Source organism: Lysobacter sp. CA199 (assembly GCF_052078715.1).
GTDB lineage: Bacteria > Pseudomonadota > Gammaproteobacteria > Xanthomonadales > Xanthomonadaceae > Lysobacter.
The window spans coordinates 228,786-284,003 of the sequence record NZ_JBQJIL010000006.1; the positions used below are offsets into that span (position 1 = coordinate 228,786).

The 55,218-nt window shown below is 66.5% G+C and carries 54 protein-coding genes and 3 pseudogenes (2 of these 57 running past the window's edge); 38 read left to right on the forward strand and 19 right to left on the reverse strand.

What is annotated here, in order from left to right:
* From ACTOWJ_RS12385 to ACTOWJ_RS12395, 3 genes are all read left to right on the forward strand, one after another.
* Positions 1–191, forward strand: partial view of an alpha/beta hydrolase gene (locus ACTOWJ_RS12385; RefSeq protein WP_441334929.1) — the 3' portion only. Its footprint begins 511 nt before the window's first position; only the last 191 of its 702 coding nucleotides appear in the window; its start codon lies beyond the left edge, outside the window; the stop codon is at positions 189–191.
* 197 nt (positions 192–388) lie between these two features.
* Entirely contained in the window at positions 389–1,375 is a 987-nt protein-coding gene (locus ACTOWJ_RS12390; RefSeq protein WP_441335104.1) for a sensor histidine kinase, read from the forward strand.
* 17 nt (positions 1,376–1,392) lie between these two features.
* Entirely contained in the window at positions 1,393–2,127 is a 735-nt protein-coding gene (locus tag ACTOWJ_RS12395) for a LytR/AlgR family response regulator transcription factor (protein WP_441334930.1), read from the forward strand.
* Positions 2,128–2,175: 48 nt separating this feature from the next.
* Here ACTOWJ_RS12395 and ACTOWJ_RS12400 read toward each other — a convergent pair.
* A pseudogene (locus ACTOWJ_RS12400) lies at positions 2,176–2,262 on the reverse strand (DUF6053 domain-containing protein); the annotation flags it as partial.
* On the opposite strand from ACTOWJ_RS12400, the pseudogene ACTOWJ_RS12405 reads away from it, so the two are divergent.
* Positions 2,222–2,341: pseudogene (locus tag ACTOWJ_RS12405) on the forward strand (DUF6053 domain-containing protein); the annotation flags it as partial. The pseudogenes ACTOWJ_RS12400 and ACTOWJ_RS12405 sit on opposite strands and share 41 nt — an antisense overlap.
* A 26-nt stretch (positions 2,342–2,367) precedes the next feature.
* Entirely contained in the window at positions 2,368–3,306 is a 939-nt protein-coding gene (hemC, locus tag ACTOWJ_RS12410; RefSeq protein WP_441334931.1) for a hydroxymethylbilane synthase, read from the forward strand.
* A gap of 256 nt (positions 3,307–3,562) precedes the next feature.
* Here hemC and ACTOWJ_RS12415 read toward each other — a convergent pair whose 3' ends face one another.
* The 6 genes from ACTOWJ_RS12415 to ACTOWJ_RS12440 form a co-directional block, all read right to left on the reverse strand.
* Positions 3,563–4,267 carry a DUF481 domain-containing protein gene (locus ACTOWJ_RS12415; RefSeq protein WP_441334932.1) on the reverse strand — a complete coding sequence of 235 codons (705 nt, stop codon included), beginning with the start codon at positions 4,265–4,267 and terminating at the stop codon, positions 3,563–3,565.
* A gap of 164 nt (positions 4,268–4,431) precedes the next feature.
* Complete coding sequence (locus ACTOWJ_RS12420) at positions 4,432–5,145, reverse strand: DUF481 domain-containing protein (protein ID WP_441334933.1); 714 nt, start codon at positions 5,143–5,145, stop codon at positions 4,432–4,434.
* Positions 5,146–5,280: 135 nt separating this feature from the next.
* Positions 5,281–6,276 (reverse strand): dimethyl sulfoxide reductase anchor subunit family protein, encoded by a 996-nt coding sequence (locus ACTOWJ_RS12425; RefSeq protein WP_441334934.1) that lies wholly within the window; start codon positions 6,274–6,276, stop codon positions 5,281–5,283.
* A 13-nt stretch (positions 6,277–6,289) separates the two neighbouring features.
* A complete protein-coding gene (locus tag ACTOWJ_RS12430) occupies positions 6,290–7,099 on the reverse strand; it encodes a 4Fe-4S dicluster domain-containing protein (RefSeq protein WP_441334935.1) in 810 nt (269 codons plus the stop codon).
* Positions 7,096–7,299, reverse strand: coding sequence for a hypothetical protein (locus ACTOWJ_RS12435; protein ID WP_441334936.1), 204 nt, complete (start codon positions 7,297–7,299; stop codon positions 7,096–7,098). Before ACTOWJ_RS12435 ends, ACTOWJ_RS12430 begins: the two co-directional genes overlap by 4 nt.
* 61 nt (positions 7,300–7,360) lie before the next feature.
* Positions 7,361–10,339 (reverse strand): molybdopterin oxidoreductase family protein, encoded by a 2,979-nt coding sequence (locus ACTOWJ_RS12440; RefSeq protein ID WP_441334937.1) that lies wholly within the window; start codon positions 10,337–10,339, stop codon positions 7,361–7,363.
* Positions 10,340–10,467: 128 nt separating this feature from the next.
* Here ACTOWJ_RS12440 and ACTOWJ_RS12445 point away from each other — a divergent pair, with 128 nt between their 5' ends.
* Positions 10,468–10,662, forward strand: a complete 195-nt coding sequence (locus ACTOWJ_RS12445; RefSeq protein ID WP_441334938.1) for a hypothetical protein — start codon at positions 10,468–10,470, stop codon at positions 10,660–10,662.
* A gap of 54 nt (positions 10,663–10,716) precedes the next feature.
* Here ACTOWJ_RS12445 and ACTOWJ_RS12450 read toward each other — a convergent pair whose 3' ends face one another.
* Positions 10,717–11,301, reverse strand: a complete 585-nt coding sequence (locus ACTOWJ_RS12450) for a hypothetical protein (protein ID WP_441334939.1) — start codon at positions 11,299–11,301, stop codon at positions 10,717–10,719.
* A 90-nt stretch (positions 11,302–11,391) separates the two neighbouring features.
* Between ACTOWJ_RS12450 and ACTOWJ_RS12455 the strand changes: the two genes are divergently transcribed.
* The 14 genes from ACTOWJ_RS12455 (at position 11,392) to ACTOWJ_RS12520 (ending at position 27,105) form a co-directional block, all read left to right on the forward strand.
* Positions 11,392–12,360: a helix-turn-helix transcriptional regulator gene (locus ACTOWJ_RS12455; RefSeq protein ID WP_441334940.1), complete on the forward strand. Its 969-nt coding sequence runs from the start codon at positions 11,392–11,394 to the stop codon at positions 12,358–12,360.
* The gene (locus ACTOWJ_RS12460) at positions 12,360–13,301 is read left to right on the forward strand and encodes a patatin-like phospholipase family protein (protein WP_441334941.1); all 942 of its coding nucleotides are present in this window, start codon (positions 12,360–12,362) and stop codon (positions 13,299–13,301) included. Before ACTOWJ_RS12455 ends, ACTOWJ_RS12460 begins: the two co-directional genes overlap by 1 nt.
* A 480-nt stretch (positions 13,302–13,781) precedes the next feature.
* Positions 13,782–14,144: a hypothetical protein gene (locus ACTOWJ_RS12465; protein ID WP_441334942.1), complete on the forward strand. Its 363-nt coding sequence runs from the start codon at positions 13,782–13,784 to the stop codon at positions 14,142–14,144.
* A 266-nt stretch (positions 14,145–14,410) separates the two neighbouring features.
* On the forward strand, positions 14,411–16,534 hold the full coding sequence (locus tag ACTOWJ_RS12470) for a prolyl oligopeptidase family serine peptidase (protein WP_441334943.1): 2,124 nt from the start codon (positions 14,411–14,413) through the stop codon (positions 16,532–16,534).
* A gap of 170 nt (positions 16,535–16,704) precedes the next feature.
* The gene (locus ACTOWJ_RS12475; protein ID WP_441334944.1) at positions 16,705–18,855 is read left to right on the forward strand and encodes a S9 family peptidase; all 2,151 of its coding nucleotides are present in this window, start codon (positions 16,705–16,707) and stop codon (positions 18,853–18,855) included.
* Between the two features lie 464 nt (positions 18,856–19,319).
* Entirely contained in the window at positions 19,320–19,706 is a 387-nt protein-coding gene (locus ACTOWJ_RS12480) for a YbaN family protein (RefSeq protein ID WP_441335105.1), read from the forward strand.
* A gap of 103 nt (positions 19,707–19,809) precedes the next feature.
* A complete protein-coding gene (lptM, locus tag ACTOWJ_RS12485) occupies positions 19,810–20,181 on the forward strand; it encodes an LPS translocon maturation chaperone LptM (protein WP_441334945.1) in 372 nt (123 codons plus the stop codon).
* On the forward strand, positions 20,174–21,046 hold the full coding sequence (dapF, locus tag ACTOWJ_RS12490; protein ID WP_441334946.1) for a diaminopimelate epimerase: 873 nt from the start codon (positions 20,174–20,176) through the stop codon (positions 21,044–21,046). Before lptM ends, dapF begins: the two co-directional genes overlap by 8 nt.
* Positions 21,043–21,726, forward strand: coding sequence for a DUF484 family protein (locus ACTOWJ_RS12495; protein WP_441334947.1), 684 nt, complete (start codon positions 21,043–21,045; stop codon positions 21,724–21,726). The genes dapF and ACTOWJ_RS12495 overlap by 4 nt, the downstream gene beginning before the upstream one ends.
* Before the next feature lie 56 nt (positions 21,727–21,782).
* Positions 21,783–22,679, forward strand: coding sequence for a tyrosine recombinase XerC (xerC, locus tag ACTOWJ_RS12500; RefSeq protein WP_441334948.1), 897 nt, complete (start codon positions 21,783–21,785; stop codon positions 22,677–22,679).
* Positions 22,680–22,872: 193 nt separating this feature from the next.
* On the forward strand, positions 22,873–23,424 hold the full coding sequence (hslV, locus tag ACTOWJ_RS12505; RefSeq protein WP_441334949.1) for an ATP-dependent protease subunit HslV: 552 nt from the start codon (positions 22,873–22,875) through the stop codon (positions 23,422–23,424).
* Between the two features lie 114 nt (positions 23,425–23,538).
* On the forward strand, positions 23,539–24,912 hold the full coding sequence (gene hslU, locus ACTOWJ_RS12510) for an ATP-dependent protease ATPase subunit HslU (RefSeq protein ID WP_441334950.1): 1,374 nt from the start codon (positions 23,539–23,541) through the stop codon (positions 24,910–24,912).
* Positions 24,913–25,310: 398 nt separating this feature from the next.
* Positions 25,311–26,627 (forward strand): SDR family oxidoreductase, encoded by a 1,317-nt coding sequence (locus tag ACTOWJ_RS12515; RefSeq protein WP_441334951.1) that lies wholly within the window; start codon positions 25,311–25,313, stop codon positions 26,625–26,627.
* Positions 26,628–26,631: 4 nt separating this feature from the next.
* The gene (locus tag ACTOWJ_RS12520; RefSeq protein WP_441334952.1) at positions 26,632–27,105 is read left to right on the forward strand and encodes a DUF2269 family protein; all 474 of its coding nucleotides are present in this window, start codon (positions 26,632–26,634) and stop codon (positions 27,103–27,105) included.
* Positions 27,106–27,248: 143 nt separating this feature from the next.
* Here the strand turns inward: ACTOWJ_RS12520 and ACTOWJ_RS12525 are convergent, their stop codons facing one another.
* Positions 27,249–27,722: a GNAT family N-acetyltransferase gene (locus ACTOWJ_RS12525; RefSeq protein WP_441334953.1), complete on the reverse strand. Its 474-nt coding sequence runs from the start codon at positions 27,720–27,722 to the stop codon at positions 27,249–27,251.
* A gap of 273 nt (positions 27,723–27,995) precedes the next feature.
* Positions 27,996–28,451 carry a nucleoside deaminase gene (locus tag ACTOWJ_RS12530; protein ID WP_441334954.1) on the reverse strand — a complete coding sequence of 152 codons (456 nt, stop codon included), beginning with the start codon at positions 28,449–28,451 and terminating at the stop codon, positions 27,996–27,998.
* 109 nt (positions 28,452–28,560) lie between these two features.
* Between ACTOWJ_RS12530 and ACTOWJ_RS12535 the strand changes: the two genes are divergently transcribed.
* A complete protein-coding gene (locus ACTOWJ_RS12535; protein WP_441334955.1) occupies positions 28,561–29,688 on the forward strand; it encodes a helix-turn-helix domain-containing protein in 1,128 nt (375 codons plus the stop codon).
* Here ACTOWJ_RS12535 and ACTOWJ_RS12540 read toward each other — a convergent pair.
* Positions 29,665–30,327 (reverse strand): DUF2306 domain-containing protein, encoded by a 663-nt coding sequence (locus ACTOWJ_RS12540; protein WP_441334956.1) that lies wholly within the window; start codon positions 30,325–30,327, stop codon positions 29,665–29,667. The genes ACTOWJ_RS12535 and ACTOWJ_RS12540 overlap by 24 nt on opposite strands.
* A 124-nt stretch (positions 30,328–30,451) precedes the next feature.
* Positions 30,452–30,922 carry a GNAT family N-acetyltransferase gene (locus ACTOWJ_RS12545; protein ID WP_441334957.1) on the reverse strand — a complete coding sequence of 157 codons (471 nt, stop codon included), beginning with the start codon at positions 30,920–30,922 and terminating at the stop codon, positions 30,452–30,454.
* Positions 30,923–31,074: 152 nt separating this feature from the next.
* Here ACTOWJ_RS12545 and ubiE point away from each other — a divergent pair, with 152 nt between their 5' ends.
* Positions 31,075–31,839: a bifunctional demethylmenaquinone methyltransferase/2-methoxy-6-polyprenyl-1,4-benzoquinol methylase UbiE gene (gene ubiE, locus ACTOWJ_RS12550; RefSeq protein ID WP_441334958.1), complete on the forward strand. Its 765-nt coding sequence runs from the start codon at positions 31,075–31,077 to the stop codon at positions 31,837–31,839.
* Between the two features lie 221 nt (positions 31,840–32,060).
* On the opposite strand, the gene ACTOWJ_RS12555 is transcribed toward ubiE, so the two are convergent.
* Positions 32,061–32,804, reverse strand: coding sequence for a 3-oxoacyl-ACP reductase family protein (locus ACTOWJ_RS12555; RefSeq protein ID WP_441334959.1), 744 nt, complete (start codon positions 32,802–32,804; stop codon positions 32,061–32,063).
* Positions 32,805–33,378: 574 nt separating this feature from the next.
* On the opposite strand from ACTOWJ_RS12555, the gene ACTOWJ_RS12560 reads away from it, so the two are divergent.
* From ACTOWJ_RS12560 to ACTOWJ_RS12580, 5 genes are all read left to right on the forward strand, one after another.
* The gene (locus ACTOWJ_RS12560) at positions 33,379–35,343 is read left to right on the forward strand and encodes a M1 family metallopeptidase (protein ID WP_441334960.1); all 1,965 of its coding nucleotides are present in this window, start codon (positions 33,379–33,381) and stop codon (positions 35,341–35,343) included.
* 24 nt (positions 35,344–35,367) lie between these two features.
* Positions 35,368–36,345 carry an alpha/beta fold hydrolase gene (locus ACTOWJ_RS12565; protein ID WP_441334961.1) on the forward strand — a complete coding sequence of 326 codons (978 nt, stop codon included), beginning with the start codon at positions 35,368–35,370 and terminating at the stop codon, positions 36,343–36,345.
* Positions 36,342–37,088: a hypothetical protein gene (locus ACTOWJ_RS12570; RefSeq protein ID WP_441334962.1), complete on the forward strand. Its 747-nt coding sequence runs from the start codon at positions 36,342–36,344 to the stop codon at positions 37,086–37,088. Before ACTOWJ_RS12565 ends, ACTOWJ_RS12570 begins: the two co-directional genes overlap by 4 nt.
* 142 nt (positions 37,089–37,230) lie before the next feature.
* Entirely contained in the window at positions 37,231–37,965 is a 735-nt protein-coding gene (locus ACTOWJ_RS12575) for a glycoside hydrolase family 25 protein (protein WP_441334963.1), read from the forward strand.
* Between the two features lie 182 nt (positions 37,966–38,147).
* Complete coding sequence (locus ACTOWJ_RS12580) at positions 38,148–38,627, forward strand: GNAT family N-acetyltransferase (protein ID WP_441334964.1); 480 nt, start codon at positions 38,148–38,150, stop codon at positions 38,625–38,627.
* Positions 38,628–38,685: 58 nt separating this feature from the next.
* Here the strand turns inward: ACTOWJ_RS12580 and ACTOWJ_RS12585 are convergent.
* Positions 38,686–38,745, reverse strand: a pseudogene (locus ACTOWJ_RS12585) (DUF6053 domain-containing protein); the annotation flags it as partial.
* 566 nt (positions 38,746–39,311) lie between these two features.
* Positions 39,312–40,244 (reverse strand): carbohydrate kinase family protein, encoded by a 933-nt coding sequence (locus ACTOWJ_RS12590; RefSeq protein WP_441334965.1) that lies wholly within the window; start codon positions 40,242–40,244, stop codon positions 39,312–39,314.
* A 443-nt stretch (positions 40,245–40,687) separates the two neighbouring features.
* On the opposite strand from ACTOWJ_RS12590, the gene ACTOWJ_RS12595 reads away from it, so the two are divergent.
* The 6 genes from ACTOWJ_RS12595 (at position 40,688) to ACTOWJ_RS12620 (ending at position 47,573) form a co-directional block, all read left to right on the forward strand.
* Positions 40,688–41,734 (forward strand): rod shape-determining protein, encoded by a 1,047-nt coding sequence (locus ACTOWJ_RS12595; protein ID WP_441334966.1) that lies wholly within the window; start codon positions 40,688–40,690, stop codon positions 41,732–41,734.
* Between the two features lie 171 nt (positions 41,735–41,905).
* Entirely contained in the window at positions 41,906–43,174 is a 1,269-nt protein-coding gene (gene mreC, locus ACTOWJ_RS12600; RefSeq protein ID WP_441334967.1) for a rod shape-determining protein MreC, read from the forward strand.
* A complete protein-coding gene (mreD, locus tag ACTOWJ_RS12605; protein WP_441334968.1) occupies positions 43,171–43,656 on the forward strand; it encodes a rod shape-determining protein MreD in 486 nt (161 codons plus the stop codon). Before mreC ends, mreD begins: the two co-directional genes overlap by 4 nt.
* Positions 43,657–43,678: 22 nt before the next feature.
* Positions 43,679–45,901 (forward strand): penicillin-binding protein 2, encoded by a 2,223-nt coding sequence (mrdA, locus tag ACTOWJ_RS12610; RefSeq protein ID WP_441335106.1) that lies wholly within the window; start codon positions 43,679–43,681, stop codon positions 45,899–45,901.
* Positions 45,898–47,013, forward strand: a complete 1,116-nt coding sequence (gene rodA, locus ACTOWJ_RS12615; protein WP_441334969.1) for a rod shape-determining protein RodA — start codon at positions 45,898–45,900, stop codon at positions 47,011–47,013. Before mrdA ends, rodA begins: the two co-directional genes overlap by 4 nt.
* Positions 47,014–47,138: 125 nt before the next feature.
* A complete protein-coding gene (locus ACTOWJ_RS12620; RefSeq protein WP_441334970.1) occupies positions 47,139–47,573 on the forward strand; it encodes a hypothetical protein in 435 nt (144 codons plus the stop codon).
* A 104-nt stretch (positions 47,574–47,677) separates the two neighbouring features.
* On the opposite strand, the gene ACTOWJ_RS12625 is transcribed toward ACTOWJ_RS12620, so the two are convergent.
* Positions 47,678–48,058: a hypothetical protein gene (locus ACTOWJ_RS12625; RefSeq protein ID WP_441334971.1), complete on the reverse strand. Its 381-nt coding sequence runs from the start codon at positions 48,056–48,058 to the stop codon at positions 47,678–47,680.
* A gap of 780 nt (positions 48,059–48,838) precedes the next feature.
* Between ACTOWJ_RS12625 and ACTOWJ_RS12630 the strand changes: the two genes are divergently transcribed.
* Together ACTOWJ_RS12630 and ACTOWJ_RS12635 are read left to right on the forward strand one after the other, a co-directional pair.
* On the forward strand, positions 48,839–49,375 hold the full coding sequence (locus ACTOWJ_RS12630; protein ID WP_441334972.1) for a hypothetical protein: 537 nt from the start codon (positions 48,839–48,841) through the stop codon (positions 49,373–49,375).
* Between the two features lie 17 nt (positions 49,376–49,392).
* On the forward strand, positions 49,393–49,854 hold the full coding sequence (locus tag ACTOWJ_RS12635) for a hypothetical protein (protein WP_441334973.1): 462 nt from the start codon (positions 49,393–49,395) through the stop codon (positions 49,852–49,854).
* A 235-nt stretch (positions 49,855–50,089) separates the two neighbouring features.
* Here ACTOWJ_RS12635 and ACTOWJ_RS12640 read toward each other — a convergent pair whose 3' ends face one another.
* Entirely contained in the window at positions 50,090–50,368 is a 279-nt protein-coding gene (locus tag ACTOWJ_RS12640; protein WP_441334974.1) for a hypothetical protein, read from the reverse strand.
* Positions 50,369–50,730: 362 nt separating this feature from the next.
* On the opposite strand from ACTOWJ_RS12640, the gene ACTOWJ_RS12645 reads away from it, so the two are divergent.
* Complete coding sequence (locus ACTOWJ_RS12645) at positions 50,731–51,843, forward strand: FG-GAP repeat domain-containing protein (RefSeq protein WP_441334975.1); 1,113 nt, start codon at positions 50,731–50,733, stop codon at positions 51,841–51,843.
* Positions 51,844–51,918: 75 nt separating this feature from the next.
* On the opposite strand, the gene ACTOWJ_RS12650 is transcribed toward ACTOWJ_RS12645, so the two are convergent.
* The gene (locus tag ACTOWJ_RS12650) at positions 51,919–52,149 is read right to left on the reverse strand and encodes a hypothetical protein (protein WP_441334976.1); all 231 of its coding nucleotides are present in this window, start codon (positions 52,147–52,149) and stop codon (positions 51,919–51,921) included.
* A 206-nt stretch (positions 52,150–52,355) separates the two neighbouring features.
* On the opposite strand from ACTOWJ_RS12650, the gene ACTOWJ_RS12655 reads away from it, so the two are divergent.
* Positions 52,356–52,727 (forward strand): VOC family protein, encoded by a 372-nt coding sequence (locus ACTOWJ_RS12655; RefSeq protein WP_441334977.1) that lies wholly within the window; start codon positions 52,356–52,358, stop codon positions 52,725–52,727.
* Positions 52,728–52,825: 98 nt separating this feature from the next.
* On the opposite strand, the gene ACTOWJ_RS12660 is transcribed toward ACTOWJ_RS12655, so the two are convergent.
* Positions 52,826–54,343 carry a S8 family serine peptidase gene (locus tag ACTOWJ_RS12660; protein ID WP_441334978.1) on the reverse strand — a complete coding sequence of 506 codons (1,518 nt, stop codon included), beginning with the start codon at positions 54,341–54,343 and terminating at the stop codon, positions 52,826–52,828.
* 577 nt (positions 54,344–54,920) lie between these two features.
* On the opposite strand from ACTOWJ_RS12660, the gene ACTOWJ_RS12665 reads away from it, so the two are divergent.
* A protein-coding gene (locus ACTOWJ_RS12665) for a VOC family protein (protein WP_441334979.1) crosses the window boundary here: on the forward strand, positions 54,921–55,218 show its 5' portion. It continues 83 nt past the right edge of the window; only the first 298 of its 381 coding nucleotides appear in the window; the start codon lies at positions 54,921–54,923; its stop codon lies beyond the right edge, outside the window.

Below are 55,218 nucleotides of genomic sequence, written 5' to 3' on the forward strand. Positions count from 1 at the left end.
CCTTGTTCATGGCTCACGGCCAGCACGACCCGGTGGTGCCCTATCGCGGCGGCGAAATGGCCGCAGCGCGCCTGCGCACGCTGGGCTTCAAGATCGACTGGCACGCCTATCCGATGGCGCACCAGGTCTGCGCCGAGGAAATCGCCGCGCTGGGCGATTGGATGTCGCAACGGTTCGCAGCGAAAACCTGAGCCCGGCGCCGATGGCCCCATCGCCGCGCTACACCGGCCCGCCCCTGCGCAAATCCGCGGCCAAGCCATCGAGCCAACCGCCGCCCAGGCCGCCGAGTGCGCCGTCGCCCAAGCTGCCGGCCCTGGGCCTGGGCGGGCAGATCGGCGATGAGGAGCTTTGGCTGCCGGACCTGTGCCGGCTACCGCGGCTGGTGATCATGCTGAGCATGGCCGAGCTGATCGTGATCGTGCTGGCGCTGGCGCCCGACGGCACCCGCTGGAATCTCGGCCGGTTCGTGTCTTCCAGTGCGTTCGCGCTGTGGCTGGCGCTGGCGATTTCGGTGCTGTTGTGCGTTTCGCGCAAACCGCTCTCGCGGCTGCCGCCGGGGGTGGGCGGGTTCATCGCCACCGCCACCGCGGCCGCGATCGCCGCGGCGGTGGCCGCGGTGACCCACAGCATCGACACCGCGACCGGGATCGGGCTGGTGCCGGCGGGCACCTCGTTCTGGCGTTTCGTGCTCGGCACCGCCGCCATCGCGATCCTGGCCGTGAGCGTGGTGCTGCGCTATCTGTACGTCAACGACAGTTGGAAGGCCCAGGTCCGGGCCAACGCCCGCGCCGAGGTCGACGCGCTGCAGGCGCGGATCAAGCCGCATTTCCTCTTCAACAGCATGAACACCATCGCCGGCCTGGTGCGCAGCGACCCGGCGGTGGCCGAGCGCGCGGTGCTGGATCTGTCGGACCTGTTCCGCGCTGCGCTGGGCGCCTCCAAGAGCGATTCCAGCCTGACCGAGGAGGTCGAGCTGGCCGAACGCTACCTGGCGATCGAACAACTGCGCCTACGCGAACGGCTGCGGGTGATCTGGCGCAAACGCGAGCCGCTGCCCTGGCGGATGCCGCTGCCGCGCCTGGTGCTGCAGCCGCTGGTGGAGAACGCGGTGCTGCACGGGATCTCCCGGCTGCAGGGCGGGGGCGAGATCGAAATCGAGCTGACCCAGCTCAGCGACCACCTGCTGTTGCGTATCCGCAACCCCGCCCCGGCCCCGTCCGAGGGCCGCGCCGGCGCCCGTCACGCCCAGCACAGCATCGGCCAGCGCCTGCGCTATGCCTATGGACCCACGGCGCGAATGACCGCAGGATGGGACGGGGGCTACTATCTGTGCGAACTGCACGTGCCGACCGGGGTGGAGGCGCAGAGCCGATGAAGGGTGCGAGGCTGGCCATGAGAGTGGTGATCGCTGACGACGAACCGTTGGCCCGCGAGCGCTTGCGCAGCTTGTTGGCGCTGCGGCCGGACGTGGAAATCGTCGCCGAGGCGGTCGATGGCCAGCATGCGTTGCATGCCTGCGCCGAGCATCGGCCGGATCTGGTGCTGCTCGACATCGCCATGCCGGGCATCGACGGACTGGAAGCGGCGCGCCATCTGGCCGCGTTCGAGCCGCGCCCGGCGGTGGTGTTCTGCACCGCCTACGACGCGCACGCGCTATCGGCGTTCGACGCCGAGGCGATCGACTACCTGGTCAAGCCCGTGCGCGCCGAACGCCTGGACGCCGCGCTCGAACGCGTGCGCACCTTCGCCGCCGGCCGCGAACGCCACGAAGGCACGCAGACTGCGCCCGGCCAGGTCCGCAGCCACCTGTGCGCGCGCCTGCGCGGCAGCCTGCGGCTGATACCGATCGAGGACGTGCATTACCTGCACGCCGAAGAGAAGTACGTGATCGTGCATCACGCGCGCGGCGAGGATCTGATCGAAGAGTCGCTGAAATCCCTGGAAGACGAGTTCGGCGAACGCTTCGTGCGCATCCACCGCAACTGCCTGGTGGCGCGTCATGAAATCGTCGAGCTCAAGCGCAACGCCGAAGGCCACGTGCAGGCGGTGCTGCGCCACGGCAAGCAACCGCTGGAAGTGAGCCGGCGCTGCGTGGCGGCGTTGCGCGAGACGCTCAAGCATCTTTGAATCCTTAGCGAATTCGGATTCGGAATTCGAGAGGTCTTTTGTGGGAGGGCCTTCAGGCCCGACGCCTTTCGATCCGGCGCGGTGAAAGTACGCAGCGATTCGAGCGGTGAGCGTCGGGGCTGAAGCCCCTCCCACAAAAGCTTCCGCCGCTTCAAGCGATGACCTTGCACGGCCGCTCGCCGATGCGGACGAGCCTCCGGCTTTTTGGCCGTAGGCCCCGGCAACGGCGATAATGCCGCCATGAAGACCCTGCGCATCGCCACCCGTAAAAGCCCGCTCGCCCTGTGGCAGAGCGAGCATGTCGCCGACCGCCTGCGCGCCGCGCACTCCGGGCTGGCGGTGGAACTGGTGCCGATGAGCACCCGCGGCGACGAAGTGCTGGACCGCTCGCTGGCCGCGATCGGCGGCAAGGGCTTGTTTTTGAAGGAACTGGAGCTGGCGATGCTGCGCGGCGAAGCCGATTGCGCGGTGCATTCGCTCAAGGACGTGCCGATGGAACTGGAGCCCGGCTTCGCCTTGCCGGCGATCCTGGAGCGCGCCGACTACGCCGACGCCTTCGTCAGCAACGCCTTCGACGGCATCGACGCGCTGCCGACCGGCGCGCGCGTGGGCACGTCCTCGCTGCGGCGTCAGGCGCAATTGCGCGCGCTGCGCCCGGACCTGGAACTGCGCGATCTGCGCGGCAACGTCAACACCCGCCTGGCCCGCCTCGACGCGGGCGAGTACGACGCGATCGTCCTGGCCTGCGCCGGCCTGCAACGCCTGGGCCTGGACGCGCGCATCCGCGCGCGCCTGCAATCGCCGTACTGGCTGCCGGCGCCGGCGCAGGGTGCGATCGCGATCGAATGCCGCGACGACGACATCGCCACGCGCACGCTGTGCGCCGCGCTCGATCACCCCGACACCCGCACCTGCGTGGAAGCCGAGCGGGCGATGAACCGCGCCTTGCACGGCAGCTGCCACGTGCCGGTCGCCGCCTACGCCCGTTTGGACGGCGAACACCTGCGCCTGGACGGCCAGGTCGGCTCGGCCAGCGACGGCCGCTCGGTGCGCGCGCACGGCGAAGGCCGCGGCGACGCGCCCGAATGCCTGGGCATCGAAGTCGCGCAGTTGTTGCTCAATCAGGGCGCCGGCGATTTCATCGCCGAGTCCTTGCCCGACGGCGCCGATTCGGACTGAGCGCCGCATGATCGCAGCAAGCTCCGATAGCCCCTTGTAGGAGCGGCGCGAGCCGCGACCGCGACACCTCAACGACGACGAAAGACAGGTCGTTGCGACACGGTCCGGCGACGTCGCGCATGAAGTTTCGCGTCGGCGCTCCTGGTTACGGGGCTTCGGTCACGGCGCTCGCGTACACCGCTGCGGTTGGTCGCGGCTCGCGCCGCTCCTACAGGAAGCAACCGTCGCACGCGCGACGATCGGCGCGCAACGCAACTCAAAACCGCCGGATCAGCTCGATCGAGCTTTCCGCGCTCTCGCTGCCGCCGCCGCCCTTGTTGTCGTGACGGATCGCGAAGTCGGTTTCCAGTTTCCAGTTCTGCCACACGTCCACGTCCAGGCGCACCGACTGTTTGACGAAGGTGTCGCCGCCGCCGCTTTCGACCTGCACGCGCTGGGTCCAGCGCGCTCGCTCGGTGATGCGCTGGCCCAGGTTGAGTTCGCCGCGGAACACCGCGCCGGGGCGGTTGATTCCGTCGTCGGCCAGCGGCGCCAGGCGATAGCCGGCGCCGAAGGTCAAGCCGATCTGGGTCGGGCCGTCGCGCACCGCCTGCACGCCGTAGCGGGTGCCGATGCGGTAGTCGTTGGAATACATCGTGCGGCTCTCGCGCGAGGTGGCCGGCGCGCTGACGCCGCCGATCACGCGTTGCTGGCCGGGCAGCAGCACCGGCCGCAGCGGCGGCAGGTCGGCCGGGTTGATCTCCGGCGCACGCTGGCGCGGCGTCATCGCCAGCTTCCACTCCTCGTCGCCGCAACGGGTCGAGAAACACTGCAGGCGCATCTGTGCCGGATCGCTGGCGATGGCGATCAGGATCGGGTCGCCGCCGAAGGCGGGCGTCGGCAATGTGACCAGGGGCGCGCCGAGCAGGGCGAGCCCGATTGCACCGAGCATCGTCTGGGGTAAGGCCGGAGGACGGTCCACGATAATGCCATGAAACCGATTACAGACCTGCGACTGCGCGCACGCTGGATAGGTCCGATTAACGTACCGGTTGATCGCGTGGGCACCTGAAATCAACCGAAAATCCCGCGCCGGACGCCCAGAAGGGCCGCCCCGGCGCGGTTTGACGCTTTATCGTTGCTGGATCAGAAGCCGTAGACCACGTTGAGCGTGGTCAGGGTGTCGGTCTTCTTGGTGCCCGGAATCACGTCGGTGTTGTGGCGCACCTCGACCCCGGCCTTGAGCGCCAGTGCGTCGGTCATCTTGACCAGCAGGCCCAGGTCGTTGCGGGCGTAGGTGTTGTCGCTGCCGGCTTCGATCAGCAGGGTGTCGTAGATCGAGGTGGTCTCGGTGAGCTTGTGGCCGAAGTCCATGTAGCCGCGCGCGATCGCCTCGTTCTGATGGATCTGCACGTCCTGCAGCTTGGCCCAGCGGTAACCCGGGCCGATCTCGAAGGTCAGATGGGTGTCCTTGTTCTTGATCGCTTCGAAGCCGTAGCCGACCGCGGCGGTCCATTGGTATTCGTTGGCGGTGAAATGGTCGCGCTCGTTGCGCGCCGAACCGAACACGTAGCTGCGCGCGCCCAGGCGGTAGCCGCTTTTGGCGAACACCTCGTAACGGCGCGCGCTTTCCACGTCGTCCTGCTTGCCGTACAGGAACGAAGCGCCGGCCGAGTGCTTCCACTGCGCGTCTTCCTTGGCAATGTTGAGCTTGCCGATCAGGGTCTGACTGTCGGTGTTGCCCTTGGACACGGCCAGGCCGAGTTCGCCGGTGCCGCTCCAGCCGTCGGCGCGGGCCTGTTGGGCGTGGACAGGGCTGAGGGCGGCGGTGAGCGCGATGGCGCCAAACAACTTACGCATTAGCAAAAACTCCTGGATCGGGACGAAAAAAACCGCCGAGTGCGAGTCGGCGGGATCTGGAGTTTGGCCAATTTTATGTGAAGATCATCACAAAATAATCTGTAGCGATCGATTTATTGGTATTGATTGCTTGCGTCAATAATAGAGCGTGACCAAATGGCGCGCCTGGGCGAAGAACAGCCAGCGCTCGACCCCGGCGCCGAGCAGGGTGGACAACGCGGCCACGCTCATCAGCGCCCAGGCCGTGCCCGGCGAAGCGGCCGCGGCGGTCAGCGACAGCAGCGCCGCGGCCAGCGGCAGCGCCGCGAACAGCGCCAGCGCGATCCGCCGCAGCTTGGGCGCGTGCTTGCGCGCGAGCACGTAGCCCATTTCGCGGGTGAGGTAGTTGTCTTCGGTGTGCGGGCGTTCGAATACCGACAATTCGCGTTCGGGCAGGCCGACCGCGTCGCCGCGGCTCAGCGGCAACGGCGTGCGATCGATCGCGCGCCAGTAAGCGATCTTGAGCGCGGCGGTCAGCGGCGCCAACACCGCCACCGACAGCGTCGCCGCGCGTGCCGCCGCATGCGCGCCCGGCATCGCGGCCAGCAAGGCCGCGCCGCTGAGCAGGGCGAAGGCCAGATACACCGGCACCACCAGGCGATGGCGCCAGGCCGGAATCGGTATGAGCGATGCATAGATCATCGCCGTGCACGCCACGGTGACCAGCGCGCAGACCGTCAACGCGGCGGCGAGCCATGGCGGCATCGACGCAGCGGATTCGCGCACTGCGCCCAGCAATAATCCCAGCGCGGGCAGATACGTGAGGATCGCCATGACGCCCTCGCGCGACAGCCACGAACTGCGCCACTGCGAGAACGCGCGCCAAGCGCGCATCGGCTTGCCCAGGTGGGCCATGGAACTGAGCAAGCCGACGCTGACCAGAAGCAAGGCGAACAGCAGCGGTATCGCCAGCAGTCGCATGGGTTCGACCGGCGCCGCGATGGCGTACTTCCACAATGCGCCAACGCCGATCCAGGCCATCAGGCCGTAGCCGGCCCCCGACAAGACAGTGAAGACGATGACCGAGAACGCCGGGTGCATGGTCAGCGTGCGCCGGCCGCGAAAGCGAACATGGAACGGTGTGCGCGGCACGGCGCATGCGCGATCATCGCGACAGCACCTTGTCGAGCCAGCGCAGCACCGGCGGCAGCGCCGCGGTGTCCAGCGCTTCCGGCGCAGGCGCGGCGCGATCTTCCGCGCCGTCGCGCCTCGGCCGCGGCGGCAGATACTTGTTGGTCGGCCGATAGCCCAATTGCCCCATCAGATCCACGCCGCCGCGTTCGGCCACCAGCTTGGACACCGCCGACTCCGGATCGCCCAGGTCGCCGAAATGGCGCGCGCGGGTCGGACAGGCCTGCACGCAGGCCGGCTGGCGTTCGGATTCGCTGAGGTTCTCGTTGTAGATGCGGTCGATACACAGGGTGCACTTCTTCATCACCCCTTCGACCTGGCTGTATTCGCGCGCGCCGTAAGGGCAGGCCCACGAGCACAGTTTGCAGCCGATGCACTTGTCCTCGTCGACCAGCACGATGCCGTCCTCGGCGCGCTTGTAGCTGGCGCCGGTGGGGCAAACGGTCACGCAGGCCGGTTGTTCGCAATGCAGGCACGAACGCGGGAAGTGCAGGGTCATCGCCGGTTGCGGCGCGGTCGCGGCCGGCGCTTGCAGACCCGCGGCGCTGCCGCAGCCGCGCACCGGATCGGCCAGCGGCATGGCCTGGACCTCGTAGCTGTGCACGCGGTTGAACCACACGCCCGAAGGGTCCTTGCCGTAGGGCTGTTCGTCGGTCAGCGGCGCGGCGATCCCGCCTGTGTTCCATTCCTTGCAGCTCACCGCGCAGGCGTGGCAACCCACGCAAGTGTCCAGATCGATCACCAGACCGAGTTTCTTGCGCGACGGCGGCGGCAGATCGGTCATCGTTTCCTGATTCCGCTGTAGACCATCCACGCGCCGGCGGCGAATACGGTCAAACCGACCGCCACACCCGGCATCAGCGAAACCAGGGCCGGCGCGCCGGTGCCGCGATTGAGGCCGGACCCGACCAGCCCCAACAGCGCCGCCAGCGACAACCCGAGCACCATGCAGATCGCGCCCCAGATCACCCGCACGGTCTTCATGCCGATCTCCGCGCGCGCGCGGCGCGACCGGCGGAAAACAGGAGCATTGCTGCGCTTGCGATCATCGGTTCTTCCTGAACTGTGCGCCGTAGCGCAGCGGTTGATTGTCGGCGGCCTCGAACGACAGCGGCGTGAACTGCGGCTGCGAGGTGGCCTGCGCATTCTCGCCCGGATCGGCCTTGCGCAGGTTCACCCGCAGATCGAACCACGCCGCCTGACCTGTGACCGGGTCGGCGTTGGCGTAATCGCCGCGCGGAGTGAGGTCGGAAATCAAATGGTTGAGCAAGAAGCCCTTGCTCGCTTCCGGCGCGTCGCGCGACAGCCGCCAGGCGCCGCGGCGCTTGCCGATCGCGTTCCAGGTCCAGACCGTATCGGGCTGGACGTTGGCGGCGAACTTGGCCTGCACCGTGATGCGGCCGTGGTGCGATTCCACCGCGATCCAGTCCTCGTCGTCGAGGCCGAAGCGCGCGCCGGTGTCCGGGTGCAGGTACAGATAATTGCGCGCGCTGATCTGGCGCAGCCAGGCGTTCTGCGAGCCCCACGAGTGGTACATGAACATCGGCCGCTGGGTCACCGCGCTGAGCGGGAAGCGCGTGGCCGAGTCTTCGACCTGCGCGCCTTCGAACGGCTCGTACCAGATCGGCAGCGGGTCGAAATACGTGGCCACGCGCTCGCGGTGTTCGGCCGGCGGCTGTCGCTCGCCGTGGCCTTGCGCGGCCAGGCGGAACTTCTGCAGGATTTCCGAATACAACTGCAGCGCGATCGGTTCGGCGTGGCCGAGAAAGCCCATCTTCTGCGCCCAGTCCAGATACGCGCGATTGGCCATCTTGTAGTAACGCGCCGACTCGGGCACGTGACCGCGCCAGAAACCGCCGTTGTCGATGTAGCGCTGCAACTGCTCGGGATTGGGCGGGCCCTTGGCTTCGAGTTCGCCGTGCTCGCCGCGCCAGCCGGCGAGCAGGCCGACGCCGGGCGCGCGTTCGTGGCGGACGATGTAGTCGGCGTAGTCGCGGTAACGCGGGCTGCCGTCTTCCAATGTCATGCCGGGCAGGCCAAGGCGGGCGCCCAGATCCAGGAGGACGGATTGGAAGCCGCGGACGTCGCGGGGCGTCTGCTCGTTGCCCAGGCGCTGAGTTGCTGCATCTACGATTGGATGGCGGATCGCATCGCACGCCGAATCGGCATCGGAGATCGGCCGGTCGAGCAGGCTGATCGCGTCGAAGCGTTCCAGGTACGTCGTGTCGGGCAATACCAGGTCGGCGTAGGCGGTCATCTCCGAGGCGTAGGCGTCGGCGTAGATGATGTGCGGGATGCGGTATTCGCCATCGTCGCCGCGATCGGTCAGCCAGCCGATGGTCTGGCTGGTGTTCATCGCCGAATTCCAGCTCATGTTGGCCATGAACATCATCAGCGTGTCGATCTTGTACGGATCGCCGGCCCAGGCGTTGCGGATCACGCTGTGCATCATGCCGTGCGCGGACAGCGGGTAGGCCCACGAGAACGCGTGGTCGATGCGCCGCGGCTGGCCGTGTTCGTCGACGACCAGGTCTTCGGGGCCGTGGACGAAGCCCAGCGGTGCTGCATCCAGCGAGCCATTGGCTTGACGCTGCTTTCCTGGGCGGTTCGGCGGGGGCAGTGGCTTGGGGTACGGCGGCTGATAACGGAACGAGCCCGGCGTATCGACCGCGCCGAGCAGCAACTGCAACAGATGCAGCGCGCGGCAAGAGTGGAAGCCGTTGCTGTGCGCGCTGATCCCGCGCATGGCGTGCAGGCTGACCGGGCGGCCGAGCATGTCCGGGTGCTCGCGGCCGTGCGCGTCGGTCCAGGCGATCGGCAGGCGCAAGGGATCGTCGAACGCGGCCTGCGCCAATTCGCGGGCGATGCGGCGGATCGTGTCGGCGGGAATGCCGCAACGTTCGCTGACCGCGTCGGGCGCGTACTGCGCATCGAGGTAACGTTCGGCGATCAGATGGAACACCGGAACGACGCGGCGGCCATCGGGGAGTACGTATTCGCCCACGACGGCGGGCGAGATATCGATGGTGTCGGCCGGCAGCGCGCGGCCCTCGCCCCGGCCCTCTCCCGCGGGCGGGAGAGGGGGATCTTCGGGCGAGTGCGCGTGCTCTGCTCCCTCTCCCGCTTGCGGGAGAGGGCCGGGGTGAGGGCCGCGTACCCAACACAACACCCGTCCATCCTCATCGCGCGCGAACAAGCCATCGTCCGCGCCGCCCGGATTGCGCACCACCAGCCAATGCGCGTTGGCGTAGCGCACCAGATACTCCAGGTCGATCCGATCGGCCTTGAGCAATTCGTGGATCAACGCGAACGCGAACAACCCGTCGGTGCCCGGGCGGATTCCGATCCACTCGTCGGCGATCGCGCCATAACCGCTGCGCACCGGATTGACCGCGACGATCTTCGCTCCGCGCGCCTTCAACTTGCCCAGGCCGAGCTTGATCGGATTGGAGTCGTGATCTTCGGCCACGCCCCACAGCATCAGATAACGCGAATGCTCCCAATCGGGCTCGCCGAATTCCCAGAACGACCCGCCCAGCGTGTACAAGCCGCCAGCGGCCATGTTGACCGAGCAGAACCCGCCGTGCGCGGCGTAATTGACCGTGCCGAACTGCTGCGCCCACCAGCCGGTCAGCGCCTGCGACTGGTCGCGGCCGGTGAAGAAGGCCAACTCGTCGGGATTGCGCCGGCGGATCGGCGCCAGCCAATCGGTGGCGATGCGCAGCGCCTGATCCCATTCGATCTCGCGGAACTCGCCGCGGCCGCGCTCGCCCACGCGCAGCAAAGGCTTACTCAGCCGCGCCGGCGAGTAGTGCTGCATGATCCCGGCCGAGCCCTTGGCGCACAGCACGCCCTGGTTGACCGGATGATCGGGATTGCCCTGGATGTAACGGATTTGGCCGTCGGCCAGCCAGACCTTGATGCCGCAACGGCAGGCACACATGTAACAGGTCGTGGTCTTGACCTCGTCGCCGGGCGAGGGCGACAGATCGATGGCTGGCTCGGGCAGAGCGTGCTTTCGCATCGGGTCATTGTGCCCATTGCCGCCGGATCAGGCGAGCGTGCGCGCCGCGCTTGCCGCTGCCGCGCGTGCGCCGACATACTGCAGGGTCGGACGATCGACCGAGCGGCAATGCTATGGACGGCTTTTTATTGACCTTTGCCTATTACGGCGGATTCTTCGCCCTGGCGGCAGTGTCGGCCTGGATCGGCTACCGCAAGCGCGCGCGTCTGCCGGGATTCAACCGCTGGTACTGGGGCGCGATCTTGACGGCAGGGCTGGGCGCCGCGGCGATGTACGCCGCGCACCAACTGGCGTTGGCGATGCGCGGCGCCATCACCGGCTGAATGCGCGAGGCGCCCGCGCGGTCGCAATCGATGCGACCGCGCGGGTGTCTAATGTCACTTCACCGCCGGTGCTTCGATCTTGATACTGGCATCGTTGAAACGCGAGTACTTCAACGTCGAGGTGTATTGCTTGCCGCCGACGTCCGCCACATTGACCGCTTGCACGGGATAACCGTTGGCCGCGACCCAGAAGGTCGAGGTGGACTTGGATTTGCTGTTCTCGACCTTGTACTTCTTGGTCGCCACGCCGCCCAGGGTTTCCGCGCCGAGCGCGGTGACCTTCAGGCTCTGCAGATCGCCGAGGATCTTCTCGCGGCTGCGGGTGGCGGCCACGCCGCCGCCGGGCGAGGGCGTCTTGGTGGTTTTGCCTTGCATGGTCAGATAGGTGCTGTTGCCGATCATGACCTGTTCGCCCATTGCACCGAGCTTCACGCGCATGCGGTCGGGCGCGACGAAGTCGGTGTCGGTGGCCGGGCCGGGGCCCATGCTCATGGTGGCGTGGTAGCTCTTGGCGGCGAGGAACTTGTCCACCGCGGCGACGACCTCTTCCTTCGGTCCGGCCCAGGCCAGACTGGAGGCGGTCAGGCCGAGCAGCAGCACCGCGGGGGTCAGCGTTGCGGATAATGAGGTCTTGATCACGTAGGATCCTTAGGTTCGATGGTGGCGGCCGGACAGTGGCCGGTGCCATGCTAGTTGTGTCCCCACCGCCTCTACCAGACCCTTGCCGACATGGAACGTATCGAACGCATCCACGCGTTGCACCGGATTCTCACCGCGGCCCGGTATCCGGTCACAGTTCAGCGTCTCCAGGAAGACCTGGAGTGCTCGCGCGCGACCGTCTATCGGGATCTGGCCTATCTGCGCGATTACCTGATGGCGCCGGTGGTCGGCAACGGCGAAGCCGGTTTCCGCTACGACACCAGCGAAGGCGACCGCTTCGAGCTGCCCGGCCTGTGGCTGAGCTCGGAGGAACTGCACTCGCTGTTGGCCGCGCAGCAATTGCTGATGCGCAGCGGCGGCGGAGTGCTGTCCAACGCGCTGGCGCCGTTACAGCAGCGCATCGAGAAACTGCTCGACGAACACGCCGGCGGCCGCCGCCTGCCGGTCGAGCGGGTCCGGGTGATTCCGCATCGCACCCGGCGCCTGGACGAAACTGCGTTCCGGTCGGTCGCCACCGCAGTGCTCGATCGCAAGACGCTGACGTTCGAATACCGCGCCCGTTCCACCGACGAGCGCACCCGCCGCAGCGTTTCGCCGCAGCGGCTGACCCATTACCGCGAGAACTGGTACCTCGACGCCTGGGATCACGAGCGCGATGCGCTGCGCAGCTTCTCGGTCGACCGCATCAGCGTGGCCAAGATCGGCGAAACCGCCGCGCGCGACGTCGCCGACGAGGAGCTCGATCAGCATCTGGCTTCGAGCTACGGCATCTTCTCCGGCGCGCCCAAGGGTTGGGCGACCATCGTCTTCAGCGCCAAGGCCGCGCGCTGGGTCGCCGACGAACACTGGCATTCGCAGCAGCAGGGCCGTTTCCTGCCCGACGGCCGCTATGAACTCAAGGTGCCCTACAGCGCGGGCCGCGAGTTGCTGATGGACGTGATGCATTACGGCAGCGACGCCGAGATCGTCGAACCGGTGGTGCTGCGCGAGCAGGCCAAGTCGATGCTGGAACTGGCGCTGAGCAACTACGGCCACTGATGTCGCCCGGCGCCGACGCCCCGCACATCGAAAGCGGCGAGCCGGTGGCGCTCGTGCTGGGCGCGGGCGGCGCGCGCGGGCTGGCCCAGATCGGCGTTATTCAAGCGCTGCAGGCGCGCGGCCTGCGCATCGTCGCGGTCGCCGGTTCCTCCAGCGGCGCGCTGGTCGGCGGCCTGTTCGCCGCCGGCAAGATGGATGTCTACCGCGACTGGCTCTACAGCATGAGCCGCACCGACATGCTGCGCCTGCTCGATCCGGTGTTCGGCCAACCGGCGCTGTTCCGCGGCGAACGGCTGATGCATGCGCTGCGCGAACTGGCGGGCGAGCCGCGCATCGAGGACCTGGCGGTGGATTTCACCGCGGTCGCGGTCGATCTGGTGCGTCAGCGCGAAGTCTGGCTGCGCGAAGGCGATCTGTGGGACGCGGTGCGCGCCTCGATCGCGATCCCCGGCGTGTTCACGCCTTACGAGTTGCACGGTCGCGAACTGGTCGACGGTGGTCTGTTGGCGCCGTTGCCGATCACCGCCACGCGTTTGTCCGATGCGCATCGGCTGATCGCGGTGGACATGCACGGTTGGCCGGATCAACCGTCGGGCGGATTGGCGCATCGCAACGGCGCAGTGGACGCGGGGGCCTTGCAGGTGGCGTCGATCAAGCCGCCCTCGCTGTTGAGCCGCTGGTTCCGGCGCAGCTATTCGCCGCAAGTCGACGTGCCGGGCCAGGACGCGCCGCACGAGTTCAGCTTCAGCGAATTGATGGCGCGGTCGTTGGACATGATGCAGGCGCAGATCGCCCGGGTGCAGTTGGCGTTGGATCCGCCGGAGTTGGTGATCCGGATTCCGCGCGACGCTTGTCAGTTCTACGAGTTCTGGCGGGCCAAGGAGTTGATCGAGTTGGGGCGGGAAGAGGCCGAGAAGGCCTTGGATAAGGCCGGGTACTGAGTCCGGTCGAGGCGTCCGCTTCCGTTCTGGTTGTTGCTCCGAATTCTTCACGTTTGAAGTTGTGGCTGCCGTGGTAACGGTGCGGCTGCGGCGTTGCCGTGGCTGTTGCTGTTGCTGTTGCTGTTGCCAAGATATTGCTCTGGCTCTGGCTCGGCGGCGCAAGTAACTCGCGATAGCGATAGGACACCCGGAGGGCGGCGCACAGGACGTGCGCCGCCCTCCGGGTGTCCTATCGCTATCGCGAGTCAGGTGCGCCGCCCAGCAACAGCAACAGCAACAACAACAACAAGGCGAGGGCGGAGCAACCTGCGGGGCTGCTCGGCGGCTGAACACCTGATTCGTGCCGAACCGCCCGAGCCATCATCATGGGTTCGGGCTGCGCCCCGACCAACGGTCCTGAACATCGCAACCTCTGAGACGCCACGCCAGGAAGGTAGGGACAACGCCATCCCACCCTTCGCACCGTTCCGGAGTCAGGTCATGCCCGTCACCGCCGCCGATATCCGCCCCGCCGCCGATCAGGCCGATTTCATCCAGGCCGGCTCCGTCCGCGCCGATCTGGACACCGCCCTTCGCTACGCCGTCGCCATCGGCGGTCTGCTGGTGCTGATGCTGCCGGCCGCGCGCGGCAGTCACGCGGCGATCGGCTGGTTGCCGCTGTGGCTGGTGGCGATGCCGGCGCTGGCCTGGTGGGCACTGCACCGGTTCCGTCTGCCGTCGTGGCGGCGCCCGGCTACGCAGGCGACGGTCGCGGCGGTGCCGCGGCGTCGGCGCGGGGCGGTGCAGGCGCGGCGGCGCGCGCGGCCGGCGCTCGGCGCGCGGCCGTTGCCGCGTGCGGCTTGAGCCTGGCGCTACTCATCTCTATAAGGGGCCTGAATCGTTCCGGGGTTGCGGGAGCTCCGGGCCGCGATCCTCGTGCGGGCGGAATTGCGGTGCCAGCGGGCGCCGTCAGCCACCGCGACGGCCCGGTCCGGGTGTCCGATAAGGGGCCGCCGGCACGCTCCGGGCAACGCGCCAAACTGCGCAACTCCCTACATGACCTTGGACAGGGCGGGGGCCCTCCCGCCCTGTGCTAGCGTGGCGGCCTTCCTTTTTTACCCGGATGCGCCATGCCCACGAAGTCGACCTGTCAGTCTCTGTTGTTCGCGGCCGGTCTGGCCGCGGCTTCGGCTTCCGGGGCCGTACACGCCCAGGAGAAGCCCGTGACCGACGATTCTTATGCCTGGCTCGAAGAGGTCGAAGGCAAGCGCGCCCTGGACTGGGTGCACGCGCGCAACGCCAAGACCGAGGCCGAACTGGCCTCGACCCCGCAGTTCAAGCAGCTTGAGTCCAGCATCCTCGCGATCCTCGATTCCACCGCCAAGATCCCCGGCGTGGAGAAGATCGGCGATTACTACTACAACTTCTGGAAGGACGCGCAGCACCAGCGCGGCCTGTGGCGTCGCACCACGCTTGCGGAGTACCGCAAGGACAAGCCGCAGTGGGAGACGGTGATCGATCTGGACGCGCTCAACGCGCAAGAGAACGAGCAATGGGTGTGGCACGGCGCCGAATGCCTCAAGCCCGATTACCAGCGCTGCCTGGTCGCGCTGTCGCGCGGCGGCTCCGACGCCGACGTGACCCGCGAGTTCGACCTCACCAGCAAGACCTGGATCAAGGACGGCTTCTTTCGCCCCGAGGCCAAGGGCAGCCTGAACTGGATCGATCGCGATCACGTCTACGTCGCCACCGATTTCGGCAAGGGCACGATGACCACCTCGGGCTATGCGCGCACCGTGCGCCTGTGGAAGCGCGGCACGCCGATGGCGCAGGCCACGCCGGTGTACGAGGGCAAGGACACCGATTTGGCGGTGTCGGCCTGGCACGATCCGACCGAGGGTTTCGAGCGCGACTTCGTCCAGCGCGCCCTGGCGTTCTACAACGATGAGCTGTACCTGCGCGGCAAGGACGGCAAGCTCGGCAAGATCGAGCTGCCCAACTCGGCCAACAAGTACGTGCATCGCGAATGGCTGGTCGCCGAACTGCGCGATCCTTATGAAGCCGACGGCAAGAAGTACGCCTCCGGCAGCCTGATCGCGATCAAGTTCGACGATTTCCTGGCCGGCAAGCGTGGCTTCACCACTTTGTTCGCGCCGACCGACACCACCTCGCTGGCGAGCGCGGTGTGGACGCGTCATCACCTGATCCTCAACGTGCTCGACGACGTCAAGTACAAGCTCAGCGTGTTGACCCCGGCCGAAGGCGGCGCCGCGGGCGAGTGGAAGCGCAGCGAATTCGTCGGCGCGCCGGCGTTCGGCACGGTGGCGGTCTCGGCGGTCGACAGCGATGAAAGCGACGCGCTGTGGTTGAGCGCGTCGGATTATCTGACCCCGACCACGCTGGCCCTGGCCGAAGTGGGCAAAGCGCCGCAGACGCTCAAGACCAATCCGACTTATTTCGACGCGTCCAAGGACGTGATCGAACAGCACTTCGCCAAGAGCAAGGACGGCACCCGCGTGCCGTACTTCGTGGTGCGGCCGAAGGATGTGAAGCTCGACGGCAAGGCGCCGACCCTGTTGTACGGCTACGGCGGTTTCGAGATTTCGCTGACCCCGACCTACTCCGGCGGCATCGGCAAGGGCTGGCTGGAGAAGGGCGGCGTGTACGTGGTCGCCAATATCCGCGGCGGCGGCGAGTACGGTCCGCGCTGGCACCAGGCCGCGCTCAAGGCCAACCGCCACAAGGCTTACGAGGACTTCGCCGCGGTCGGCCAGGATTTGATCGCGCGCAAGATCACCTCGACCCCGCACCTGGGCGTGCAGGGCGGCAGCAACGGCGGTCTGCTGACCGGCAACATGCTCACCCAGTACCCGGACCTGTTCGGCGCGGTGGTGGTGCAGGTGCCGTTGCTGGACATGAAGCGCTACAACCATCTGCTGGCGGGCGCGTCGTGGATGGCCGAATACGGCGATCCGGACACCGACGACTGGTCGTTCATCAAGACCTTCTCGCCGTACCACCTGTTCGACGCCAAGCGCGACTACCCGCCGGTGATCTTCACCACCTCGACCAAGGACGACCGCGTCCATCCCGGCCATGCGCGCAAGATGGCGGCGAAAATGCTCGATGCCGGCAAGAACGTGACCTATTACGAGAACGTCGAAGGCGGCCACGGCGGCGCGGCCAACAACGCGCAGCAGGCACATATGAACGCGCTGGCCTACACCTTCTTGTGGGAGCAACTGGCCAAATGAGCGACGAGGGCATGAAGCCGGGTTGAACCTCGGACGGGCGCCCAAGGGCGCCCGCTTCCGCGTAGAGGCTCGCCAACGGCGCACGGTCGGCCCTGTCAACCTCCCGGCCCCAAAGCCTGAAGCCACCGTTCCGGCGCTCAGCCATTGCGGATCACGATTTCGGACCTTATATGAAACCGACTCTACTCACGTTAGCGGCCACGCTCCTGATGACCACGACCCTTACCGCCACCGCCGCGACGCTGCCCGCGCCGCCCGACGCCGCCAAGAAGCCGCACCAGGTCAAGGCGCCGCACGGCGCGCAGCGCGGCGACGAGTACTACTGGCTGCGCGACGACAAGCGCAAGAATCCGCAGATGCTGGCGTATCTCAATGCCGAGAACGCCTACGTCGACGCGGTGATGAAGTCGCTCAAGCCGGTGGAGGACAAGCTCTACGGCGAGATCGTCGGCCGCATCAAGCAGGACGACAGCTCGGTGCCGTACCGCGAACGCGGCTTCTGGTACTACACGCGCTTCGAAACCGGCCAGGACTATCCGATCCACGCGCGCCGCAAGGGCAGCATGGAGGCGGCCGAGGAAATCCTGCTCGACGTCAACGCCATGGCCAAGGGCAAGGACTACTTCAACGTCGGCGGCATGGAAGTCACTCCGGACAACCAGATCCTGGCCTGGGCCGACGATGCGATCGGCCGCCGCCAGTACACGATCCGGTTCAAGAACCTCGCCACCGGTGAGATCTATTCCGACGTGATCTCCGGCGTGTCCACCGATCTGGTCTGGGCCGACGACAACAAGACCTTGTTCTACGTCGAGAACGACCCGGAAACCCTGCTCACCGTGCGGGTCAAGAAGCACGTGCTGGGCACGCCGGCCAGCAGCGACGCGCTGGTCTACGAGGAAAAGGACGACAGTTTCTACATGGGCATCGGCCGCACCCGCGACGACGCCTACATCTGCATCAGCGTGCACAGCACCGTGTCCAGCGAAACGCGCTGCGCGGCCGCCGCCGATCCGAAGGAATTCGCCGTGCTGGCCCCGCGCGAGCGCGACGTGGAATACGATGCCGACCGTCTCGACGGCCGCTGGGTGATCCGCACCAACGCACCCGGCGCCGACGGCAAGCCCGCGCCGAACTTCAAGCTGGTCACCGCCGCCGACGGCGCGCGCTCGCGCAAGGAATGGAAGGACTGGGTCGCCCATCGCGACGACGTATTCATCGAAGGTTTCGAGTTGTTCGACGGTTTCACCGCGGTCGCCGAACGTTCCAACGCGCTCGAGCGCCTGCGCCTGATCGGAAAGGACGGCAAGGAAGAATTCGTCAAGGCCGACGAGCCGGCGTTCTCGATGGGGCTGGCGACCAACTCCGAACACGACACGCCGTGGCTGCGTTACACCTACACCTCGCTGACCACACCGGCGACCACTTACGAGCTCAACACCCAGACCGGCGAGCGCAAGCTGCTCAAGCGTCAGCCGGTGATCGGCTACGACGCCGACCGGTACGTCACCGAGCGCTTCTGGGCAACCGCGCGCGACGGCGTCAAGGTGCCGGTGTCGCTGGTCTACAAGAAAGGCTTCGAGAAGAACGGCAAGGCGGCGATGCTGCAGTACGCCTACGGCAGCTACGGCATGTCGATGGATCCGGCCTTCAACGGCACCATCGTCAGCCTGCTCGATCGCGGCATGGTCTATGCGATCGCGCACATCCGCGGCGGCCAGGAAATGGGCCGCAAGTGGTACGACGACGGCAAGCTGTTCCACAAGCAGAACACCTTCAACGATTTCGTCGACGTCACCGACGCGCTGGTCAAGGCCGGTTACGCCGCGCCCGACCGCGTCGCCGCGTACGGCGGCAGCGCCGGCGGACTGCTGATGGGCGCGATCACCAACATGGCCGCCGACAAGTACCGGGTGATCCTGTCGCAGGTGCCGTTCGTGGACGTGGTCACCACCATGCTCGACGCCAGCATTCCGCTGACCACCAACGAGTACGACGAGTGGGGCAATCCGGAAAAGAAGGATTACTACGACTACATGCTGTCGTACTCGCCCTACGACAATCTCAAGAAGCAGGCGTACCCGGCGATGTTCGTCGGCACCGGCCTGTGGGATTCGCAGGTGCAGTATTGGGAACCGGCCAAATACGTGGCGCGTCTGCGCGATCTGGACACAGGCACGCAACCGGTGCTGTTCCGCACCAACATGGATGCCGGACACGGCGGCAAGTCGGGACGGTTCCGCCGTTACCGCGAGCAGTCGGAGATGTACGCCTTCATGATCGATCAGATGCAGGTCAGCGCGGATATCGCGGTCAAATAAGCGCAAGCGTCGCGGCCTTCGGCCCGCCGGCGATTCGACAGGCCCGGCGCATGCCGGGCTTGTTCGTTTGCGGCGCCGGGGTTGGGTGGAGGGCGGTCGGGTTCGTCTGTAATGGAAGTGATGCGATCGCGTAGCGGAGAGCGTCGGGGCTGAAGCCCCTCCCACAGAGACGTCGAAGCTCGCGACACGCTCTTGGCGTTTCGTGGCGATGCACGAAGTCTCTGTGGGAGGGGCTTCAGCCCCGACGCCTTCCGTTCAAATCGCCACGCACCCCACCACCGCGGCGCCATCTTGAAAGCGCCGCGATCCACGCCATTTCTCCCCTAAGTCCCGACAACACGCGCGCTCAGTCGCATACTCCCGGCATGTCCGTTCCGCCCACTTCCGCCGACCCCAAGCCCGCACAGGAGGGCGAACCCGCCGATGCCGATGCCGGCGCCGCGCGTTCCGACGCGCAGGCGCCCGTGGCCGAGCCTGCGCGCAGCCGCTTCCGCTGGGCCTGGTGGCTGCTGGCCTACGCCAGCCTGGGCCTGGGCATCATCGGCATCGCCGTGCCGGGTTTGCCGACCGTGCCGTTCGTGCTGCTGTCGGCGTTCGCCGCCGCGCGCGGCTCGCAACGCCTGCATGCATGGCTGCTCGCGCACCGCCAGTTCGGCCCGATGATCCGCGACTGGCAGGCTCACGGCGCGGTCAGCCGCCGGGCCAAGCGGCTGGCGGTGTCGATGATGGCGGTGTGCGCGGTGATCATGATCCTGACCTCGCCCAAGTGGTGGATGTCGGCGACCGGCATCGCGATCATGACCACGGTCGCGATCTGGCTGTGGCGCCGGCCTGAACCGCCGAGCGCCTGAGCGCGACGGCAAGCGCTCAGGCTGAACCGGCGTATCCCCGGCAGGCGCCCGGGCCGGCGCGGCGGGTTCGTTTCCGTCAGCCTCGCGGGCTACACTTCGGCCCATGAATGCACGCACTGCCTCGCTCCGGATTCCGACCGCGCTGGTCCTGACCGCGCTGACCCTCGCCCTGACCGCTTGCGGCAACAAGGGGCCGCTGGTCCTGCCGACCCAGCCCGCGCCGCAGGAAGCGCCGCGCGCCCAGCCCGGCGAAGTGCCGGTGACGATTTCCAACGCCAACGATCCGCCGGTCGCGACCGATCCGAAGGCCAAGACCACGCTGCCGTCGCCTTCGCTGAACAACATGCTGCCGGCGCCGGCCGAGCCGCAGGACGGCGAAAGCAAGGACAAAAAGACCGAGGAAGGCAAGGACGGCACGTCCGGCGACGGCGCCAAGCCCGCCGAACCCACCCCGTCCGGCCAGGGCGATGGCTGAGTCCGCGGTCGTGAACGCGCCGCTGCGTTTCAGCAAGATGCACGGCGCCGGCAACGACTTCGTCGTGCTGGATCTGCGGGGCGGCTTGGCGCCGCCGGACGCGGAGCTGTGCCGCCGCCTGGCCGATCGTCACACCGGGGTGGGCTGCGATCAGATTCTCACCATCGAAGCGCCGCTCAGCGAAGGTGCGGTCGCGTCGTACCGCATCTGGAACTGCGACGGCTCGGCCTCGCAGCAGTGCGGCAACGGCGCGCGCTGCATCGCCGCCTGGCTGGTGCGCGACGGTGCCGCGGGCGAGGGCACGGCCATCCAGGGGAGTTTCGCCGTCGACAGTCCGGCCGGCCGCCACGTGGTGTGGCCGTTGGGCCAAGGCCAATACCGTATCGACATGGGTCGCCCGGAGTTCGATCCGGCGCGCATTCCGCTGCGCGGCTACGCCACCCGCCAGGACCAGTACGTGCTCGACGTGCACGACACCGTGATCGGTTTCGGTGCGGTGTCGATGGGTAATCCGCATGCGGTGATCGAGGTCGACGACGTCGATGCCGCGCCGGTGGAAAGCATCGGCCCGATGCTGCAATCCAGCGCCGAGTTTCCCGAATCGGCCAATGTCGGCTTCGCTCAGGTGATCGCGCCCGATCGCATCCGCCTGCGCGTGTACGAACGCGGCGTCGGCGAGACCTTGGCCTGCGGCAGCGGCGCCTGCGCCGCCGCGGCGGTGCTGATGCAGCGCGGCCGCATTCAGCGCGAGGTCGCCGTGCAATTGCCCGGCGGCGAGTTGCGCATCGTCTGGCCCGACGCCGACAGCACCTTGTCGATGTCGGGGCCGACCGCATTCGTATTCGAAGGAGAATGGAATCGATGAGCGATAGACTCGGCGACAAGCCGGCTGAGTTCGGCGCACACGACGTCGCCAATTGGCTGCGTCGCCATCCGCGTTTCCTGCAGCAGTTCCCCGACCTGTCGATGAGCCTGGTGGTGCCGCGCGAAGAAGGTTCGGCCGCATCGCTGGCCAGCTACCAGTTGGAAGTGCTGCGCGACAAGAACCGCGAACTCTCCCGCCGCCTGCACGAGCTGTTCGGCAACGCGCAGGAAAACGAGCGGCTGGCCGTGCGCACCCATCAGCTGACCCTGGCGTTGATGCGCCAAAGCACGCCGGCCGACACTCTGCGCGCGATGGCCGCCAGCCTGGCCGAGGATTTCAACGGCGATCTGGTGCGGCTGATCGTGTTCCGCCGCTACGACGGCCTGGCCGATGGCGAGTGGTTGCAGATCATCGAAGAAAGCGACGCGCGCCTGCAGCCGTTCCGCGACGCGCTGGGCGACGGCGAGCCGCTGTGCGGCCGCCTGCAGCCGGAAAAGCACGTGGTGCTGTACGGCGATCGCGCCGAAGAGGTGCAATCCAGCGCCTTGTTGCCGCTGCCGGGCATCGGCCTGATCGCGGTCGGCAGCCGCGACGCCAACCGCTTCTTCCCGGGCATGGGCACGCTGTTCCTGCGCATGATGGGCGAGTCGCTGGCGGTGGCGCTGCGGCGCTTCGACTGACGGTCGCCGCCGCGTCCGGCATGCCCGACGCGGACGAAGCGGGTAGGATCGGCGCCATGAATCCGGTCGCTGCCTTCCTCGACCACCTGCGCGTGGAAAAGCGCATGTCGGCGCATACGCTGGACGCTTACCAGCGCGATTTGCTCGCGTTGACCCAGTGGAGCGAACACTACGGGCACGGCGAGGTGCTGGGCCTGCAGGTCGAGGACATCCGCGCGTTCATCGCCGCCGAGCATCGCCGCGGCCTCACCGCTAAAAGTCTGCAACGCCGTTTGTCGGCCTGCCGCAGTTTCTACGCCTGGCAGGTCAAGCAGGGCGCGTTGCCGGCCAGTCCGGCCGCGCCGATCCGCGCGCCCAAGGCGCCGCGCAAGCTGCCGCAGGTGCTCGATCCCGACGAGGCCAAGGCGCTGGTCGAAGTGCCGACCGACGTGCCGCTGGGGTTGCGCGATCGCGCGTTGCTGGAGCTGTTTTATTCCTCCGGTTTGCGCTTGAGCGAGTTGTGCGCGCTGCGCTGGCGCGATCTGGATCTGGACGACGCCCTGGTCACTGTGCTCGGCAAGGGCAGCAAGCAGCGCAGCGTCCCGCTGGGTTCGCATGCGCGCAAGGCTTTGGCGCAATGGCGCGCGTCCACTGGCGCGGCCAACGATGCGCAGGTGTTTCCCGGCCGCGGCGGCGGCCCGATCACCTCGCGCGCGGTGCAGTTGCGCATCCGCCAGCTGGCGCAGCGGCAAGGCCTGTTCAAGCGCGTGCATCCGCATCTGTTGCGGCATTCCTTCGCCAGTCACATCCTGGAATCCTCCGGCGATCTGCGCGGCGTGCAGGAGTTGCTGGGGCATGCCGACATCGCCACCACCCAGATCTATACGCATCTGGATTTCCAGCATCTGGCCAAGGTTTACGACGCCGCGCATCCGCGGGCCAAGCGCAAGAAGGGCGCGGGCGACAGCGAGTAAGTGTGCTGCGTCGAATTCGCGCCGGCTTTTGCGGGAGGGGCTTCAGCCCCGACGCTCTTCGTTCAGTTCGCTGCGTCGGATCGAAGAGCGTCGGGGCTGAAGCCCCTCCCTCAAGAGTATCCCGCAGCTACCTCGGGGGCTTGACTCGCCGCCTCGCGCCCCCATCCAGGAATTCAGTATCCCGGAGGCCGCAATGGACCCGAGCAAGAATCCCAATGTGTTCCACGCCACCACCATCGTCTCGGTACGCCGCGACGGACACGTCGCCGTGGCCGGCGACGGCCAGGTGACGCTCGGCCACACCGTCATGAAAGCCAACGCGCGCAAGGTGCGCCGGCTCGGTCGCGACGGCCAGGTATTGGCCGGTTTCGCCGGCGCCGCCGCCGATGCGTTCACCTTGTTCGAGTTGTTCGAAGCCAAGCTCGAAAAGCACGGTCAACTGACCCGCGCCGCGGTCGAGCTGGCCAAGGATTGGCGCACCGAACGCCGCCTCGGAAAACTCGAGGCGTTGTTGGCGGTGGCCGATAAAGAAACCTCGCTCATCATCAGCGGCACCGGCGACGTCATCGAACCGGAAGACGGCATCATCGCGATCGGCTCGGGCGGCATGTACGCGCTCTCGGCCGCGCGCGCTCTGATCGCGCACACGCAGCTCGATGCGCGCACCATCGCGACCGAATCGATCGGCATCGCGGGCGATGTGTGTATCTATACCAATCGCAATGTGGTGGTGGAGGAGCTCTGATGCGGGGATTCGGAATTCGGAATTGGAGATTCGCCAGGGCGAATCCGCCCCGTCATTCCGCTCTGCTTTCTGCTCTTGCCAATCTCTAATCCCCAATCACGAATCCCGGCCCCCATGAAACCCGACAATACCCACGCCACCATGACCCCGCGCGAGATCGTGCAGGAGCTGGACCGACATATCATCGGTCAGCACGCGGCCAAGCGCGCCGTCGCCATCGCGCTGCGCAATCGTTGGCGCCGCATGCAGCTCGACGACGATCTGCGCAATGAAGTCATGCCCAAGAACATCCTGATGATCGGCCCGACCGGCGTCGGCAAGACCGAGATCGCGCGCCGTCTGGCCACGTTGGCCAATGCGCCGTTCGTCAAGGTCGAAGCGACCCGCTTCACCGAGGTCGGTTACGTCGGCAAGGACGTCGAGCAGATCGTGCGCGATCTGGCCGACACCGCGGTCAAGCTGTACCGCGAGCAGGCCAAGGTGCGCGTGCGCACACAGGCCGAGGATCGCGCCGAAGACCGCATTCTCGATGCGCTGTTGCCCAAGCGCGTGCCTGGCGGTTTCGGCTTCGGTTCGGAAACTCCGGCCGTTGATCACAGCGCGCCCGACAGCGACACCAGGGCCAAGCTGCGCAAGCAACTGCGCGCCGGCGAGTTGGACGAGCGCGAGATCGAGATCGAAACCGCGGTCAACGTCGGTGTCGACATCATGGCGCCGCCCGGGATGGAGGAAATGGGCCAGCAGTTGCGGCAGATGTTCTCGCAGGTGTCCGGCGGCAAGACCAACAAGAAGCATTTGTCGATCAAGGCCGCGCGTCCGCAGCTGATCGAGGAAGAAGCCGGCAAGCTGGTCAACGAAGACGACATCCGCCAGGCCGCGATCGAGGCCTGCGAACAGCACGGCATCGTGTTCATCGATGAGATCGACAAGGTCGCCAAGCGCAGCGAAGGGGGCATGAGCGGCGGCGATGTCAGCCGCGAAGGCGTGCAGCGCGATCTGTTGCCGCTGGTGGAAGGTTCGACGGTGAGCACCAAGTACGGCGCGGTCAAGACCGACCATATCCTGTTCATCGCCTCCGGCGCGTTCCATCTGGCCAAGCCCAGCGATCTGATTCCGGAATTGCAGGGCCGCTTCCCGATCCGGGTGGAACTGAGCGCGTTGAGCAAGGACGATTTCGTGCGCATCCTCACCGAGCCCAAGGCGGCGTTGACCACGCAGTACGTCGAGTTGCTCAAGACCGAGGGCGTGGAACTGAAGTTCACCGCGGATGCGGTTGACCGTCTGGCCGAAATCGCCGCGCAGGTCAACGAACGCCAGGAAAACATCGGCGCGCGGCGTCTGCACACCGTGCTGGAGCGCCTGCTCGATACGCTGAGCTATGAGGCGCCCGATCGCGATGGACAGGCGGTGACCATCGACCGTGCGTATGTCGATCTGCATCTGGGCGAGTTGGTGCAGGATCCGGATTTGAGCCGTTACATTCTTTGATCGCTGGTGATGGTCTGTGTCGAACACCGTCTGGCCGACCGGTTTCGCCGCGATCCGCCGACACGCAGTCGGGGCTGAAGCTCCTCCCACAAAAGACCTCGCCGCGGCGAGGTCTTTTGCTTTCCAGTCCCAGCCCATTGGAAGCCACAAGGTCTTTTGGCTCTGGCCCAATCCAAGCCCACGGGAAGCCATGAGTTCGTTTGGTCCCGGTCCAATCCAAACCGGCTGGAGGCCACGGGATCTTTTGTTTCTAAGCCAATCGCACTGAGCGCCACGGGGTTTCTTGTGGGAGGGCCTTCAGGTCCGACACGCGCCGCAGCGAAGCGGTTCCGGTGCCGACGATGCCCTCCGCCGCGCAACCGTTCGCCATCCCCATCGCTCTGCTACCGTGTCGGCCCATGGACGACACCGCACCCGCGCCAGGGACCCCACCACCGCGCACCGCCTTGGTCATCGGCGCCAACGGCTTCCTCGCCGGCTATTTGATCGCCGCGTTGCAACGCCACGGCTGGCGCATTCTGCGCGGCGTGCGTGGCGGCGACACGGCCTTGCGCGCCGATCAACGTGCCGCCGATCTGGCGCGCATGACCTCGCCGGCGGATTGGCGCGATACGCTGCAAGGCGTGGATGCCGTCGTCAACGTCGCCGGCATTCTGCGCGAGACCGGCGAACAAACTTTCCAGGCCATCCATATCGACGGGCCGCTGGCGTTGGCGCAGGCTTGCGTCGAGGCTGGGGTAAAACGCTTCGTGCAGATATCGGCGCTGGGCGAGCCCGCCGACGGCGGCTTCATCGCGAGCAAGCACCGTTTCGACGAACGATTGCTGGCACTGCCCTTGAGCGCGGTGGTGCTGCGTCCGTCGGTGGTCTACGCCGCCTCGGGTTCCTACGGCGGCACCTCGCTGCTGCGCGCGCTGGCGGCGTTTCCCGGCCGTCATCTGCTGCCCGGGGACGGGCGCTGGCCCTTGCAGCCGGTCGCGGCCGAAGACCTCGGCGAAATCGCCGCGCGCGCGGCGGCCGGGGATCAAACCGGCATCTACCAGATCGGCAGTCAGCAGCCGTTGTCGCTGCGCGACTATCAGGCCGCGTGGCGCCGCTGGCTGCGAATCGACGGCGACGGCGCGGTGGCGTTTCCCGAGTCGCTGGTCAGCCTGCAGGTCGCGATCGGCGAACGCCTGGGCCGTGGGCCGGTCGGCGAAACCATGTGGCGGATGCTTCGCCGCGGCAACGTGACCGCGCCCGACGCGCATGCGCGCTTGCGCGCCGATTTCGGTTACGCCACGCGCGATTTGAACCAGGCGCTCGCGGCCACGCCGAGCCAGGTGCAAGACCGTTGGCAGGCGCAGTTGTATTTCCTCGCGCCCACGCTGCGGCTGGCCATCGTCGCGCTGTGGCTGATTTCGGTGTTCGCCGGTTGGCTCACGCCCGCGGCGACCATCCAGGCATTGGCGGCGGATTCGCCGATGGCTTGGTTGCAGCCGGTGGCGTTGGCGCGCATCACCGCGGGCTTGGATGCGGTACTCGCGCTGGGCCTGTTGATCGGCTGGCGTCCACGCTGGATGCTCGGGCTGATGGGCATCAGCGTGCTGGCCTACACGTTGGCCTTCGGCGTGCTGCTGCCGGCGCTATGGTTGGACCCGCTGGGCGGATTGGCGAAGAATCTGGTGGTGCTGCCCGCGCTCGCGGTGGCCTGGGTGTTGGCGGATCGGAGATAAGGCGATGGCGTATCTGTGGGTGAAATGGATTCACATCCTGTCTTCGACCTTGCTGTTCGGCACGGGCCTGGGCATCGCGTTCTTCTTCTGGATCGCGCACAAGCGCGGCGACGCCAAGGTGATCGCCGAGACCGCGCGCACGGTGGTGATCGCCGATGCCTGCTTCACCGCGCCGGCGGTGATCGTCCAGTTCGCGACCGGGGTGTGGCTGATGCTGCATCTGGGGATTCCGGCCACGGTGTTCTGGCTCAAGACCGCGCTGGTGCTGTTCTTCGTGGTCGGCGCGTGCTGGTTGCCGGTGCTGTGGTTGCAGGCGCGCGCGCGGCGTCTGGCCGCGCAGGCCGCGGCGGCCGGCACGGCGTTGCCCGACAGCTACCACCGCACCATGCGCTGGTGGTTCTGGCTGGGCTGGCCGGCGTTCCTGAGCGTGATGGCGATTTTCTGGCTGATGGTGCTCAAGCCAACCGCAGCGATGTAGCCCTGCCGCAGTCAACCGAAGCGACTTAGCTCCGCCGCAGTCATCCCAAGCTACAAAACTCCAAGTACCAAACCCCGCCTCCACCAAAACAACAGCAAACAAGTCCATCAACAACGGATCCGCACCGAACCAACCCGCAACCTTCAGCGTCGCCGTTCCAGGATCACGCCCATCGCCGGAAACTCGTCGCTCTCGGCCAGTCGTCCCAGACGCCGCTCGATCTCGACGAAACCTTCCGAGCGGTACAGCTCCAAAGCCGGCTCGTTGCCCAGCAAAGCCTGGGTGCTGAAGACCGGGCCGGAGAACGCGATGGCATGGCGCAGCAAGGCGCGGCCGACCCCGCGGCGGTAGCAGTCCGGATGCACGTAGAGCCAGTTCAGCGAATTACGCCGGTAAGCGACGAAACCTTGCACCACCCCGTCGAGTTCGCCGACGTCGAGCCGGTCCTGAAACAAGCCTTCGCTGTGCGCGCTGCGCGGCAGACTGCGGAACGCGGCGACGTCGGCGCTGAGCCGCAGTTCGTCCATGCGGGCGCGGTCGTGGATTTCGCACAGGCGCGGCCAATCGCTGAGTTGGTAGGGGCGGATCGACAGTGGCGGAGCCGGCGGGACGCGCATCGTGAATCCGATTTTGCACGCGCACACGGGTGCTTGCCCAGATGTACCGGCCCCGCGGCGGTTAGACGATGGCACGATCGACACCGCGGGGCCGTCGGCGCCGAGGCGACAGATCGAAGCGATCGCGCTGTCGCCGGAATCTTCGCCGCAGTCTTGCGGTTTCGATTGCGCTGCCGCCGTACCCGCGGTCGGCAGCCGGAACGCTGAAGCCAAACCTGTCGCGAGGGTGCACGTGGGAATTGCTTTCCCTTGGTTGCGCCGTAGCGGCGCGGATCAATCCTCGCCGATGTCCTCGTTCCAGACATCGGGGTGGGCGGCGATGTAGCCGCCGAGCAATTCGATGCATTCCTGGTCGGCCAGATCGATCACCTTGACGCCGCTCTCGCGCAGCCAGTCCACGCCGCCGCTGAAGTTGACCGATTCGCCGACCACCACCGTGCCGATGTTGAACTGCCGGACCAGACCGCTGCAATACCAGCACGGCGCCAGGGTGGTGACCATGATCGTGTCGCGGTAGCGGCGCTGGCGGCCGGCCTTGCGGAAGGCGTCGGTTTCGCCGTGCACCGACGGGTCGCCTTCCTGGATCCGGCGGTTGTGACCGCAGCCGAGCAGACGGCCGTCGTCGTGATACAGCGCCGCGCCGATCGGAATGCCGCCCTCGGCCAGGCCTTGGCGGGCCTCGGCGACGGCGGTGGCGAGCAGGGCGCGGTAGTCGGGGGTGGCGATCATGCGGAACTCCTGAGGTCAGGTGCGCAGTCTGGCGCGCCGGCCCTGCGCGGTCGAGAGGCGGGCGCGGGCATAATCGTCGCGTCCGCCGCCACACGCCGGTCCGCACCGCATGATCTTCTGGAGTCTCGTATTCGCGATCGGCGTCGGCCAGGCCGCGCTGCTCGCGCTCGCCCTGTGGCGGCGGCCGGTCAATCCCCAGGCCAATCGGGTGCTGGCGGGTTGGGTCGCGCTGATCGGCATCGATCTCGCGGTCAAGGCGGCGTATTTCCACGGGCCCGCGCCGGAACTGCTGAAGGCGTACCGGCTGGTCAGTCTGTTTCCGTTCCTCTACGGCAGCGCGTTCTATCTCTATGTGCGTGCGCTGACCGAAGCACGCGGCCTGGATCGCCGCGATGCCGTGCACCTGTCGGGCTTCATCGTGGCGTTGGCCGTCAACGTCGGCGTGTTCGGGCAGGACGCGGCGCAGAGTCGCGCCTTCTTCGAACATTTGCGCGCGGGCGGCCATTGGCCGGGGCGGCCGTGGCTGGACGTGCTGTTGTTCGTCTACAGCGTGAGCTACGTGATCGCAGGTTTGATGCGGGTGCGGCGCTACCGCCGCGGGCTGCTGCAGCGGCGTTCGGACGCCGATCGCATGTCCCTGCGCTGGATCGATGCGATGGCGGTCTCGCAGATCGTGATCTGGTGCATCGCGATCGTGCAGTGGCTGACGCGGATTCCCTGGATCGACTATCCGCTGATCTACGGCGCGGTGGTGGCCTGGGTGTTCGTGGTCGGTTATCTGAGTTTGAATCAGGTCACGGTGGCCGCCGAGCCGGCACCCGAACCGGCGGCGGAAGCCAAGCTCGAGCACGCGAGCGCCGACGACCCGCGTTTCCCCTCGGTCGAGGCGCGGCTGGCGCAGCTGATGGCGCGCGAACAGCTGTACCGCGAACCGGCGCTGACCATCGGCCAACTCGCCAAGCGCAGCGGCTACCCCGAATACCTGGTCTCGGAGGTCATCAATCGCTGTTTCCAGAGCAACTTCTGGGACTACATCAATCGCCAGCGCATCGAAGCCGCGCGCGCCTGTCTGGCCGACGCCGGCGATACGCGCACCATCCTCGACATCGCCTACGCCTGCGGCTACACCTCCAAGTCGACCTTCAACGCCGCGTTCAAGCGCCAGTCGGGCCTCACGCCCAGCGCGTATCGCCAACACCACGCGGGCGCGGTCTCAGCCTCGCGCGACGAGGGCTGACGGACCAGACCGCGCGGCCAGCTGCGCGCGTATCGCCGGCCAGCGCAGGATCAGTTCGCACACCGCCAGGTTCACGGTCCAGCAGGCCCAGGCCGCGGTGATGTAGACCGGCAGGAACGGCCACTGCATCGCCGCCGCGCCGACTCCGAGCATGATCCGCAAGGTCACCGCGGAGGAGGTCAGGGCGACGCTGCGGAACATCCAGCGGCGGTGATTGACGAAGTCGCGGCGTATCGCATAGCCGATGCCCATCGCGGTGCAGCCGACCCAGATCACCGCCAGCAGCGCGAACGCCGAACCGCTGGCCGCGCCGCCTTGGGAATGGCGCGACAGCGACAGCGCCGAGACCGCCGCGATCAGGATCGCCCCCGCGTATACGCCGCCGCCCAGCCGGTGCAGCCGCGGCCAGCGCCGGCGCACGCCGGTCAGCAGTTGCAGCGGCGCCAGCAGCAGGGCCAGCGCGGCGCCGAACAGATGCCCGGGCACGTCCCAGCCGGAGACGACGAAGCGGGCGTGGAAGGGATTGTTCAGATTGGCGTCGCCGGCGAAGAAGGTAAAGGCGTACACCGCCACCGCCAGGCAACCCAGGCCGAACAGCAGCGCCGCCATCCGTCGCAACCAGACCGCTCCAGTCCACATGCCGCACCTCCGAAGGTTTCAGGAGGCCTCAGCGTGGTCGTGGCGATGGTGCGAGTCGTCCGAACCGGCGGATTCGTACGCCTCGGACCCGGAACAAGCGGTGGCGGGCGCCGCCGGGCGGGATTCAGCCGCGACCGGGGCGCAGCAGATCGATATGCGGAATGCCGTCCTCGAGGTAAGGCTCGGACGAGGGCTGGAAGCCGTAACGGCCGTAGTAGGCCTGCAAGTGCGACTGCGCGCCGATCTGGATGTCGGCGTCGGGCCAGCGCCGTTGAATTTCGATCAGCGCCGCCTCCAGCATCGGGCCGCCCAGGCCCTGGCCGCGGTGCGAGGGCGCGGTGAGCACGCGGCCGAAACTGACCTGCGGGTAGCTCAGCCCGGCCGGCAGGATGCGCAGATACGCGGCCAGCCGGCCGTCGGCGTCGCGGCCGAGCAGATGCACCGCCTCGGGATGGCGGTCCTTGTCGTCGGGGTCGAGGTAGACGCAGTTCTGCTCGATCACGAACACCTCCGAGCGCAGACGCAGCAGCTCGTAGAGCTCGTCCAGGGTGAGATCGGCGTAGGCCTTGGCCTGCCAGGTTACGTTCGCGCTCATGACCTCATCATGCCACCGCTGGACAGGCCCGATCGTGCTGTTGTTCCGGGCTTAGTGCGAGGGGAGGGTCTTGCGGCAGTCCGGCCGATACAGTCCGCGCGCGACCAGCCGCTTCATCGGCTGGCCCGGGCGCCCCGTGCGATAATCCGGACATGAGCGAATCCGACCCAAAATCCGACGACACCACCCATTTCGGCTTCCGCGACGTGCCGCGCGAACAAAAGCGCAAGCTGGTCGGCGAAGTGTTCTCCTCGGTCGCGGGCAACTACGACCTGATGAACGACCTGATGAGCCTGGGCATCCATCGGGTCTGGAAGCGCTACTTCACCGCCACCGCGCAGGTCCGCCGCGGCGACCGGGTGCTGGACCTGGCCGGCGGCACCGGCGATATCGCCGCGCTGCTGCGCGATCGGGTCGGCGACCGCGGCATGATCGTGCTCGGCGACATCAACCAGGACATGTTGCGGGTGGGCCGCGACCGCATGACCGATCGCGGCCGCGTCTCGGGTTTCGAGTACGTGCAGTGCAACGCCGAATCGCTGCCGTTCCCGGATGCGAGCTTCGACCTGGTCACCATCGCCTTCGGCCTGCGCAACGTCACCGACAAGGACGCGGCGCTGCGCGAGATGCTGCGTGTGCTCAGGGTCGGCGGCCAGGCGCGGGTGCTGGAATTCTCGGAAGTGAAGGCCGACTGGTTCAAGCCGATCTACGATTTCCACTCCTTCAACATCCTGCCGCGCCTGGGCCAGTTGTTCGCCGGCGACAGCGAAAGCTACCGCTATCTGGCCGAAAGCATCCGCAAGCATCCGCCGCAGGACGAGCTCAAGCGGATGATGGGCGAAGCCGGTTTCGCGCGGGTGGATTACAAGAATCTGTCGGCGGGTATCTGCGCGATCCATACCGGGTACAAAGTCTGATCCGACGCTTTGCGGTGAATGCAAAAAAACGCGCCGGGACCGCAAGGTTCCCGGCGCGTTGCGTTTTGGCCGACCGTCCCCTCCCGAAAGCCCCTCTCCCGCTTGCGGGAGAGGGGTTGGGGTGAGGGGAAGAGCGCCGCAGGCGCGAACGGCGTTGCCAAAGCGCCCTCACCCTGGCCCTCTCCCGCAAGCGGGAGAGGGAACAGTTCAAGGCGGATGATTCAAGCCGAAAACCCGCCGTCCACCGAAAGCTGCGTGCCGGTGACGAACGCGCCGCCCGGTCCGACCAGATACGCCACCGCCGCGGCGATGTCGTCGGCCTTGCCGAACTCGCCGAGCGGCAATCCCGCGCGCTGATGATCGGCGCCTTCGCCGTCGGCCGGATTCATGTCGGTGTCGATCGGACCGGGCTGCACGGTGTTGACGGTGATGCCGCGCTTGCCCAAGTCCTGCGCCAGGCCCTTGCTCAGCCCGACCACCGCGGCCTTGCTCAACGAATACAAAGCCATTCCCGGCGCGCCGACGCGCTCGCCCAGGCAACTGCCGATGGTGATGATGCGACCGCCGCGCGGCAGGTGTCTGGAAGCAGCCTGGGCCGCCACGAACGGCGCGCGGACATGGATCGCCATCACCCGTTCGTAGTTTTCGGCGGTTTCTTCCTCGAACGGGCCGTAAGCGAACACGCCGGCGTTGTTGACCAGGATGTCGATGCGGCCGAACTCGGCGACCGTGCGTTCCACCGCCGCGATCACCGCCTGCGGATCGGCGCTGTCGGCGGCCACGGCCAGCGCGCGCCGGCCGCCGGCACGGATGTCGGCGGCCACGGTTTCGGCCGGCGCGGCCGAGCTGGCGTAGGTCAGCACCACATCGGCGCCGTCCGCGCCCAGGCGGCGCGCGATCGCCGCGCCGATACCGCGGCTGCCGCCGGTCACCAGAGCCACTTTGCCTGCGAGAGGAAGAGACATGTCTGAAGTTCCGAATTATGGAAGTAATGCGGGAAACTTAACCGCATTGCCGGCCGTTGCGTAGCCCGCACCGGTAGGACGATGCGTATCGCGCGGGTGGAGTCATGGCGCTCATGTGGAAGGAAACGGATTTCGCGGCAGGAGCTTCGGCTCTGACGGAAGCCGCGGCTGTTGCGAAAGGGGCCTGGCTTATGTGGGAGGGGCTTCAGCTTTTGTGGGAGGGGCTTCGGCCCCGACGCTTTTCGGTCAGACCTGTCCGAATCCGAATCAGCTGACCGAAAAGCGTCGGGGCTGAAGCCCCTCCCACATAAGCCAGGCCGCTCCGGCAACAACCCATGCATCTTCCACATAAGCCAGGCCACTCCCGCAACAACCGAAGTCTCTCCCGCAACACCGAGCCGCTCCCGCAACAACCGATGTCTCTCCCACAACACCAAGCCCCTTCCCCAATACCCGAAGCCTCTCCCGCGGCGGCAGCCAGTAGCCGCGACCGCCCTATCGGCCAACATGCACAAGCCCCGCCGCGGAGCCAGGCGCTACACTCGGCGCTTCACCCGCTGCCGTGGTCCGTCCCATGCGTTCTTCGATTCTCACCGTCTGTCTCGCCCTGGCCCTGACCGCCGCGGCCGGTTGCTCGCGCGATGCCGCGGCGCCCGCGATTGATTCGTCCAAACCCGCCGCGACGCCGGAGGCCAACGTGAGCGACACCACCGTAGCCGCGGCCGACCGCGACGAGCATTCCTACGCCCAGCCCGACCGGGTGCGCATCGACGATCTGGCCCTGCTGTTGGCGGTGGATTTCGCCAGCAAGACCCTGACCGGCAGCGCGACCTACACGCTGCAGTGGACCGACACGAAGGCCACCGAACTGGTGCTCGACACGCGCGATCTGAAGATCGAAAAGATCGTCGGCGAACGCGAAGACGGCAAGTGGACCGACCTGCAGTTCACCCTGGCCGACGCCGACAAGACCCTGGGCAGCAAGCTCACCATCCAGACGCCGGCGCGCAACAAACGCATCCGCGTCAGCTACGCGACCTCGCCGGGCGCCTCGGGCCTGCAGTGGCTGGAGCCGTCGATGACCGAAGGCAAGAAGACGCCCTTCATGTTCAGCCAGTCGCAGCAGATCCACGCGCGTTCGTGGGTGCCGCTGCAGGACACGCCGAGCGTGCGCTTCACTTACACCGCGCACGTCACCGCGCCCAAGGACGCGATGGTGCTGATGAGCGCCGACAATGATCCTAAAGCGGCGCGCGACGGCGATTACGAATTCAAGATGCCGCAGAAGATCCCGTCGTACCTGCTCGCGATCGCGGCCGGCGACCTGGTGTTCCAGCCGATCTCCAACCGCAGCGGCGTGTGGGCCGAGCCGGGCATGGTCAAGAAGGCCGCGACCGAGTTCGCCGATACCGAAAAGATGATGGAGACCACCGAGAAGTTGTACGGCCCCTACCGCTGGGAGCGCTACGACATCCTGGTGCTGCCGCCGTCGTTCCCGTACGGCGGTATGGAGAACCCGCGCCTGACTTTCGCCACCCCGACGGTGATCGTCGGCGACAAGTCGCTGGTGTCGCTGGTCGCGCACGAACTGGCGCACAGCTGGTCGGGCAACCTGGTGACCTTCAGCAGCAGCAAGGACTCCTGGCTCAACGAAGGCTTCACCAGCTACGTCGAGAACCGCATCGTCGAAGCGCTGTACGGCAAGGAGCGTTCCGACATGGAGAACGTGATCGGCCGCAACGAGCTGGCCGCCGAGTTCAAGACCATCGACCCGAAGCTACAGGCGCTGGCGCTCAAGCCGGGCACGCTCACCGATCCCGACGAGGCCAGCAGCGCCACCGTCTACACCAAGGGCGCGTGGTTCCTGCAATTCCTCGAACAGCGCTACGGCCGCGAAGTGTTCGATCCGTTCCTGCGCGGTTACTTCGACCACTTCGCGTTCCAGAGCATTCCGACCACGAAGTTCGTCGAATATGCCAAGGCCAATCTGTTGGCCAAGCATCCGGGCAAGGTCAGCGAGGCCGAACTCGACGAGTGGATCTACGGCCCGGGCGTGCCCAAGTCGGCGCCGGCCACGGTGTCGCCGCGTTTCGACGCCGTCGACGCCGCGCGTAAGGCCTGGGTCGACGGCGGCGCGTTGCCCGACGCGGCGCTGACCGGCAAGTGGACCACCCAGGAATGGGTGCACTTCATCGAAGGCATGCCGGAAAAACTCAGCGTCGATCAACTCAGGGCCCTGGACGCGGCGTACAAGTTCACCGGCACGCCCAACGGCGAAATCGCCCAGCGCTGGTATCCGCTGGCCGTGCGCAGCGGTTACCACCAGGCGGATACCGCGATTGCGGCGTTCCTTTCGACGATCGGCCGGCGCAAGCTGATCATGCCGACCTACAACGAGTTGGTGAAAACGCCGGAAGGCTTGAAGTTGGCCGAGGGCACCTTCGCCAAGGCCAAGCCGGGTTACCACCCGATCACCACCGGTTCGGTCGAGGCGGCGATCGCCAAGGCCAAGAACCCCGCCGCGGCCGGCGCGCAGTAAGCCGGCCGCCGGGAGCGCAAGCGCATGAGCCTGCGTCGCATCATCAAAACGGTCGCCGCTGTGGCGGCCGTTTTGCTGTGCGTACTGTTGGTCTGGCTATGGCTGGATCCCTACCGCGTGGTGCTGGCCGATTACGCGCGCCAGCGCATCCAGGCCGGACTCACCCGCAATGCGGCGCAGATCGACGATCACCGTTGGGTCTACGCCTACAACGATGACGCGCCGGCGAACGCACCGACGGTGGTGATGATCCACGGTTTCACCGGCAGCAAGGAAAACTGGTATCCGCTGGCGCAGCGGCTGCGCGGCCGCTATCGGTTGTTCATTCCCGATCTGCCGGGCTGGGGCGAGAGCGAGCGTCACGCCGGCGATGATTACGGTTTTATCGCGCAGAACGACCGCATCGCGCGATTCATCGAGCAGGTCGCGCGCACGCCCGGCAGCGAAGTGGTGTTGTTGGGCCATTCGATGGGCGGCGGCATCGTCGCGCTGACCGCGGCGCGGCATCCGCGCGCGGTCGACCGGCTCGGCCTGTTCGACGCGGCCGGCGTGCGTTTCCAGGACAACGCCTTCGGCCTGGCGGTGTTGAGCGGCAAGAATCCGTTCGCGGTCAGCGACGCGGCGTCGCTGCAGCGCTACATCGATATCGTGTTCTACGACGACGCGGCCAAGCCGGTCATTCCGTGGCCGGCCGATCGCATCTACATCGGCCGGCGCAAGCGCGATGCGGACTTCGAGCAAGCCGTGCTGGATAAAATCGGCCGCGGCGATCAGCGTTTCCTGCCCGGCATCGAGGCCGCCGGCATCCGCCAGCCGGCCTTGCTGCTATGGTGCAAACAAGACGCGGTGATCGACGCCAGCGCACTGGATCTGTACGCCGCGCAGCTGCCGCAAGCCCAGCGCGTATTGCTCGACGGCTGCGGACACATGTCGATCGTCGAGCGTCCGGACCAGGCCGCGCACGCGGTGAACCAACTGATAGCCGAGGGTCGATCCCGATGAATACCCGCCACGCCACCGTGTTGCTCGCCAGCGTGTTGCTCGCCGCCGCGATGATCCTCGCCGGTTGCCAGAAACCCGATCCCAAGATCGAGCAAGCCGCCAAGGCCGCCAAGCAGGAACAGGCCGCCGCGGTCGAAGCCAAGAACTTCGACACCGCCTACGGCCAGAAGAACTGGGAAATGGCCGCGGCCTACGGCGAGATCGTGACCTCGCGTTTCGCCGGCACGCCCAGCGCCGACCGCATCCGCCCGCTATACGAAGAGGCGCGCACCAAGGCCAAGGCCGAGCGCGAACAGCGCCGCGTGGAATCGCTGTGGTCGTACATGAGCACCCCGGTGAAACTGGCCAAGGGCAAGAGCGGCACCCAACTGTCGGCCTCGATCTATGCCAAGGTGAATGTGGAAACCGACGGCAGCATCCCGCGCCCGGTGCAGTTGATCTTCCGTGACCATCCCGACTGGGGTCGCAGCAGTTATCTCGTCTTGCAGGTCGGCGATTTCAATTGCTACGGCGGCTGCAAGCTCAAGGTGAGCATCGACGGCAAGGCCAGGACCATGGCCGGCAGCCGCCCCAAGACCGACGAGGCCATCGCCATGTTCGTGGAAGACGAGCGCGGCTTGTGGCGCATGCTCAAGGACGCGAAGGAATTGTCGATCGAGTTCCCGGTCAAGGCCGGCGGCACGCGCACCGCGACGTTCGAGGTGGGCGGGTTGAAGCAGGAAAAGTTGCCGGGTTGGAAGTAAGGTCGCGCGGTTGATATCGGCTGCTGTTCGGAAAGCGTCGGGGCTGAAGCCCCTCCCACAAGAGATTCCGTCGCTACGAGGTTTTTTGTGGGAGGGGCTTCAGCCCCGACGCTCCTCGATCCGCTCGCCATAGGATGCAGTGATGAAAACAGCGCGAAGGATCGCCGGTTGGACCGTAGCGGCGCTGGTGGCGGCGGCGATGCTCGCCGCCCTGGCATGGTGGCTGTTCCTGCACTGGCAACCAGATCGCGCGCGCTACCCGCTGCGCGGCATCGACGTATCGCATCACCAAGGCGCCATCGATTGGCCCGCGGTCGCGCGCGACGACGTTGCGTTCGCCTATCTGAAGGCCAGCGAAGGCGGCGATCATCGCGACCACCGTTTCGCCGAGAACTGGCGACAGGCGCGCGCGGCCGGAATCGCGGTGGGCGCGTATCACTTCTTCACGTTTTGCCGCGACGGCGCCGAGCAGGCGCGCAACTTCATTGGCGCGGTGCCGGTGCAGGTCGATGCGCTGCCGCCGGCGGTCGATCTGGAATTCGGCGGCAATTGCGGCCTGCGCCGGGATGCGGCGACGCTGCGCGCGCAGCTCGACGCGTTCCTGGCGCCAACCGAAGCGACGTACGGCAAACAAGCCTTGTTGTATGTGACGCCGGAATTCTTCGACGCCTATCGCGAGGCACTGCCGGCACGGCCGCTGTGGCGCCGCGCGATCGTCCGCGCACCCGATGCGCACGCGGTCTGGACGCTGTGGCAGTACCACAACCGCGCCCGCGTCGACGGTATCGCCGGGCCGGTCGATTTGAACGTGTACGCCGGCGATGCGGCGGCGTTCCAGCAGTGGCGCAATGCGGCGCGCTCGGCGGACGCGCGATGAGCGAACTGTGACTCGCTGCGAAACCGCAGCTGCGCCGGACGCGCGCGTTCGCCGATAAGATCGAACCTGTCCTCCCGTCTGGATGCGCGCATGCATCGTTGGAACGGATTCACGCACGCAAGGCTTGCCGGAACACCGCCCGTATCGCGGTTCGATCCGATGATGCGCGACGGAGCGGCCACGTGAGCGCCGCGCCGCTGCGTCCGCGGATCGCCCTGCTCGCCGACCACGCTGAAGCGCTGCCGCCGTTGCTGCGCTTGTTCGAGGCCGAATGGCCGCAGTACTACGGCGCGCAGGGTCCGGGCGATGCGGCGCGCGATCTGGCCGCGTATTGCGGCCGCGACAGCTTGCCGGTGGGCATGGTCGCCGTGCTCGACGGCGAAGTGGTGGGAGTCGCCGCGCTCAAGGCCGAATCGATCGATGCGTATCCGCAGTTCACGCCCTGGGTGGCGGCCGGGTTGGTCGCGCCGCCGTGGCGCGGACGTGGCATCGGCGCGCAATTGATCGCCGCGTTGGAGGCGCAGGCGATGCGCTTGGGCCACCGCGCCCTCTATGCCGGCACCGCGACCGCCGGCAGCCTGATGCGGCGGCTGGGTTGGGAATATCTCGATACCACGCCGCAGCACGGAGTGAATGTGGCGGTGTTTCGCAAGCGCTTGTGAGCGATGCGCGCGATGAAAGCGTCGGGCCTGAAGGCCCTCCCACGAAAGCAGACGGAAGTCGCGAAGCCTTTGTGGGAGGGCCTTCAGGCCCGACGCTTTTGGCCGAGATCGCCTCGATTCCTCAGGCGTATTTCGGTATTCATGCAATGACGCGACTGGATCCCGCGCGACTGCAAACCGTATCCACGCCGCCCGGTTTACAGGCTGCAGGAGCGGCGCAAGCCGCGACCAACCGAAGTAGCCGAATACCACTCATTCCCCCGAAGCCACAGCACCCCATGCCTCTGCTCGACCAACGGGCGATGTCGGCTTCGGTTACTGCGCTTACGTACGTTTACTTCGGTTGGTCGCGGCTCGCGCCGTTCCTGCAACGGCTTGGGCCGGACAAACAGAATCGGCCGAAGTGTCTGGCCTTCGCCAAGCCCGCCGCTGCGTCGCGTCGATACAGACTGCAGGAGCGGCGCAAGCCGCGACCAACCGAAGTAGCCGAATACCACTCATTCCCCCGAAGCCACAGCACCCCATGCCTCCGCTCGACCAGCGGGCGATGTCGGCTTCGGTTACTGCGCTTACGTACGTTTACTTCGGTTGGTCGCGGCTCGCGCCGCTCCTGCAACGGCTTGGGCCGGATAAGAAAAAACCGGCCGAAGCCGGTTTCTTCCATCGCCAATTCCGAATCCTGTCTTACAGCGCGTAACCGAACTGCTGACGGAACTGCTCGGCGAATTCTTCGTAATCGAAACGCTGGTTCTGCGTGCCCGGGTGTTCGACCTTCAGCGCGCCCATCAGATTGCTCATGCGGCCGATGGTCAGCCAGTCGAAACCCTTCTCGATGCCGAAGATCAGGCCGGCGCGGAACGCGTCGCCGCAGCCGGTCGGATCGGTCACGCGGCGTTCGTGCGCCGGCGGAATGTCGTAGGTCTTTTCCGGCGTGTGGATCTGCGAGCCGTGCGGGCCGCGCGTGGTGATGTAGGCCTTGACCCGCTTGACGATGTCGTTCTCGCTCCAGCCGGTGCGCTCTTGCAGCAGGTTGGATTCGTAATCGTTGACGGTGACGTAGTCGGCCTGGTCGATGAAATGACGCAACTCTTCGCCGTTGAACAACGGCATCGCCTGTCCCGGATCGAAGATGAAGGGAATGCCCAGTTCGGCGAATTCGGTCGCGTTCTGGATCATGCCTTCTCGGCCGTCGGGACTGACGATGCCGAAGGTCACGCCCGCAACGTCGCGCACGTGGTTCTCGTACGAACGCATCATCGCGCCGGGATGGAACGCGGTGATCTGGTTGTTGTCGTGATCGGTGGTGATGAACGCCTGCGGCGTGAACAGCTCCGGTATTTCCTTGACGCACTCAAGGCGGATCTTCTGTTCTTCGAACCATTCGCGGTACGGACCGAAATCCTGGCCGACGGTGGCCATCGGAATCGGATCGCCGCCGAGCAGCTTGAGGTTGTAGGCGATGTTGCCGGCGCAGCCGCCGAACTCGCGGCGCATGCGCGGCACCAGGAACGACACATTCAAGATGTGCACCTTGTCCGGCAGGATGTGGTTCTTGAACTGGTCCGGAAACACCATGATGGTGTCGTAGGCCAGCGAGCCGCAGATCAGCGCAGACATTGGTTCACCCCGAGAGATTTTTATTGGAATCGTCGTTATTGCGCGCGCGATGGGCGAACGCAAAAGCGGGCGGTATGAGACCGCCCGGCGGCGTAGGGTAGCCGCTGGGCGCTCGGGCGGCCAGTTTTTTAACGCCGCCGGGCCGAGGATGCCGGGCGATCGGGGAAGTTGCGAGGGGCACCGGGCCGGTTCCGGCGCAGGCCCGCCGCCGGGCCGGAAGAGGCGGCCGGGCCGGGACCGGGATCGGCACCGCCGGGGTCGGTCGGACGTCGGCGACCCAGGGGTTGTACCTAGGGTTATCCCCAGGGTGTCCGGCGCTCGCCGCGGCCGTTTGCTGAACAGCCGGGCCGCAGCGAAACCGTTGATTTTCCTTGCTCGCAGGGGGGGCGGTTGCTAGGCTAACGCCCCCGCCTCGCCCTTACTTTTAACGGCCCAATCCCCCGATGTTCAAGAAGTTTCGCGGCATGTTTTCCAATGACCTGTCCATCGACCTGGGCACGGCGAACACCCTAATTTATGTGCGTGGGCAAGGGATTGTCCTGAACGAACCGTCCGTGGTCGCAGTGCGCCAGGACCGGTTGATCGGCGGAAACCGCACCGTGGCGGCGGTCGGTGGCGAGGCCAAGCAGATGCTCGGCCGTACCCCCGGCCACATCACCACGATCCGGCCGATGAAGGACGGCGTCATCGCCGACTTCACCTACACCGAGGAAATGCTCAAGCATTTCATCCGCAAGGTGCACAAATCGCGCTTCCTGCGCCCGAGCCCGCGCGTGCTGGTGTGCGTGCCCTGCGGTTCGACCCAGGTCGAGCGCCGCGCGATCAAGGAATCGGCCGAAGAGGCCGGCGCGCGCGAGGTCTATCTGATCGAAGAACCGATGGCCGCGGCGATCGGCGCCGGCATGCCGGTGACCGAGGCGCGCGGCTCGATGGTGGTCGACGTCGGCGGCGGCACCACCGAGGTCGCGGTGATCGCGCTCAACGGCATCGTCTACTCCGCGTCGGTCCGCATCGGCGGCGACCGCTTCGACGAGTCCATCATCAACTACGTGCGCCGCACCTACGGCACCCTGATCGGCGAGGCAACGGCCGAGCGGATCAAGATCGAGATCGGCTGCGCCTACCCGCAGGAACGCGCGGCGGTCATCGAGATCTCCGGCCGCAACCTCGCCGAGGGCGTGCCGAAGATGGTCCAGATCAATTCCAACGAAGTGCTCGAAGCGCTGCGCGAACCGCTGGCCGGCATCGTCTCGGCGATCAAGCTGGCGCTGGAGCAGACCCCGCCGGAACTGTGCGCCGACGTCGCCGAGCGCGGCATCGTGCTGACCGGCGGCGGCGCGCTGCTGCGCGATCTGGACCGCCTGATCAGCGAGGAAACCGGCCTGCACGTACAGGTGGCCGACGATCCGCTGACCTGCGTGGCGCGCGGCGGCGGCCGTGCGCTGGAACTGGTGGACATGCACGGCAACGAGTTTTTCGCGCCGGAATGAAGCCGGGACCGGGGACGCGGGAGCCGGGAATCGCAAGAACCCGTTTGCCGCGTCTGGTTCCCTCCGCTTTCAGGCGTTAATGTCCGTAGTATCTGGCAGGCGCGCGCAGCGACCGATCGCTGCGTTCGCGCTCACGACTCTTGATTCCTAATTCCCGACCCCCGGCCCTTAATGCCCCCCTACGCCGGTCCCTCCACCGCAGCCCGTAGCGGCGAAGTCGCCGATACGTTGCGCCTGATGGCGTATCTGGCTCTCGCGCTGGTGCTGATCGTGCTCGATCACCGCGGCGGCTGGCTCAACCAGGCGCGCAAGCAGGCAGCGACGATCGTCGCACCGTTGTGGGCCGTGGCCGGCTGGCCCGGACGCCTGGTCGAACGGGTCAGCGACGACGCCGGCACGCTGAGCCAGCTCACCGAAGAAAACCGCCGCTTGCGCAACGAAGCCCTGGTCAACCGGGCGCGGATGGCGCGGCTGCAATCGGTCGCGGCCGACAACCAGCGCTTGCGTGGGCTGCTCGAAGCGGCCGAGCGCGGCAATCTGGACGTGGTGCTGGCGCCGATCCTGGACATCGACCTCGATCCCACCCGGCAACGCGTGGTGCTCGACGCAGGCAGCCGCGACAAGGTGCGGGTGGGGCAGAGCGTCATCGACGCCGGTGGATTGCTCGGCCAGATCACCGGGATCAGCCCGCTGCACGCCAGCGTGCTGCTGATCACCGACCCCTCGCACGCGGTGCCGGTGGCGGTGGCGCGCAACGGCGTGCGCCTGGTGGTCTACGGCGAAGGCCGCAGCGACAGCCTGATGTTGCGCAGCGTGCCGCTGTCCAGCGACGTGCGCGTGGGCGACGTACTGGTGACCTCGGGCCTGGGCGGTCGGTTTCCGCCGGGTTTCCCGGTCGGCACCATCACCGCGCTCAAGCCCGACGACAGCCGCGCCTTCCTGATCGGCGAAGTGAAGCCTGCCGCTCAGCTCGACCGAGGCCGCGAAGTGCTGGTGCTGCTGTCGCTGCCGCCGGCGCCGACCGAGGCTGCGCAGTTCGACACCCAGCCGGCGATGCCCGAAGCGCCCGGCGCCTCCTCGCCGGCCGCGCAGGCCGCCGCCGAGAACGCGGCCAACACCGCCGCCGCGGCGCGCAAGCCGCGCATCCAGTCCAATACCCGTCCGGACGATCCGGCCGTGGCGGCGCAGGCGGTACAAACCGCGCAAGCCGAAGCTGCCGCGGCACGCAACAACGCCGCGGCCCGCAACAGCACCGCGCCGCGCAACGCGTCCCCGCGCGGCACTCCGGCGCAAACACCCGCACAATCCACACGCGCACCGACGCCGCCAGCCGCGCGCCGGCCTGCGCCGCCCACGCCTGCGGCCGCCGCCGAATCGTCGAGCGCCACACCGCCCATCACCGCACCGCCCACCGCTCCCGCCGCCGAGGACGATCAGTGACCCGTGCCCGCCACCAATGGGTGTTGCCGGCCAGCCTGGTCGCCGCGCTGGCGCTGAGCCTGTTGCCGATGCCGCAGTTGCTGCTGCCGCTGCGCCCGTACTGGCTGGGCCTGGTGCTGGCCTATTGGGTGATCGAAGACCCCGAGCGGGTCGGCCTGGGCTTCTCCTTCATCGTCGGCTTGTGCGGCGATCTGGTCTCCGACGGCCTGCTCGGCGAACAGGCGCTGCGGCTGGTGGTGATGGCCTTCATCCTGCAACGCTTCCGCGCGCGGCTGCGGTTCTTCCCGCTGTCGCAGCAGGCGCTGGCGGTCGGCGGCTTGATGCTCAACGACCGCATCGTCACCGCCGCGGTGCACATGGTGCTGCGCGAGCCCGCGCTGCCGTCGGCCTACTGGCTCTCGCCGCTGACCGGCATGGCGCTGTGGCCGCTGATCTTCCTGCTGCTCGACGGGCTGCGCTTGGGCAGCTGGCGGAAGCGCTGACATGGGCCCGCGCCGCCGCCTGCTGCACAGTAAACGGGTGTTGAAGAACACCGCGGCCGAAGCCGATCAATTCCGTTTCCGCGCCGCGATCGCCTTCGCCTGCGTGCTGGTCGGCGTGCTCGGCCTGGGCCTGTGGTACTTCCGCCTGCAAGTGTGGGAGCACGACGACTATGCGATGCGCTCGGAGCAGAACCGGGTCAAGCTGCGTCCGGTGGTGCCCGGCCGCGGCCTGATCTACGACCGCCAGGGCCGGATCCTGGCCGACAACGTGCCGGCCTTCCGCATCGAAGTCACCCCGTCGGAAGCCGGCGACAGCGAGAAATGGCTGCCGCAGCTGGCCCGGGTGATCGCGCTGACGCCCGAGGACATCGCCCGCTTCGAAGTCGAGCGCAAGGCCACCCGCGGCTTCAAGCCGATCGTGCTCAAGTTGCGGGTCAGCGACGCCGAAGTCGCCGCGTTCGCGGTCGATCGCTGGCGCTTCCCCGGCGTGGAACTGGTTTCCTACCTCAACCGGCGCTATCCCTACGGCGAGTTGTTGGCGCACGTGATCGGCTATGTCGGCCGCATCGATACGAAAGATCAGGAGACGATGGGCCGCAACGGCGTGCTCACCCACACCGGCAAGACCGGTCTGGAGCGCTCCTACGAAGAACAACTGCGCGGTCAGATCGGTTACGAGCAGATCGAAACCAACGTCGACGGCCGCCCGATCCGCCAGGTCGGCCACGTCCCGGCCAAGCCCGGCGCCGACCTGCGCCTGAGCATCGACCTGGACCTGCAGCGCGCCATGGTCACCGCCTTCGGCGACATGGACGGCTCGGCGGTGGCGGTGGACCCGCGCACCGGCGAAGTGCTGGGCATGGTCAGCCTGCCCAGCTACGACAGCAATATGTTCGTCAACGGCATTTCCAGCGCCAACTACAAGGCGATCAACGAAGATCCCTCGCGCCCGCAGTTCAACCGCAACGTGCTCGGCGGCGGCCCGCCGGGTTCGACCATGAAGCCGTTCATGGCCCTGGCCGGCCTGGACAGCGGCACGCGCCGCGCCGAAGACCGCACCTTGTCGACCGGCGAGTTCCACCTCGCCGGACAGAAACGCGGCTACCGCGATTCGCACGGCGGCGGCCACGGCTGGGTCGACCTGCGCGAATCCATCGCCCAATCGGTCAACACCTATTACTACAAGCTCGCCCTCGACATGGGCATCGACAAAGTCGATACCTACATGACGCGCTACGGTTTCGGCCAGAAGACCGGCATCGACCTGCTCGGCGAGAACATCGGCATCCTGCCGTCGCCGGCGTGGAAGGCCAAGCGCAACAAGAAAGAAGGCTGGTACCCGGGCGAAACGGTCATCGCCGGCATCGGCCAGGGCTATTGGGTGGTGACCGCGCTGCAGCTCGCGCGCGGCACCGCGGCCATCGCCAACGGCGGCAACCTGCAGCAACTGCACCTGGTGCGCGAGATCCGCACCGGTTACGAATCGCCGTGGGTGCCCAAGGTGCTGCAGCCGACCACGCGCATCACCGACAACCCCGCGCACTTGCAAGCCGTGCACGAAGGCATGGAATCGACCATCCACGGCTCGCGCGGCACCGCGCGGGTGATGGCGCGCGGCGCGCCGTACCGCATGGCCGGCAAGACCGGCACCGCGCAGAAGGTCAGCCGCAAGGGCAACGTCAGCATGAATCCACATTCGCTGCCGTTCCATCTGCGCCATCAGGCCTTGTTCGTGGGTTACGCGCCGGCCGATAACCCGACCATCGCGGTCGCGGTGGTGGTCGAGCACGGCGGTTACGGCGGCAGCACCGCCGCGCCGATCGCGCGCAAGATTTTCGACGCGTGGCTGCTCGGCAAGATGCCCGAACCGGAACCGGCCAAGCCCGGCACCGCGCCCGAGGTCGCGCCGCTGGCCGGCGCCGCGGGCGCGCCCGCCGATGCCGATGCCGCCGCCGCGCCCGGCGCGCAAGTCACCACGCCCGACGCGAGCCAACCCGTGCCGGTCGCAGTCAACGGCGCCTGGGCCGCCGCGGTGGCCGTGGCCAACGCCCGCGTCGCCGCCCAGCCCGGGCATACGCCGCAAATACTGCAGCGCCCGGAAATGCGCCGCCCCGCGTGGCCGGGCTACACGCCCGACGAAGACGCGCGTGGCGAACCGGTGCGCAGCGACGACGCGCTGATCGAACCCGACGTCGATCCCGAGCCCGAAGCCGACACCGCGCCGTCGACGGAGCCGCGTCGATGAGAGTGATCCTGCGCTACCTGTGGGACATGAGCCTGCGCTTCACCCGCACGCTCGACCTGATGATGGTGGCCGCGTTGCTGGCGCTGATGGCGATCGGCCTGGCCGTGCTCTACAGCGCCGGCGAGCATTCCACCCGCATGGTCTTCGCCCAGGGCTCGCGCTTCGCCGTCGGCCTGGTCGCGATGTGGGGCTTGTCGCGCATGTCGATGCCGCAGCTGCGCAACTGGACGCCGGTGATCTACGCCGCCTCGATGGTGCCCTTGCTGCTGGTGCTGCTGATCGGCACCGGCAAACATGGCCGCCACTGGATCGACCTGAAAGTCTTCTATTTCCAGCCGGCCGAGTTGCTGAAACTCAGCCTGCCGATGATGGTGGCGTGGTACCTCAACCGCCAACAACTGCCGCCCAAGATCTCCACCGTGCTGATCGCCGGCGTGCTGATCGGCGCGCCGACCGTGCTGATCCTGCTGCAGCCCGACTTCGGCACCGCGATGCTGGTCGGCATCAGCGGCGCGTTCGCCCTGTACCTCGCCGGCCTGTCGTGGTGGTGGTTCGTCGCCGCCTTCGGCGCCGTCTCCGCGATCGCCCCCGTCGCCTGGTTCTGGCTGCTGCGCCCGTACCAGAAAGACCGCATCCTGACCTTCCTCAACCCCGAAACCGACCCGCTGGGCACCGGCTGGAACATCATCCAGTCCAAGATCGCGATCGGCGCCGGCGGCATGACCGGCAAGGGCTGGCTGCAAGGCTCGCAGTCGCACCTCAACTACCTGCCCGAGCACACCACCGACTTCATCTTCGCCGTGCTCAGCGAAGAATTCGGCTGGGTCGGCGTGATCACCGTGCTGGCGCTGTACCTGTTCGTCGTCGGCCGCTGCCTGTGGATCGCCGGCGGCGCGCGCGACGGCTACTCGCGGTTGATCGCCGGCGCCTTGGGGTTGGCGTTCTTCGTTTACGTGATCGTTAATGGCGGCATGATTTCCGGGTTGCTTCCAGTAGTGGGCGTGCCGATGCCGCTGCTGAGCTATGGCGGTACCTCGGCCGTATCGCTGCTGGCTGGGTTGGGCGTCGTGATGGCTGTGCGGGCTCACAAGCCCGTGCATGGCGGTCGCTGACCCCGCAACCCGCATGGCCTACCTGTAGGAGCGGCGCGAGCCGCGACCGCGAATCCGCAAAAACGCCGAACCCCGCGCCAGCGCGCAGCACCAACCAGACCTCCAGCTCCGCATAGGGATATCCGATGAGCACGACCCAGCCCGCGCCCAACGACGCCCCACCGCAGCAGTCCGCCCGCTCACTGGCAACCCGATTCGCCGTCGCATTGGTAGCCTTCCTCTCGTTCGGCCCAGTCACCACCGGCCCGGGACTGTTGCTCGGCTTCTTGCCGAAACAGTTCCCCGCGATTCAGAGCCTGTACGCCGCAGGACCCATCGCGCAAGCGGTGTGGATTGGCGCGGGCGTGCTCGGAATTCTGACGATCGTCGCCTTGCTGCGAGCGCCTCGCCTCGCGATCATTGTTTGCTCGGCATTCGCAACCGCGTATGTGTTCGGCGCTTGGTGGGTATGGAGCCAGTTCACGTTCGGCGCTTGGGCGGCGATTGCGGCAGTGCCGCTGTCGATAGTGGCCGCAGTCGCCGAATCGCGCAGAACAAAGCCAGCGCCAGCCAAAGCGTAGGACCGAGCGACTTCGCTCACGGCACACATTTACCTGCGTAACTCGCAAACCTCCTTGTAGGAGCGCCGCAAGTCGCGACCGCGAACCCAGAACGTCCGCGCCCCTTACCTATCCGAACGCTCCCTCGCGCGCGACGGCTTTCTTCCATCGTCCGCCGCATCGTCTGTACGGGCCGCCCGCGCATCACCCGCCAACCGCTGCGCCAACTCCGGCTGCTGCAAGCAGAACCGCGCGTTCGTCGCCAACTCGCCCCAGCGCTGGGCGGATGCCAGTTCGTCGTCCGCTCGCTCGATCAAACGGCGTTGGTGTTCTGGAGATAAGGGATGCTCCAGCGACTCCATCGCGACATCGAGCAGATCGCGCGCCTCGCCGATTGCACGGTGATGCAGGTTCGAGGCTTTGGTCTGGAGGTAGTCGAGGGCTGCTGGATCGAGCTTCGCCAAGTGCGTGTTGGCCCCGGCTTGTTCGGGATCGTTTTGCAGCAAGTGCAGTAGCAACTCGACAGAGGAGGGGGCTGGATTCAGTGCGGCATGGCGGCGTTCCTCGCTTGAGCACGTTGGCAGGGAACACAACAGTAATAGCTAGCCTTGGATATCTAAAAAAAAGATATTGCGAAGGAGGCGGGGCAGGGGGCTGGCCAAGAACCCGCCGGTTCGACGGCTGTGGGGCACCCAACAGCTCCCTACGATTCAAGCGGGCCTCTCGACAGCGCTCCGGTCCGAGGTAGGGTGATAAACGCCGGCTGCGTTTTAGGTGATACGCCTTCTGCATCCACGCCTAGTACCGTTGACTAAATCTGCTCGCTACGTTATCCGTTTTTGGTTTTGGCACAGTGCAGCGCTGACAGTCCAGTGAATCGTTGCAAACGAGGTTTTGGCAGGCATGTTTAAGGGGTAAAGATGAAAAAGGGATGGATTATTGGAGGGGCTGCGGTCGTCGGGCTAGGCCTGACGTTGGCTTACTTGGGCTGGTCAGCCCGTCCAAGGGTGGTTAACGGCAAGACCGGTCCTCTAACCGCATTACAGAGTCCGGAATCTCAGAAGACCGCTGTCACATCCGACAGTGGTGCGAGTCAGGGACAGCAATCCAGTCCTCAGCCTTCGGTGGCTCGGTCTCTGGAAACACAGAGCTTCGGAGAGATCTTGCGGCTTGCAGAGCGAGGCGACCCAGCTGCGCAACGTGTTCTGTCGGACCGATATTCCGATTGCTCTGCATATAGTCTCTCACCGGCCCGATTTAAGGCCAATGTCGAAGCTACGGCCAAGTTGGCCGGACTGCCCAGGGAAACGGTCGACCGTATTACGGCCATCGCGGACACGCTTTGCGCCGATGTCGATAGTGGGCAGCCGATTCCCCATGAAGCGGTCAACCTTTGGCTTGAGCAGAGCGCCAAGAATGGCGATCTCATCGCCAAGGTGAAATTAGCAGCCAAGGCGCCAGCGAAGCTTCACGCTACGGATGCAAACCGGTTGATCTCCGAGGTCGTTTCCAGCGATGACCCCAATGCGCTACTTGAGCTCGCCTCTATGATCGGTCGCGTGAACGATACAGGCATCGATCCCAGATATGAGGGATATGTCGGCGGAGGACCAAACGATGAGTATGCGTGGGCTATCGCGGCCTGTCGAAAAGGTGCGTCATGTGGTGCTGATAGCCGCGTTATGAAGCTGGTCTGCATTAACACTATGCGTTGTGGCTACAACGACTACGAGCAGTTTTTGCTGACTGAGATGGTTCCCCAGGGAGGGAGGAAGCGCGTAGAGCAGGTAGCGACAGCCTTGGAACAAGACTTTATTAATTAGCAAATTAGAGATGGATCATGCGCAAGTTTAATCAGATCGTCGCTGCCTTGTTGTTGTTCGCTGTCGTCGGTGTTGCTGCAGCGGTGACGCTGCGAGGTAGCACGTATCAGCTCCCGGCCGTGAATGGCGTTACTGTAAGATCAGATATCGAGATCCGCGTCGCGGCCATTTCAGCGATGACCGCGGCTTACCGCGTGACGAACGGGCTTAGTAGCCTCCCGGTTGGCACCACAGTGACGGTCGTCTATCAGGACGGAAGCTCTGAAAAGGCCGAAGTAGTCTCGGTACTTTCTTCGATCCAAGCCACGCCCATTCCCGGCACGCAAGGCGGCGGTGGCACCGGCGGCTCCGGTGGGCCCGGCGGGGAAGGCGGTGGCGGGTCCGGCGGCGGTGGCGGCGGAGCTAATCCGGGGGGACACGGTTGCGCGCCCAAATGCACCGGTGGAACTGTCATCGTTCGCGATCCCGGTGGCCGCTGATTCTTGCCGCGGGATCTCCTACTAAATTCAGGGCTGGCGCACGGCAACGTGCGCCAGCCCTTCTGCCATTGGCATGTCTCAATGGGACGAGACAGAGCTTAAGCGGCCTGCACTGACTCGGGGGATAGATCCAACGAGTCCGGCGCAAAGCCCGCGTCACCAAGCGATGGCGATGGAACCGACCAGGCGGTAGCTCGCCGGAGATTCCGCCGAGTCGGGGGCAGGGAATTGCCGCTCACTCGGTGAAGTACCCGATGCCGTCCAGCGATAGAAAGCCAATCGTGCCACTAGAGGGCAGCATAATCTGCACCTCGCCGCTGGGCTTGACGTCGACCCGGGTGAGTCCAGGTAGATCACAGACAGCGCAGTACAGGTGCTGGGTAGCGGGTCGGAAGCCGGCGGGCAGTACGAAGGCCACAGTTCCACCGGCACCGCCCTTGATCAACCCGCGCAGTTGCACCCGGCCGGCGTCCCGGCGATACGCTGCGGTTGCGAACGCATCGCCGTAGTTCACCCATGGGGCGGTGAGTGTCGGTGCTTGCCAAGTGCCTCTACGTAGATCGGCCACGGCGGCTGCCGTGACAGTTCGGGTCTGGCCCGCCTGCACTACCGGGATCGAACAAAAGGTTCCCGAACAAAAGGCGAACAAAAGGTTCCAGGTTCATTTTCACAGGGCGTGAGATGAGAGCTCTGCCGGGGTACAGCGTCTCAAGCTCAGCGAAGATTAGTCTGGACCTTTTGCGCGCCGTATTTCGTTTATGGAGCCGCAGGCGTCGCGGGACTCGGGCCGCCCGGAAAGGCATAGGCACCCATGGCCGACGATTGATTACTATTCGGCTGCCCACTCTCGGGCAAACCTCAAGGATGCGGGACGCAATGGACTACAAAGCCATCACGACCTTGGCTTTCATGGTGGGCATGACGCCAAGTTTCAGTAACGCAAGTGGGTATACCTTGCAACCGCTCTCAACGACCAGAGTCAACGGCATGGCAACCTCGGTCGTTGTCGACGATTTCAATGCGGACGGGCGCAAAGATGTTGTCGTGCTTTCGACAAACAATCGGCAGTCTCACTACATAAGTGTGTTCCTTCAGGACGCGAGCGGCGGGCTGTCGAACCCGACTGTCCATACCTTCGATCCCGCTCGTGCACGAGATATCGCGGTATCCGATCTGAACAACGACGGATTCAAGGACTTCATCGTCGCTCATGCCGATGGAGTGACCATGTTGACGTCCAATGGCTCGGGCGGGTTCTTGTCGCACTCCGAGGGCGGTCAAACGTGGACGTTGAACGCGGTCACGGCCGATTTCGACAAGGACGGGAACGTCGACGTGGCCAGCATCGACGACCTGTCGGATATAACGGTGCTGTTTGGCGACGGGCAGGGCGGCGTGCTTCGGCGCAGCCAGATCAATGGCGATGCAAGCGTCGGGATTGATCTGCAAGCAGGAGATCTGAATGGCGATACTTGGCCGGATCTTGCTTTCACCGATGGCGATCATGGTGTCTACGTTGTGTACAACAACGGCGGCAGCGGTTTTCAAACGCCGGTCGAGGTGTCCGATAAGCCCGCGAACAATCTGGTAGTCGCCGACATCGACGGCAGCGGGAACAGCGATCTTGCGGCCACCGGCTCTGCGTACGCCAACCCCAAGGGCATTTTCTTGTTCTATCAGAGGAACACGGGGCAACTGTATCTGGATCACACGTTGCCAACTAACGGTGTGTTCGGGGCGATATCCGCGGCCGATCTGGACAAGGACGGCACGATGGACATATTCGCGCCTGCCGGCGCCGGCAGGACATCGTTGGAGTATTACTTGCAATCCAGCCCGGCCGTGTGGGTGAAACGCGAGGTCGCCATTCCGGACGCCGGATACGATGTCGCCGCCGGCGATCTGGATGGCGATGGATGCACGGACGTCGCCATCGCGGACTATTACGCGGGTCTGGTGTTGCTTAAAGGCCGCAACTGCGTTCAGTAGGCGCGGCGAGCTGCAGATCGGGGTAGCCGCCTCTGGAGGCTTGCGCGAGCATCGCCCGCGCAAGCCTCCGCGGTATCAGCAGCTGACGGTGAAGGAGCCCTCGTAGTCGGCCGTCACCGTGCCTTGAATGCTGATTTGCCCGGTGCACTGGTTGTGCACCGCGTGGCCGACCACGACTCCGTTCTGGTAATAGGTGCGTACTTCACCGGGCGCCGGCAAGTAATCGTCGGGCTTGGCCGACAGCGATCCGCTGGCCGACATCATCAACATAAGCGCCATCGTCACGTTCAACTTCTTGTTGTTCATTTTGGGCTCCTGAATGCTGGGTCGACCCATCGTCGACAGGGTGAGAGTGCGGGTTCGATGTGGCATTTGCATGGCGCGCTGCACCACGCCGCGCGCATCGGTACCGTTGAAAACCGCAACGACCGACGGCACAGTGCGCTTTGCGCAGCGAGACGGCCGTACCGCTGCGCGCCCGCAATCGGATCGGCCAGTGAGGAGAGGACTCCATGGAACTCGGCGCATTTTCCGTCAGCCTCGCAGTGAAGGACATCGCGGCGTCCAAGTCGTTCTACGAGAAGCTCGGCTTCTCCGCGTTCGGCGGCGACCAAGCGCAAGGCTGGTTGATCCTGAAGAACGGTTCGACCGTGATCGGTCTGTTTCAGGGCATGTTCGACAAGAACATCCTGACCTTCAATCCGGGCTGGAATCAGAGCGCGCAACCGTTGGCGCAGTTCGCCGATGTGCGCGAGGTGCAGAAGTCGCTCGATGCGCAAGGCGTGGCCATCGAGACGCGCGCGGACCCGGACGGAACGGGGCCGGCGCACATCGTCCTGTTCGACCCCGATGGAAATGTGATCATGCTCGATCAGCACGTTTAGATCGGCGGGTTCAGACCCATCCGTTCAGAACTTGGCGGCCCGGACGGAGCGCGATTGAGCGCGCTCCGTCCGGTCGACGCGACTCGCCGCCGTCGTGCTCAACGCATCGCGTTGAGCTGTGCGATCGCCGCGCGCAGATTCGGCAAGGGCCCGATCTTGCCGCCGGTGCCGGCCTGCGGCGTACCCGTGCTGACCAGCAGATCGCGCATCTGCCGCGGCGTCAGGGTGATGCCGCGTTGCTTGGCGATGCCCGACAGCGCGATCACCGCCGCGGTGACGATCGGCGAAGCGCTGGAAGTACCGGAGAAGGTCTTGGTGTAATACGCGTTGACGCCGCCGTTGTAGAGATTGCCGTAGCCGCTGGTGGTGACGCAGCGGCCCCAGGCTTGCACGTTCACACGGTTGCCGTAGGTGGAGAACGATTGCTTGGCGCGTTCGGCGACGCTGTCGCCGCACCAGGTGGTCGAGCGCGGGCCGCCGGCGCCGACGATGATCGCGCCCGAGTCCGCGCTACCGCGCGGGAACGACGCGCCGAAGCAGGCGGTGTTGTCGAGGTTCATGTTGCCGTTGCCGCCGGCCTGGACGACGTGGATGCCCTTGTTGACCGCGACGACGATGGCGTCGTAGACCGACGGCACCCATTCCACCGGGACGTAGCCGCTGCAGTTGGTGGGGCCGGCGGCCTGCTGTTCGAGCAGGATCACATCGCCCGCGCGCAACGCGTTGGCGGCGGTGAGCACGGCGTTGGCCGGGTCGTAGCCGCGCTGGGTGTTCATGGCGTTGGTGAAATGCGGCGTGGCGCCGGTGACCAGCCCGGTGACGCCTATGCCGTTGTTGTCGGCGATCAACTGTCCCATCACCGCAGTGCCGTGGTTGTTGTCGGAGAACGGATCGCTCGGCGTGCCGTTGTTGATCGCCGCGCCGGCCGCGCGCAGTTTCGAGAGGTCCTCGTGGTTGGTGTTCCAGCTGTACTCGATGTCGGCCACGCGCACGCCGGCGCCGTTGCCGCCGGGAATGGTGCCGGCGTATTCGGCATCGATGCCGCTGTTGGCCGCGGGCAGCTTGTAGTACTGCTGGTCGTGATAGGCCGGCGAGGCCGGAGCGCGCACCGGCAGCGGCGCCGGATAAGCGATCTCGACGATGCCCATGGCGTTGAGCTCGTCGATCGCGCGCGCAATGTCCTGGCCCGGACGCACGCGCAGGCGGTACCACTGCGACAGATCGGGCTGCGCTTGCGCGTCCTGGGTCTGCGCGCTGTTCGCCAGCGCCGACAGCGTGGCAGCGTCGGCGTGGAACAAGGGTTCGACCGCGGCGATGGGGCCGACGCCGCTGGTCAGGCTTTCCAGCGCCGACAGCTGACCGGACTTGGCCGATGCCAGACGGCCGCCGCTCAGGCGCACCTGGCTGTCCTGGCGGAACTTGACCTCGATGAACTCGCGCGAGTCGTAACGGCTGATCGTGGTCTTGGCCGGCTTGGCGATCGAGTGCGCCGGTTCGGGCGCCGACGAAGGCGCGGCCATCGCGCCGAGAGCGGGCATCGCGGCGAGCGCGAGGCAAGGCAGCACGGCGCGGAACAGGCGCGACAGGGCGGGAGCGGGCTGGGAGACGGTGCGCATGCGGAGATCCTGGGAAGAGGAGCATGAGTGGTGCGCGACTCGGTCTGTGATGCCCGGGCGGCGCGATAGGGACCGCGGAGGCGATCCGGCCGCGAGAATAGTCAGGCGATGCGGGCGTCGAATTGCGCCGTGTCACGGTTTCCGCAACGGCGAGCGCGCCGTGTTTTTCCGTGCGAGAACCTGGATCGCGCGCACGGCTTGGCCCATTTTCGCATGCGTATACAGCGGTCGCGGCGCGGCCGGGCGTGGCACGGTGGACAGGTTTGGCCGGAGCCCCGGCGGCGGCGCGCGCCGGACGCGTTTCGACGCGCGAGCATTCGCGAGGGAGCCGGCTTCGTTCGAAGCGCCCGCCCGAAGGGATTCGCCAACCGACGCCCGCCGCACCCGAGCAGCGGCGAACAGCCGCGCACCCGTCGGCGAAAGCAAGCTCACGGGTGCGCAAGCGCTCCGCTCCGCGCGGCCGAAACACAAGCCGAGGCGAAAGAGCGATCGGCATGCACCTTTCGACAACATCCCCTGTGGAACCCTGTTCGCCGCCCCGGACCCTTCGTCCTCTACTCATATCGAGGAGCTTGCCATGCACTATTCCCGTCTTTGCGCGCTGTTGATCGATTGCAATACGGCCGACATCGATCTCGCCGCCAAGTTCTGGGCCGATGCGCTGGGCCGTGCGATAGATCCCGATCATCCGGGAACCCGCGGCAACTACCGCATGCTGGAAACGCCGCCGGACGAACCCATCGTGCAGATTCAGAAGGTCGACCATGAGAGCCGGGTCCATATCGACATCGAGACCGACGATATTCCCGCGGAGGTCGCACGTTTGGAGGCGTTGGGCGCGCAGGTGGTCGATCGGCTCGAACGCTGGGTGGTGA

Excerpts from the sequence above, each read along its gene's own strand:
- ACTOWJ_RS12390 (WP_441335104.1), top strand. The coding sequence starts at position 389 with ATGCTGAGCATGGCCGAGCTGATCGTGATCGTGCTGGCGCTGGCGCCC.
- ACTOWJ_RS12395 (WP_441334930.1), top strand. The coding sequence starts at position 1,393 with ATGAGAGTGGTGATCGCTGACGACGAACCGTTGGCCCGCGAGCGCTTG.
- hemC (WP_441334931.1), top strand. The coding sequence starts at position 2,368 with ATGAAGACCCTGCGCATCGCCACCCGTAAAAGCCCGCTCGCCCTGTGG.
- ACTOWJ_RS12420 (WP_441334933.1), bottom strand. The coding sequence starts at position 5,145 with ATGCGTAAGTTGTTTGGCGCCATCGCGCTCACCGCCGCCCTCAGCCCT.
- ACTOWJ_RS12430 (WP_441334935.1), bottom strand. The coding sequence starts at position 7,099 with ATGACCGATCTGCCGCCGCCGTCGCGCAAGAAACTCGGTCTGGTGATC.
- ACTOWJ_RS12435 (WP_441334936.1), bottom strand. The coding sequence starts at position 7,299 with ATGAAGACCGTGCGGGTGATCTGGGGCGCGATCTGCATGGTGCTCGGG.
- ACTOWJ_RS12440 (WP_441334937.1), bottom strand. The coding sequence starts at position 10,339 with ATGCGAAAGCACGCTCTGCCCGAGCCAGCCATCGATCTGTCGCCCTCG.
- ACTOWJ_RS12455 (WP_441334940.1), top strand. The coding sequence starts at position 11,392 with ATGGAACGTATCGAACGCATCCACGCGTTGCACCGGATTCTCACCGCG.
- ACTOWJ_RS12460 (WP_441334941.1), top strand. The coding sequence starts at position 12,360 with ATGTCGCCCGGCGCCGACGCCCCGCACATCGAAAGCGGCGAGCCGGTG.
- ACTOWJ_RS12465 (WP_441334942.1), top strand. The coding sequence starts at position 13,782 with ATGCCCGTCACCGCCGCCGATATCCGCCCCGCCGCCGATCAGGCCGAT.
- ACTOWJ_RS12470 (WP_441334943.1), top strand. The coding sequence starts at position 14,411 with ATGCCCACGAAGTCGACCTGTCAGTCTCTGTTGTTCGCGGCCGGTCTG.
- ACTOWJ_RS12475 (WP_441334944.1), top strand. The coding sequence starts at position 16,705 with ATGAAACCGACTCTACTCACGTTAGCGGCCACGCTCCTGATGACCACG.
- lptM (WP_441334945.1), top strand. The coding sequence starts at position 19,810 with ATGAATGCACGCACTGCCTCGCTCCGGATTCCGACCGCGCTGGTCCTG.
- dapF (WP_441334946.1), top strand. The coding sequence starts at position 20,174 with ATGGCTGAGTCCGCGGTCGTGAACGCGCCGCTGCGTTTCAGCAAGATG.
- ACTOWJ_RS12495 (WP_441334947.1), top strand. The coding sequence starts at position 21,043 with ATGAGCGATAGACTCGGCGACAAGCCGGCTGAGTTCGGCGCACACGAC.
- xerC (WP_441334948.1), top strand. The coding sequence starts at position 21,783 with ATGAATCCGGTCGCTGCCTTCCTCGACCACCTGCGCGTGGAAAAGCGC.
- hslV (WP_441334949.1), top strand. The coding sequence starts at position 22,873 with ATGGACCCGAGCAAGAATCCCAATGTGTTCCACGCCACCACCATCGTC.
- hslU (WP_441334950.1), top strand. The coding sequence starts at position 23,539 with ATGAAACCCGACAATACCCACGCCACCATGACCCCGCGCGAGATCGTG.
- ACTOWJ_RS12515 (WP_441334951.1), top strand. The coding sequence starts at position 25,311 with ATGGACGACACCGCACCCGCGCCAGGGACCCCACCACCGCGCACCGCC.
- ACTOWJ_RS12520 (WP_441334952.1), top strand. The coding sequence starts at position 26,632 with ATGGCGTATCTGTGGGTGAAATGGATTCACATCCTGTCTTCGACCTTG.
- ACTOWJ_RS12525 (WP_441334953.1), bottom strand. The coding sequence starts at position 27,722 with ATGCGCGTCCCGCCGGCTCCGCCACTGTCGATCCGCCCCTACCAACTC.
- ACTOWJ_RS12530 (WP_441334954.1), bottom strand. The coding sequence starts at position 28,451 with ATGATCGCCACCCCCGACTACCGCGCCCTGCTCGCCACCGCCGTCGCC.
- ACTOWJ_RS12535 (WP_441334955.1), top strand. The coding sequence starts at position 28,561 with ATGATCTTCTGGAGTCTCGTATTCGCGATCGGCGTCGGCCAGGCCGCG.
- ACTOWJ_RS12540 (WP_441334956.1), bottom strand. The coding sequence starts at position 30,327 with ATGTGGACTGGAGCGGTCTGGTTGCGACGGATGGCGGCGCTGCTGTTC.
- ACTOWJ_RS12545 (WP_441334957.1), bottom strand. The coding sequence starts at position 30,922 with ATGAGCGCGAACGTAACCTGGCAGGCCAAGGCCTACGCCGATCTCACC.
- ubiE (WP_441334958.1), top strand. The coding sequence starts at position 31,075 with ATGAGCGAATCCGACCCAAAATCCGACGACACCACCCATTTCGGCTTC.
- ACTOWJ_RS12555 (WP_441334959.1), bottom strand. The coding sequence starts at position 32,804 with ATGTCTCTTCCTCTCGCAGGCAAAGTGGCTCTGGTGACCGGCGGCAGC.
- ACTOWJ_RS12560 (WP_441334960.1), top strand. The coding sequence starts at position 33,379 with ATGCGTTCTTCGATTCTCACCGTCTGTCTCGCCCTGGCCCTGACCGCC.
- ACTOWJ_RS12565 (WP_441334961.1), top strand. The coding sequence starts at position 35,368 with ATGAGCCTGCGTCGCATCATCAAAACGGTCGCCGCTGTGGCGGCCGTT.
- ACTOWJ_RS12570 (WP_441334962.1), top strand. The coding sequence starts at position 36,342 with ATGAATACCCGCCACGCCACCGTGTTGCTCGCCAGCGTGTTGCTCGCC.
- ACTOWJ_RS12575 (WP_441334963.1), top strand. The coding sequence starts at position 37,231 with ATGAAAACAGCGCGAAGGATCGCCGGTTGGACCGTAGCGGCGCTGGTG.
- ACTOWJ_RS12590 (WP_441334965.1), bottom strand. The coding sequence starts at position 40,244 with ATGTCTGCGCTGATCTGCGGCTCGCTGGCCTACGACACCATCATGGTG.
- ACTOWJ_RS12595 (WP_441334966.1), top strand. The coding sequence starts at position 40,688 with ATGTTCAAGAAGTTTCGCGGCATGTTTTCCAATGACCTGTCCATCGAC.
- mreC (WP_441334967.1), top strand. The coding sequence starts at position 41,906 with ATGCCCCCCTACGCCGGTCCCTCCACCGCAGCCCGTAGCGGCGAAGTC.
- rodA (WP_441334969.1), top strand. The coding sequence starts at position 45,898 with ATGAGAGTGATCCTGCGCTACCTGTGGGACATGAGCCTGCGCTTCACC.
- ACTOWJ_RS12620 (WP_441334970.1), top strand. The coding sequence starts at position 47,139 with ATGAGCACGACCCAGCCCGCGCCCAACGACGCCCCACCGCAGCAGTCC.
- ACTOWJ_RS12635 (WP_441334973.1), top strand. The coding sequence starts at position 49,393 with ATGCGCAAGTTTAATCAGATCGTCGCTGCCTTGTTGTTGTTCGCTGTC.
- ACTOWJ_RS12645 (WP_441334975.1), top strand. The coding sequence starts at position 50,731 with ATGGACTACAAAGCCATCACGACCTTGGCTTTCATGGTGGGCATGACG.
- ACTOWJ_RS12650 (WP_441334976.1), bottom strand. The coding sequence starts at position 52,149 with ATGAACAACAAGAAGTTGAACGTGACGATGGCGCTTATGTTGATGATG.
- ACTOWJ_RS12655 (WP_441334977.1), top strand. The coding sequence starts at position 52,356 with ATGGAACTCGGCGCATTTTCCGTCAGCCTCGCAGTGAAGGACATCGCG.
- ACTOWJ_RS12660 (WP_441334978.1), bottom strand. The coding sequence starts at position 54,343 with ATGCGCACCGTCTCCCAGCCCGCTCCCGCCCTGTCGCGCCTGTTCCGC.